Consider the following 55,385-nt stretch of genomic DNA (forward strand, 5'->3'; position numbering starts at 1 on the left):
TCGAGGCAAAGCCCGAATGCATCTCGCCGCAGATGGCGCGGCAATGCGCGCGGGCCGCCGCATCGGCCGGCAGCAGCCCGGCCTTGGGCTTGATCTCGTTCAGGTATTCGCCGATGGCCAGCGTGTCCCACACCTTGACGCCGCCATGCTGCAGCGAGGGCACCAGCATCGACTACGAGAGCAGCAGCATCTCGGCCTTCATGGCCGGGTCGTCGGGCGGGATGATCTTCTCGCTGAAGTCGAGCCCGGCCAGCCTGCACATCAGCCAGCCGCGCAGCGCCCAGGCGCCGTAGTTCTTGCTGCTGATCGTGAGAACGGGTTTGGCCATCGTGGATCTCCTTGGCGGACTGCCTGCTGCCGGTTGGCATCCACGGGGCGTGCAAGGCCTGTGCCACCGCTTGGCCCGCAACTTGCCTGTACTACTTTCATGTTGTACCGGGCCTACCAGAACCAAGCCGACCTGCTTTCGCCCTCCCGGCTCGCAGCCCAGTACCTCGGCCAGGCTCTCTGGAAGGACGGCACCGACCGCACCATGATGCGGCGCATGGCCGCGCAGTTCGAGGTGTTTTCGCGCATGCGGCTGACCCATTCGCGCCCCGACTACGGCATTGCCAGCGTGCCGGTCGATGGCGTGGAAACCCCGGTGCACGAGGAGAAAACGCTGGTCTCGCCCTTCGGCACGCTGCTGCATTTCCGCAAGGACACGCAGGCCGTGCACCCGCCCGTGCTGCTGGTCGCACCACTGTCGGGCCATTTCGCGACGCTGCTGCGCGAAACCGTGCGCACCCTGCTGCGCGACCACGACGTGTACCTGACCGACTGGCACAACGCGCGCGACGTGCCGCTGTGGCATGGCGGCTTCAGCCTGGACGACTACACGCTGCAGCTCATCCGGTTTCTCGAAGCCGTCGGTCCCGGCGTGCACATGGTCGCGGTCTGCCAGCCCTGCGTGTCCGCGCTGGCGGCCACGGCGCTGATGGCCGAGGACGACAACCCCGCCACGCCGCGCAGCCTCACGCTCATGGCCGGCCCGGTCGATTGCCGCATCAACCCCACGGGGGTGAACGAGCTCGCCAACAGCAAGCCGATCGAGTGGTTCCGCCGCAACCTCATCAGCCATGTGCCATGGCCGCATGCCGGCATGATGCGGCGCGTGTACCCGGGCTTCCTGCAGCTCTCGGCCTTCCTGAGCATGAACCCCGAGCGCCACAAGAAGCAGTTCCAGGACATGGTCCGCCACCTGGTCGAGGGCGACACCGAGAAGGCCCGCACCATCGGCACCTTCTACGACGAGTACCTGGCGGTGAACGACCTGCCGGCCGAGTTCTACCTGGAGACCGTGGAGCGCGTGTTCCAGACCTACGACCTGCCGCGCGGCGTGCTCACCGTGGGCGGCCGCACGGTGAACCCGGCGGCCATCCGCCGCACCGCGCTGCTCACGGTGGAAGGCGAGCGCGACGACATCTGCTCGGTCGGCCAGACGGTGGCGGCGCAAGACCTCTGCACCGGCATCCGGCCCTACCTCAAGGTGCATCACCTGCAGGCCGGCGTGGGTCACTACGGCGTTTTCAGCGGCAGCAAATGGAACGCGCAGATCTACCCGCGCGTGCGCGAAACCATCCACGCCGCGGCCGAGCTGCACTGAGCCTTCGGCCGGACGCCCGGCTTCAGCGCCGGCTGCGCCGCTCCTTCGAGGCCACGCGCCGCACCGCCGCTTCGCCGGCCTGCGGCAGCCGCTCGCGCAGGAACGCGATCAGTTCCTGCGCCGCCACGTTGCGCATCGGCCCCGGCAGGTAGGCCAGCACCACGCGGCGCTCGACGCGCGGCTTCAAGAGCGGCAGCACCACCAGTTCGGGGTCGCGCAGCAGCGCGGTGTAGAGCCGCGGCATCAGCCCCAGCGCCTGGCCGCTGCGCACCAGTGCGTAGAGCGTTTCGGAATAGCTCACGCGGTAGGGCTCGGGGCCTTGCTCGAATTGCGCGCGCGCCGGGTTGCCGAGCGCCGGCATGCTGCCGCTCTCGAACAGCACCAGCCGTTCCTTGCCGATGGCCTCCCAGCTCGCGTCTCCGGCCGCCGCCAGCGCATGGTCGCGGCGCACCACCAGCACCAGCGGATCGCGGAACAGGTCGACGCAGGCCAGCCCGCCCGGCGGCTCGGTGATGGCGGCCACCGCCATGTCGAGCTGGCCGCTGCGCAATTCGGACAGCAAGGTGGTCGAAGGCGCATCGCGCCAGGCGATCTCGAGCTCGCGCTCGCCGGCCTGGAGGAACTCGCTGGCCGCGGCCATCACGCGCGCGCTGGCCGACGGGATCACGCCCACGCGCACGAAAGCCCGGCCACGCTGCACGGTGCTCTCGATGTCGCGCAGCGCCACCTCGAAGGTGTTGACCAGGAAATCGGTGCGCGCCAGCACCTCGGCGCCCACCGGCGTGAGCTCGAGGCGGTGGGTGGAACGGGTCAGCAGCTCGGCGCCGAGCAGTTTTTCCATCTGCTTGATCGCGTTGCTGAGCGCCGGCTGGGTGATGGCCAGCCGGCGCGCCGCGCGGCCGAAGTGCCCTTCTTCCACCAGCACAGAGAAGAACTGGAGCTGGCGCAGCGTGAGCGCCCGGAGCGGCAGGGAGGCCATGGCGTTCCTGTTATCGATTCAATGAATCGAATTATAGAAATTCAAAATTTTGTTTATGAGGCGCCCTTGCCTAGACTGGCCGGCATGACCCGCCCCGCCCCGCCGCCCCTCACGCTGGAATCCATGCTGCATGCGATTCCCAAGGTGGAGCTGCACTGCCACCTGTTCGGCACGGTGCGCCACGAAACCTTCAGGCAGCTCAACCATCGCGCCGGCTCGCCGCTCGCGTCGGAGGAGATCGAAGGCTTCTACACGCGCGGCGAAAAACCGGTGGGCGTGCTGCGCGTGCTGCGCGCGCTCGATGCGCAGCTGGTGCGCAGCCCCGGCGACCTCTACCAGCTGACGCGCGAATACCTCGAGGACGCGGCGGCGCACAACGTGCGCTATGCCGAGTTCTTCTGGAACCCGACTGGCACCGTGCACGCCTCCGGCATCGCCTACCCGATGGCGCAGGGCGCGATCGTCCGCGCGATCCATGACGCGCAGCAGGAGTTCGGCATCACCGGCCGGCTCATTGCCGCCATCGACCGCGAGGCCAGCCCGGAAGCCGCCGTCGAGATGGTGGAATGGGTCAAGGCCCACCGCTGCGACGAGGTGATCGGCATCGGCATCGACTACCGCGAAGTCGACCGGCCGCCCGAACTCTTCGCGCGCGCCTATGCCGAGGCGCGGCGCGCGGGGCTCAAGGCCACCGCGCATGCGGGCGAGTTCGGCATGCCATGGACCAACGTGCGCACCGCGCTCGAGGTGCTGCAGGTGGACCGCATCGACCACGGCTACACGGTGGTCGACCAGCCCGATTTCGCGCGCCGGTGCGCCGAGCGCGGCGTGATCTTCACCGTGGTGCCCACCAACTCCTACTACCTGCGCACCTTGCCCCCGGAGCGCTGGGCGCTCGACCATCCCATTCGCCGCATGCCCGGCCTGGGCCTGCGCATCCACCCCAACACCGACGACCCGACGCTGCACAAGGTCACGCCCACCGAGGCCTGGGTGATGATGGCGCGCGACTTCGGCTTCGGGCTGGACGAGCTGCGCGGCTTCATGCACAACGGGCTCGACGGCGCATGGATCGACGATACGCAACGCCGCGCCTGGCGCACGCAATGGAGCCGCGAGTTCGACACGCTGCGCGCCGGCCTGGCGCCAGCGCCGCAGCATCCCGCCCACCCGCAATGAACCACGCCATGAACAACCACCGCCGCCTTCTTCTTGCCGCCACCCTCTGCTCGATGCTGCCGATGGCGGCACTCGCGCAGGGCGCCTGGCCCACGGCCAAGCCGATCACGCTGATCGTTCCCTACACCGCGGGCGGCAGCGTGGACGTCAACGCGCGCCTCGTCGCCACGCGGCTGGGCGAGCGGCTGAAGCAGTCGGTGGTGATCGAGAACGTGAGCGGCGCAGGCGGCGCCATCGGCGTGGCCAAGGGCGTGAACGCGGCGCCCGACGGCTACACGCTGGTGGTGGGGCCCGACAGCGCGATTGCCATCGGGCGGCTGGTCAACCCCTCGGCCTTCAAGTTCGATCCGCTCAAGGACCTGGCGCCGGTCGGCATGCTCAACATTGCGCCCATGGTGCTGGTGGCACGGCCCGGCCTGGAGGCCAACACCTATGCCGACTTCGTCAAGCTCGCCAAGGCCAAGCCCGGCGCCTACAACTACGCCACCTCGGGCGTGGGCACGGTGCTGCAGCTGGCGATGGAACTGCTCAAGCAGCGCAGCGGCATCTTCGTGACCCACGTGCCCTACCGCGGCGGTGCCCAGATTGCCACCGACGTGATCGGCAACCAGGTCGACCTGGCGATGCTGGTCAGCACCAGCGCCATTCCGCATGTGGGCGGCGGCCGCCTGAAGGCGCTCGGCATCACCGGCAGCCAGCGCCTTGCCGCGCTGCCCAATGTGCCCACCTTCAACGAGATGCCCGGCCTCAAGGGCTACGACATGGTGAGCTGGACCGGCATCTTCGCCCCCGCCCGCACGCCGCCGGCGGTCGTGGCCCGCCTCAACCAGGAATTGAGCGCGGTGCTCGCCGAGGAGCAGGTGCGGGCCAAGCTCAACGAGCAGGGCGCCCTGCCCGGCAGCGGCACGCCCGAGCAGTTCGGCCAGTTCGTTCAGGCCGAATACGCCCGCAACCAGAAGATCGTGCAGTCGGCCAATATCAAGGAATAAGCCCGCCGCCCGGAGCTGGGCGCGGCCGGCTACTGCTCTTCGGGCCAGTCGCGGATGTAGGCCTTGAGCATCTTGTTCTCGAAGTTCTGGCTGTCCACCACCGCCTTGGCCACGTCGTAGAAGCTGATCACGCCCATCAGCATGCGCTTGTCCATCACGGGCATGTAGCGCGCGTGGCGCTCCAGCATGATGCGGCGGATTTCGTCGAGGTCGGTTTCGAGCGTGCAGGTCACGGGCGCGTCGTCCATGGCCTTGCGCACCAGCGTGCCGCCCACCTGGCCGCCGTTGTCGACAATGGCCAGGATCACTTCCCTGAAGGTGAGCATGCCGACCAGGTCGCCGTGTTCCATGACCACCAGGGAGCCAATGTCCTTTTCCGCCATGGTCTTGACGGCTTCGGCCAGCAGGTCGTCGGGCGTGATGGTGAAGAGCGTGTTGCCCTTGACGCGAAGGATGTCGCTGACTTTCATCGTGTGCTCCTCTCGGAAATCGTTCTCGGCGGCGGTGCCGATTTGAATATAGCCCACAATCGGCGCCGACTCCCACGCCCATGTTGCGCGCGCATGATTAGCAGACGTAACGGGGCATTGCGAACGAACCCAGAAAGGCTCCCATGCCCGGCTACTCCGACCCCGGCTTCGACACCCTGGCGCTGCACGCCGGCGCCGCGCCCGACCCCGCCACCGGCGCGCGGGCGGTGCCGATCCACCTCACCACCTCCTTCGTCTTCGAGTCGAGCGACCATGCGGCGGCGCTCTTCAACCTGGAGCGCGCGGGCCACGTCTACTCGCGCATCAGCAATCCGACCAATGCGGTGCTCGAACAGCGCGTCTCGGCGCTCGAAGGCGGCATTGGCGCCATTGCCACCGCCAGCGGCCAGGCGGCGCTGCACCTGTCGATCGCCACGCTCATGGGCGCCGGCTCCCACATCGTGGCGAGCACCGCGCTCTACGGCGGCTCGCAGAACCTGCTGCACTACACGATGCGGCGCTTCGGCATCGAAACCACCTTCGTGAAGCCCGGCGACCTGGACGGCTGGCGCGCCGCGATCCGGCCCGAAACCAAGCTCCTGTTCGGCGAAACCGTGGGCAACCCGGGCCTGGACGTGCTCGACATTCCGGCCGTGAGCGACATCGCCCACGCAGCCGGCGTGCCGCTGCTGGTCGACTCCACGCTCACCTCGCCCTATCTCATCAAGCCCTTCGACTGGGGTGCCGACCTGGTCTACCACTCGGCCACCAAGTTCCTCTCGGGCCATGGCACGGTGATTGGCGGGGTGGTGGTCGACGGCGGCAGCTTCGACTGGGAAAAATCAGGCAAATTCGCCGAGCTCACGCAGGCCTATGACGGCTTTCACAACATGGTCTTCAGCGAGGAAAGCACGGTCGGCGCGTTCCTGCTGCGCGCCCGGCGCGAAGGGCTGCGCGACTTCGGCGCGTCGATGAGTCCGCACACGGCCTGGCTGATCCTGCAGGGCATCGAGACGCTGCCGCTGCGCATGGAGCGCCACATCGACAACACGCAGAAGGTGGTCGAGTTCCTCGCGAGCCACCCTTTCGTGTCGCGCGTGGGCCATCCGCTGATCGAATCGCATCCGAGCCATGCGTTGGCGCAAAAGCTGTTGCGCCACGGCGCACGCGGCGCCGGCGCGGTGTTCAGCTTCGACATCAAGGGCAGCCGCGCGCAGGGCAAGGCGTTCATCGAGGCACTGAAGCTCTTCAGCCATCTGGCGAACGTGGGCGATTGCCGCAGCCTGGTGATCCATCCGGCGAGCACCACGCACTTCCGAATGACCGACGAGGCGCTGGCGGGGGCCGGAATTTCCCAAGGGACGATCCGGCTTTCGATCGGGCTCGAGGACCCGGCCGATCTGATCGACGACCTGAAGCGTGCGCTCAAGGCTGCGGAAAAGGCGGGGGTCTCGGCATGAGGGCTTGCTTTTCCTTGCGTCGCGTTGTGTTCGGCGTGTCGTGTTCAGGGCGCGCTCCCGCCGACGGGGTACCTTGCTCCGCGAATGTCCCCCGGCCTGCGGCCTCCTCCTTTATTTCGCTGCGCAAGGCACCCCATCGACGGGAGCGTTGGACAGAGCAGTCGTTGATCAGCGATACACAACGAGCGTGCCCAGGTGCACAGGGCATCGGGTGCTCCCCGCAGCGAAATAAAGGAGGAGCCGAAGGCGGGGGACATTCGCGGAGGGGAGTACCCGGTGGCCTGTGCACGCGCCCCGAACAACAGCACCTAAAACAAAACATCCGGTGGAGCAACTGACATGAACTACACCGTCAACAGCCACGCCACCTACTGCTACACCGGCGGCAAGGCTTTCGATGCGAACAAGCCGACCGTGGTGTTCATCCACGGCGTGCTCAACGACCACAGCGTGTGGATCCTGCAAAGCCGCTGGTTCGCCAACCACGGCTGGAACGTGCTGGCCGTCGACCTGCCCGGCCACTGCAAGAGCGAAGGCCCGCCGCCCGCCAGCGTGGAAGACGCGGCGCAGTTCGTGCTCGCGCTGCTCGACGCGGCCGGCGTGCAGAAGGCCGCGCTCGTGGGCCACAGCTTCGGCTCGCTGATCGCGCTCGAGGCCGCCTCGCGCGCGCCCGAACGGGTGACCCATCTGGCAATGGTGGGCACGGCCTATCCGATGGCCGTGTCGCCCGCGCTGCTCGACGGCGCGCTCAACGATCCGCAGCGCGCCATCGCGATGGTCAACACCTTCTCGCATTCGCTGCTCGCGCCGCCGCCCTCCTCGCTCGGCCCCGGCACCTGGCTCTACGGCAGCTCGCGCGCACTGATGCGGCGCGTGCTCGCGAGCAACCGCGACGCCAACGTGTTCCACATCGGCTTCAAGGCCTGCAACGACTACGCGAACGGCGAAAAGGCGATCGAAGGGGTGCAGTGCCCCGTGCTGTTCCTGCTCGGCGACGCCGACCAGATGACGCCGCCGCGCGCCACCAAGGCGCTGGTGGGCAAGGCCCGCAACGCCAAGGTGGTGACCGTGCATGCCGGCCACGCACTGATGAGCGAGGCCCCCGACGAAGTGCTGTTTGCGCTGCGCGACTTCGTCGGCGCGCCCGCCTGAAGCGCCGCTTCTATTCCGCCGCGATGCCCGCGCGGTGCGCCAGTGCGCGATAGCGGGAGATCTCGCCCTCCATCTGGCTGCGGAACGCCGCCGCGCCAATGACGACGGGCTCCATGCCCTGCGCGCGCAGCTGCGCCTGCAGGGCCGCGCTGCCCATCGTGGCCGTGACGGCGCGCGCCAGCTTGTCGAGCACCGGTGGCGGCGTGCGCGCCGGCGCGGCAAAGCCGTACCAGGCGTCGAAGGTGGCATCGGGCAGGCCCTGCTCGGCCAGCGTGCGCACCTCCGGCAGCATGCTCGAGCGCGCCGCGCCCACGATGCCCAGGGCGCGCAGCTTGCCCGAGCGCACATGCGGCGCCACGGCCGCCACGGTGTCGATGCCAACCTCGATCTCGCCGCCGATCACCGCCATCGAACCCTGGCTGCTGCCCTTGTACGGGATGTCCTGCAGCTGGATGCCCGCGGCCAGCGCAAGCAGCTCGCCCGCGAGGTGCGGGCCCGAGCCGGCGCCGAAGGTGGCGTAGCGGATGCTCTTCGGCTTGGCCTTGGCGGCGGCGATGAGCTCGGGCAGCGAGCGCCAGGGCGTGCCGGCCCCCACCACCAGCACCAGCGGCGTGCGTGCAACGATGGCAATGGGCGCGAGGTCGCGCACCGGGTCGTAGGGCAGCCTGGCGCGCAGCGCGGGGTTCACGCTGTAGCTGGTGGAACCCGAGAGCAGCAGCGTGTAGCCGTCGGGCGCGGCCTTGGCGACGGCGTCGGTGCCGATGATGGTGGCGGCGCCGGGCTTGTTGTCGATGACCACGGGCTGGCCGAGCCGCTCCGACAGGCCCTGCCCCATCGCGCGCGCGACGATGTCGGTGCCGCCGCCCGGGGGAAAGGGCACGACCAGCTTCACGGGCCTGTCGGGCCATTTTTCCTGCGCGGGCGCATGGAAGGCGACGAGCGCCAAGGCGCAGGCCAGCAGGCCACGGAGCCGATGGAAGAGAGCAGTTTTCATTGGGGTTCGTCCAGGAAGAGAAATCAGGCGGCAGCGGCATGCAGCGTTTTACCGGCGGCCCACGGCGCGAGCCCCGGCTCGCCCAGGTCCCAGTAGAGGCCGGCCATGATCTGCAGGCCCTCGCGCGCCAGCGGCGCCAGCAGGTGCTCGTTGGGCGCGTGCTGCGCGCAGGCCGGGTAGGAATGCGGCACCCACAGCGTGGGCAGCCCCAGCAGGTCGGCAAAGACATCGTTGGGCAGCGAACCCGCGAGATTGGGCAGCAGGTCGGCGCGCTGGCCGCTGCTCTCTTCGATGGAGCGGCGCGCCCAGTCGACCCAGGGGTTCTCCACGTCGAGCCGCGTGGCCGCGCCTTCCAGCGTGACCTTCACTTCCACATCGCCGAAGCCACGCGCGTCGAGATGGGCGCGCACGATGCTCGCCAGTTCGCGCCACGGCGTTCCGACCACGAAGCGCAGCTGGCAATGCGCCACCGCCTCGGACGGAATCGCGTTGACGGGCCGCTGCGGCGAGCCGGCGCCGAGCGCGAGCACCTCGATGGTGTTCCACGCCACCAGCCGCTCGGCGGGGCGGAGGCCGGGCTCGCCCCAGCCTTCGTCGAGCGCGGGATCGTCGGTGCCGCCACCGATGGCGATGTCGGCCAGCGCCTCGCGCACGCCCTGCGGAATTCCAGCCGGCCGCAAGGCCTCGACCAGGATGCGCCCGCGCGCATCCACCAGCGAGGCCACCGCATGGCTGAGCACGGTGGCCGGATTGGCGAGCACGCCGCCCCAGTTGCCCGAGTGGTAGCCCCGCGCCCTGGCGCGCAGCCGCAGGCTGAAGTTGACGGCGCCGCGCGAGCCCAGGAACAGCGTGGGCCGCGCGGCGCTCACGCGCGGCCCGTCGCTCGCGATGAACAGGTCGGCGCGCAGCCGCTCGCGCTGCTGCTCGCACACCGCATGCAGGCCCGGCGACGCGGCCTCTTCGCCGGTCTCGATGAGCCAGGTGATGTTGTAGCCCAGGCGCCCGCCCCGCGCGCGCAGTGCGGCCGCCAGCCCGCCGAGCGCGATGCTGTGCTGGCCCTTGTTGTCGGCCGTGCCGCGCCCGTACCAGCGGTCGCCGCGCACGGTGAGCGCCCAGGGGCCGAGGCCTTCGTCCCACTGCGCATCCTGCCCGCTCACCACGTCGCCGTGGCCATAGCTCAGCACGGTGGGCAATGCGGGGTCTTCGATGCGGCGCGCGATCAGGAAGGGCCCGCCGCCCGCCACCGGGTTCTCGACGATCTCGCATTCGAAGCCCAGCGCGGCCAGCGGCGGCACCAGCTCGTCGCGCAGGTAGGCGCCGAGCGCGGGCGTGGCGGCGCCGGTGTCGCTCTCGGTGCGGAAGGCGACGCGCCGCTGCAGGTCGGCAAAGAAGCCGCCATCGTCGAAATAGGCGGCGGCCGCGGCAAGGCTTTCGGTACGTTGCATGAGGGGATTTCCTGTTGGCGTGGGATGCAGCAAGTACAAGGCCTGCAGGGCAATGCTTCCAGCACCGATTTCGCAAGCTACCATTGCCTTCAAGGCAACGCTTCAACCGCCATGGCACCACCGCTCCTCAGCATTCCGATGCGCCATTTCCTCGAAGTGGCGCGCGGCGGCTCGGTCAGCCAGGCCGCGGCGCGGCTGTTCGTGGCCTCGTCGGCGGTCAGCCGCCAGATCACCAAGCTCGAGGACAGCCTGGGCACGCCCCTGTTCGAGCGCCACGCCCGGGGCATGGCGCTCACCGCGGCGGGCGAGCGGCTCGCGGCGCACCTGCGCAATGCGCAGCTCGACATCGAGCAGGTCATCGAGCAGGTGCGCGACCTCGGCGGCCGCAGCGCGCACCGCATCCGCATGGCCTGCACCGAAGGCTTTGCCGCGCACTTCATGCCGCAGGTCATGCGCAGCTTCGAGTCGGCGCATCCGGGCACGCAGCTCGAGCTCCACGTGGGCTCGCCCGATGGCGTGAGCGCGCTGCTCGCGCGCGGCGAGGCCGACATCGCACTGAAATACGTCGTCGCGCCGGAGCCCGGCCTGAAGATCGAGCACTCGGCCAATGCGCCGGTGTTCGCGGTGCTGCGCCCCGACCATCCGCTGGCGCGCCAGCGCGTGGTGTCCGTGGCCGACGCCGTGCGCTATCCGCTGGCCGTGGGCGACAGGGGCGTGACCGCGCGGCAGCTGTTCGACCAGGCGTGCAGCCTGCAGGGCCTGCAGTACCGCGCGATCTTCGTCAGCAATTTTTCATCGGTGCTGCTGCCGCTGTTGCGCACGCCAGACGTGATGCTGTCGGGGCACCTCACGGTCACGCACCTGATCGATGCAGGCACGGTGGTGGCGCGCCCGTTCGCCGAGGCGCCGCTGCAGCAGCGGCAGCTCCAGGTGCTGGCGCTCGAAGGCCGCACGCTCACGCCGCTGGCGCAGGCGTTCGTACAACACCTGGTGCATGCCATTGCCAGCGCGGGCCGGCGCAAGCTGGGCCGCGCGCGGTCGAGCGCCTGAGCCTCAGCGGCCCAGCGCGTTGATGTCGGCCGGGTCGAGCAGCACCTTCGGCGCGCCGTGCCGTGCCACGGCCAGCATGGCGCGGCCCACCTTCTCGGTGGTCGTCACCCTGTCGGGCCAGAGCCGGTGGGCCAGCCCGAGCACCGGCTTGAGCACCATGATCGCGGCCTGGTAGAGCGGCGTCTTCGAACGCACGCCGTGCAGCGGCTGGATCATGCCGGGGCGGAACATGAAGGCGGCCTTGAACGGCAGCCTGAGCAGGGCGTTTTCGGTCGCGCCCTTCACGCGCGCCCACATGCGGCTGCCGCGCTCGCTGCTGTCGGTGCCCGCACCCGTCACGTAGGTGAAGGTCATGCCCGGGTTGAGCCGCGCGAGCACGGTGGCGGCGGCCATCGTGAGGTCGCAGGTGATGCGCTTGTAGTCGGCCTCGTTCATGCCCACCGACGACACGCCGAGGCAGAAGAAGCAGGCGTCAAAGCCCTGCAGCTGCGGCTCGACACCGCTGTAGTCGGTCATGTCCGGAATGACCAGGTCCTGCAGCTTCGGATGCTGCTGCCCGGTGGCCCTGCGGCCGACCGCGACCACGCGCGCCACGTCGGGCGCCAGCAGGCATTCGCGCAGCACGCCCTGCCCCACCATGCCGGTGGCGCCGAAGATCAGGATGTTCATGGGATGGGGCGCGGTCAGACCGCGAAGTCGCCGGGACGCTTCTCGAGCACCGCGAGCAGCAGGTCGACGTCGAGGCTGGAAGGTTGCGGCGCCTGCAAAGCACCGAGCATGCGCGAGAGCGTCTCGGCATGCGGCAGCAGCGGGCCCAGGAAGCGGGTGCCGTCGGCACCGGCGATCAGCAGCGTGGGAAAGGTCTCGACGTCGAAGGCATCGGCAATCTCGGCGTGGTCCTCGATGTCGACCCAGGCAAAGCGGAACTGCGGATGCGCCCGCGCCACCTGCTCGAGCAGCGGCCGGTAGTCGCGGCAGGTGCCGCACCATTCGGCGCACAGGCACACGACCCACGGCGCATCGCTGGCCGGCTCGGCGGAAACGGGGGCGGCAGGAAGAGCGCTCAAGGTTGATGCGGTGCAGGTGTGAATACGAAGCCGCAGTGGTGCGGCCGAAGGGTCGTGGCTATTATGGACAAAGCGCCTCCGGCGTTCAGGAGACCCGCACGATGAACACCACGACTGCCCCGGAATCTGCTGTCGATCCGCGACGTTTCAAGAGTTTCGCGGAGTTCTATCCCTTCTACCTGAGCGAGCACGCCAACCGCACCTGCCGGCGCCTGCATTTCGCAGGCTCGACGATCTCGCTGCTGTGCCTGGTGGCGCTGGCCGTCACATTCAACCCGCTCTGGCTGCTGGCCGGGCTGGTCGGGGGCTACGGCTTTGCCTGGGTCGGGCACTTCGGCTTCGAGAAGAACAGGCCCGCCTCGCTCAAGCGCCCGCTCTACAGCTTCATGGGCGACTGGGCGATGTACCGCGACATCTGGCTCGGCAAGGTCAAGCTCTGAGGGCTATCAAATCAGGAGCACGTCGCCCAGGCGCAGCGAGTGCAGCGGGCCTTTGCGCCAGAGGTCTTCGAGCGGCTCGGCGCGCGGCATCAGCAACTCCCTGAGCAGCGGCTCGATCGGCGTGGACGGATCGGCCAGCAGCACATAGCGCGGATCCTCATTGGCGGTTTCCTCGGCGAGCGGCGCGATCCAGTCCAGCGCCACCAGCGTCTCGAGCACCGGCACCACCTGCAGCGCATCGACCCGCATGCGCGTGACGAGTTCGGTGGCGCCCATGCCCTTGGCCGGCGTGGCGCGCGCCCGCGCCAGGTGCTGCAGCACCTCCATGGCCAGCTGCAGCGGCCACCCGGCCCGCCCGCCCCGGCGCGCAACGCCGGTCAGCAGGCTCGGCAGGTAGGCCGCGATGACCGCGCCCAGCAGCACGATCACCCAGGCCACGTAGATCCACACCAGCAGGATCGGCACGGTGGCGAAGGCGCCGTAGAGCACCGAATAGGTCGGCACCAGGCTCAGGTAGTAGCCCAGCACGCGCTTGGCGATCTCGATGGCGGCCGCCACGAAGAAGCCGCCGGCCCAGGCATGCGACCAGCGCACGTTGGTGTTGGGCACGTAGTGGTAGAGCGAGGCCATGCCGGCCGCGAGCAGCACGAATTCGAAGGTGTCGAAGAACAGCTTGAGGATGCTTCCGCCCACCACGTCGCGCGATGCGGCAAACACGTACGAGGTGGTCGAAAGGCTCACCGCCAGGATCAGCGGCCCGAGCGTGATGGCGGCCCAGTAGATCAGCACGCGCTGCGCAAAGGGCCGGGGCGAGCGCACGCGCCAGATGTTGTTGAGCGTCTTGTCGATGGTGAGGATCAGCGCAATGGCGGTGATCAAGAGCACCACCAGGCCCGCGATGCCCAGGCCGCCGGCCTTGCTCGAGAACTGGTTCAGGTAGCCCAGCACCTGGCGCGCGATGTTGTCGGGAATCAGGCTCTCGATGAGCCAGCGCTGCAGCCGCCCCTGCAGCTTGGCGAACATCGGGAACACGGTGAAGAGCGCCAGCGCCACCGTGAAGAACGGCACCATCGCGATGGTGGTGGTGAAGGTGAGGCTGCTGGCCGTGAGGCCGAGCCGGTCTTCGCGGAAACGCTCGCCCAGCACCGCCGCGGTGTTGCCCCACGGAAAGCGCGAAAGATCCCTCCAGAGCTGACGACGATTCATGGCCGGTATCATAAGAACCCGAATCCTTCCCTCGTCTTCGCGCACTTCGTGTCGCCGTGGCCTGCGCTCGAAAAAGCCGGCCCGGCCAACCCGGTTCCGCGGTGTTCTGCCCATGACAACCATCACGCCGCAAGCCTCTTCTTCCGTCAGCGCCACCCGCTGGCTCGCCGTGGGCAGCCTTGCGGGCCTGATCGTGCTGGGCCTGGCCTGGGAGCTGTGGCTCGCGCCGCTGCGGCCGGGCGGCTCGCTGCTGGCGCTCAAGGTGCTGCCGCTGGTCATTCCGCTCGCGGGGCTCTACAAGAACCGCATGTACACCTACCGCTGGGTCAGCCTGATGATCTGGCTCTATTTCACCGAGGGCGTGGTGCGCGCCTGGAGCGACACCAACGGCGTGGGGCAGGTGCTCGCGCTCATCGAGGTGCTGCTGTGCCTCATGCTCTTTGCGGCCTGCGCCTGGCACGTGCGGCTGCGCCTGCGCAATGCCAAGGCGGCCCGCCAACTGGAGATTTCCACCCCATGACGACTTCTTCTTCCGCTTCCCTCGTCGATCAACTGCGCGCCATCGTGGGTGCGCAGCACGTGCTGAACGAGGGCGACCTCACGGCCTACGAACAGGACTGGCGCAAGCGCGCACGCGGCAAGTCGCTGGCCGTGGTGCGGCCGGCCAATGCACAGCAGGTGGCCGAGGTGGTCAAGGCCTGCGCCGCGGCGGGCACGGCCATCGTGCCGCAGGGCGGCAACACCGGCCTGGCCGTGGGCTCCATTCCCGACGGCAGCGGCACGCAGGTGGTGCTGAGCCTGCAGCGGCTGAACGCGATCCGCACCATCGATGCCGCCAACCTCACGATGACGGTGGAGGCCGGCTGCATCCTGCAGACGCTGCAGGAGGCGGCCGAGAAGCAGGGCTTCCTGTTTCCGCTGAGCCTTGCGGCCGAGGGCAGCTGCACCATCGGCGGCAACCTGGCGACCAATGCCGGCGGCACGCAGGTGGTGCGCTACGGCAACACGCGCGAGCTGTGCCTGGGCCTCGAGGTGGTCACGCCGCAGGGCGAGATCTGGGAAGGCACCAGCGGCCTGCGCAAGGACAACACCGGCTACGACCTGCGCGACCTGATGATCGGCAGCGAAGGCACGCTCGGCATCATCACCGCGGCCACCATGAAGCTCTACCCGCTGCCCGCCGCGCAGCTCACGGCCTGGGCCGCGGTGCCCTCGCTCGACCACGCGGTCACGCTGCTGGGCCTTGCGCACAAACAGCTGGGCTCGGGCCTCACGGGCTTCGAGGTGATGGGCCGGTTTGCATTGAGTCTGGTCGACAAGCACATGCCGCAGCTGCGCGTGCCCTTCATCGGCGACGAGGCCGTGCCGTACTGTGTATTGCTGGAGAACTCCGACAGCGAATCCGAAGACCATGCGCGCGCGCGCTTCGAGGCGCTGCTCGAAACGGCTTTCGAAGACGGCTGCGTGACCGATGCGGTGGTGGCCGAGAACCTCGCGCAGGCGCACCAGCTCTGGCACATCCGCGAGAGCATTCCGCTCGCGCAGGCCGAAGAAGGCCTGAACATCAAGCACGACATCTCGATTCCGGTGTCGCGCATTCCGGCCTTCGTGGCGGAAACCGACGCGCTGCTGGCGCGCGAGATTGCCGGCGTGCGGCTGGTGAACTTCGGCCACCTGGGCGACGGCAACCTGCACTACAACGTGCAGGCGCCCGAGAACATCGACACCAAGGCCTTTTTGAAGAACGAGGAAGAGCGCATCAACACGCTGGTGTACGACGCGGTCGAGAAGTTCGGCGGCTCGTTCTCGGCCGAGCATGGCGTGGGCTCGCTCAAGGTCGACAAGCTCGAGAAGCACAAGTCGCCGGTGGCGCTGGAGATGATGCGGGCGATCAAGCGCGGGCTCGATCCGAAGAACATCCTGAACCCGGGCCGCGTGATTCGCGTCTAGGCAGCTGTATTTCTCCCTCCCCTCCCGGGGGAGGGCCGGGGTGGGGGCACGCGGCCTTCGATTGAGCGCTGCGCCGATGCGGGGGCAGCCCCCATCCCAACCTTCCCCCAGCGGGGGAAGGAGCAAGACAGCAGATCAGCCAGGGAAATCCTCGCCGCGCAGCTCGATCGGCTGCCCGTGCGGCGTGCGGTCGGCCGCATGGTCCCAGGCGTGGCGGTAACGTGCCAGTTCCTCGTCCGAACTGGCGCCCTTGCGCGCGACCAGGCTTTCGAGCGCGGCGAGCCAGTGGCGGTAGTAGGTGTTGCCGGTGTCGGGGTCGCCCGCGGCCTGCGCGGCCGCGATCTGCGCTGCAAGCGCTTCGGCCCATTCAACCCAGCTGAACAGCCCGCGCTCGTGCAGCGCCAGCGTCATCGCAAAAGCCTGGGCCTCCCAGGGTGCGTTGAACACCGGCCCGTCGGCATCGCGCGGCATGCCAGGCGCCAGTGCGAGGGGTGGCATGTCGCTGTTCATGCGGCGGGCTCCAGGTAGCTTTCCCAGGCATCGACCGACACCGCAAGGTTCTGGCGCGGCGCGCCTTCGCCCCAGAGCTCGGCCTCGTCGAAGACCACGGTGTAGAGCCACTGCGGCTGCTCGCCCAGGCCTTGCGCATGGGCATCGGCGAACACATGCGCGCCATGCACATGCTCGATCACGCCGCGCTTGCCCTGCACGTAGCCCGGCAGCCGCGTGTGGTGGTCGACCTTGCCGGCGCGCATGCGCACCGGCTGGCCGAGGGCAAAGCGCGCCGGCCCGGGTTCGGGGCGCTGGGTGGGCGAGCCCTTGGCCAGCACGGACTGAACGCTGGCGGCCTGCAGCACACGCGCGACCGGTGCCGCGGGATGGCGCATCTCGCCGGACGCGAGCTCGTCCGGAGCGACCTGGCCGCGCTGCAGCATCAGCTGCTCCAGCGCGCCGAGCCAGATCTGGTAGTAGCTCAGGTTTCCGTAGCCGGGCAAGGTCTCGCGCACGGCGCGGCTCGCATCGATGTTCCAGGAGCCGGTGGCGCCCATGGCCAGCGTGAGCGCCAGCGCGCGCGGCTCCCACGCGGCATGGAACAGCTCGCCCTCGGGCTCGGGCGTGACCGGGCCGAAACCGGGCTGGCCGCCAAGGTCGGCATGCGTGACATAGCTCATGAAGCACCCCCTGTAGAGGCGGCTTCCACCCGCCGAGTGCCGATCATCGAGTCGCGCGTGACCAGCGCGGCAAGCTCTTCTTCGCTCATGCCTTCGGTGCCTTCAGGGCGCTGCGGGATCACGAGGTAGCGCACCTCGGCGGTCGAATCCCAGACCCGGATGCGCGTCGATTCGGGCAGCACCGTGCCGAAATCGGCCAGCACGCCGCGCGGGTCCTTCACGGCCCGCGAGCGGTACGGCGCGCTCTTGTACCAGGTGGGCGGCAGGCCGAGCACCGGCCAGGGATAGCAGCTGCAGAGCGTACAGACGACCATGTGGTGCTGCTCGGCGGTGTTCTCCACCGCCACCATGTGCTCGCCCTGCCGGCCGGTGTAGCCCAGCGAGGCGATGGCGGCCGTGGCATCCTTCAGCAGCCAGTCGTGGAACACTGGGTCGACCCAGGCCCTGGCCACCACGCGCGCGCCGTTGCGCGGGCCGATGCGGGTCTGGTAGGTGTCGATCAGCACGTCGAGTGCGGCCGGATCGATGTAGCCCTTCTGGGTGAGCACGCTCTCGAGCGCCCGCACCCGCAGGTCCATTTCGCCGAGTTCGCTGTGTTCGTGGGAGTGGTCATGGCCGGTCATCGGCCAATGCTAGCGCCGCCCCGTAAAATTCCCAACATGACCTCGCCCGCCCGCCCCGTCCGCTCCCAGTACGAAGACTTCATGCGCCATGTGGACACCCATGGCGTCCACAAGAGCGACCGCACCGGCACGGGCACCAAGAGCGTGTTCGGCCACCAGATGCGCTTCGACCTCCACGAAGGCTTTCCGCTGGTGACCACCAAGAAGGTGCACCTCAGGTCCATCATCCAGGAACTGCTGTGGTTCCTGACCGGCTCCAGCAACAACAACTGGCTCAAGGAGCGCGGCGTCACCATCTGGGACGAGTGGGCGCGCGAGGACGGCGACCTGGGCCCGGTGTACGGCGTGCAGTGGCGCAGCTGGCCGACGCCGGACGGCGGCCACATCGACCAGATCTCCGAAGTCATCAAGACCCTGAAGACCAACCCCGATTCGCGCCGCATCATCGTGAGCGCATGGAACGTGGCCGAGCTCTCGAAGATGGCGCTCATGCCCTGCCATGCCTTCTTCCAGTTCTACGTGGCGCCGCCGCAGGCACCGGGCGAGCGCGGCAAGCTGAGCTGCCAGCTCTACCAGCGCAGCGCCGACATCTTCCTGGGCGTGCCCTTCAACATCGCAAGCTACGCGCTGCTCACGCACATGGTGGCGCAGCAGTGCGATCTCGACGTGGGCGACTTCATCTGGACCGGCGGCGACTGCCACATCTACAGCAACCATGCCGAGCAGGTCGCGCTGCAGCTGAGCCGCACGCCCTACCCCTACCCCACGCTGCACATCAAGCGCAAGCCGGCCTCGATCTTCGACTACCAGTACGAGGACTTCGAGGTGCTCGACTACCGGCACCACGATCCCATCAAGGCACCGGTGGCGGTGTAGGCCCATGTCCGAGCTCGCCACGACACCGCGCATCCACCTGATCTTCGCGCGCGCCGCCAACGGCGTGATCGGCGCCAAGGGCACCATTCCCTGGCACCTGCCCGAAGACATGGTTCACTTCAAGCAGCAGACGGCCGGCGCCCCGGTCGTCATGGGCCGCAAGACCTGGGATTCGCTGCCGCCGCGCTTCCGGCCGCTGCCGGGCCGGCGCAACATCGTCGTGACGCGGCAGGACGACTGGAAGGCCGAAGGCGCATGGCGCGTGGGCAGCCTGCAGGAAGCGCTCGCGCTGTGCGAGGAGTCGCAGGTGCCCGACGTGTGGATCATCGGCGGCGCGCAGATCTATGCCGAAGCCGAGCCGCTCGCGCAGCAGGTGGTCGTGACCGAGCTCGCGCACGACTACGAAGGCGATGCGCATGCGCCGGAACTCTCCCCCTCCGCCTGGCGCGAAACCAAGCGCGAAGCGCATGTCTCGGCGAAGGAGGGCCTCAACTACAGCTTCGTGACCTACGAACGCATCGCGCCATCGAAGGCATGAACGCAGAGGAGCCGCGCGCCATCGCCCCGCCGCTGCGGCGCCGCTCCCTCGTGGTCGGCGCCGCATTGCTTTGCGGCCTGGCGCCCATGCAGGCATTGCGCGCGGCCGAGCGGCTCGATCCCGACCAGGAAGCGCTCTTCATTCCCGGCACCGCGCGTCCCACCGCCGATGGCCGGCTCGAAGTCGACATCCATGCCTGGGTCTACGAACCCGAGCACCGCTGGGGCCTGAATGCCGCGTTCGCGCGCTACCTGGGCCTGAACCTCAAGAAGCTCTCGCCGGCGGCGCGGCTGCGCTTCAACCAGCGCACCGCGCTGTTCCACGCCGAGTCGGAAGAAGGCAAGGTGTTCGAGCTCGACTTCGACGGCAGCGCCGCGCGCGTGGCCACGCCGCCTTCGGGCGCGGACGGCCGCATGAACATGCGCATCGTCATCGACGTGCCCCGCCTCTCGCCTTCGAGCGAGTGGCTGAAGTTCCATGCCGTGACCGGGCCCGGCGAGCTGCTGCACCGCTTCAGGGGCGAGGCGCTGATCGTCCCGGCACAGGGGCTGTCGGTCATTTCGGACATCGACGACACCATCAAGCGCACCCAGGTGCGCGACCGGCGCGAGATGCTGCTGAACACCTTTGCGCGGCGCTTCGAGGCGGCCCCCGGCATGGCGGCGTACTACCGCGCGCTGGCCAAGGCGCCGGACACGCGCTTCCACTATCTTTCGGCCAGCCCGATACAGCTGTACCGCGCGCTCGCCGATTTCCTTCGCGATGCAGACTTTCCCTTGGGCAGCATGCACCTGCGCGAAAGCACGACCTGGCGCACGCTCATCCCCGGCGAGCAGGATTCGCGCACGCACAAGCTCGGCGTGATCGAGCGCCTGCTGGCCGACTTTCCGCAGCGCCGGTTCATGCTGGTGGGCGATTCGGGCGAGAGCGATCCCGAGATCTACGGACAGGTCGCGCGCGCCCACCCCGGCCGCATCGACAGCATCGCGATACGCGACGTGACCGGCGAGGACGGCCGCGCCGAGCGCTATGCGGCCGCCTTCGACGGCGTGGCGCCAGGCCTCTGGCAGATTCTTTCCCCCGAACGGCCCCCGGCACCGATCCAGCTGGCAAGGTGAGCGCCCGCCGCCGGAACACCATCGGCACCTTGGTTTCCAGCACAGCCAACAAAAGAACACTTAGGTACACACTGGAAAGTCATGTGCCTCGCAGGGACTAGGCAGAACTGTGATTTTTTCCGCAGAATGTCACTCCACCATCCAGACAAGGAGACGGCTCATGTCCATGGAGTTTCTTCGGGTCATCGCCGAGCAGAAATTGCCATACGTCGTCCACACGCCAGCCGACATCGACAGGCTGCGCGTGCTGCGTGCGGCCGAGCTGGTGACCGCTTTCATTCCGCCGTCCAGCCATGCGCCGGACGACCGGGCGATACGCCAGCTCGCCCAGGTGGAATCGATCACCGCCAAGGGAAAGCTGGCGCTGAACAAGGCCACCTCGGCCTTCATCGAACTCTGAACCCCAGCAGCTTCATTGCGGCTCCCGGACTCTTTGCAGCCTTTGCGTACGCGGCCCAGGGATCGTTGCCGCGGTCGAGCCGTGCATGGATGTTCCGCAGGGTCCACTGCGCACCGCTCGCGAGCGTGGGAACCTCCTGCCATTCCACCGGCACCGACACGCCCATGCCGGGGCGCGCCCGCACCGACCAGGCGCAGATGGTGGTCGCGCCGAAGCCGTTGCGCAGGTAGTCGATGAAGATGCGGCCGACGCGGTTGTCCGGCCCGCTCTTGGCGACGAACATCTGCGGCAGGGTGCGCGCCATGTGCCGCACGATGGCCTGCGAGAAATCCTTGATGGTGTCCCAGTCGTACTGCCGCTTGAGCGGCACCACCACGTGCAGCCCCTTGCCGCCGCTGGTCTTGCAGAACGGCGCCAGGCCCAGTTCGTCGAGCACCACGCGCATCAGCTCGGCCGCCTGCAGCACCATGGGCCAGCCGACGCCCTCGCCCGGGTCGAGGTCGAAGGTCATGCGGTCGGGCTTGCCGATGAGCGTCTTCAGGCCGTTCCAGGTATGGAACTCGACGACGTTCATCTGCGCCGCGCTCAGCAGCCCGAGCGGCCCCGCGATCTCGATCAGCTCGGGGTGCTTGGGCCACAGCGCCGCATCGAGCTGCCGCACGCCGGCCATCTGCCCCAGCTCCAGGTGCTTCTGGAAGAACAGCTGGCCGCCGATGCCCTGCGGCGCACGCACGAACGACACGGGCCGGCCCTTCAGGTGCGGCATCATCAGCGGCGCGACCAGGCCGTAGAAGCGCACCACCTCCACCTTGGTGATGCCGGTCGACGGATCGACCACGCGGTCGGCATGCGAGACCTTGAAGTTGGCGGGCATGGTGGCGGCGGGTTCGGGCTCAGCCTCCGCTTCGCGGCTGGCGCCCGCCGGGTGCACCGGCTTCTCGCGGACGATGGCCTTCGCGGGCTTGTCCGAGCGCACGCTGTGGAACACCGGATGCCGCACGTGGCCGTCCTTCGTCCATTCGGAAAACGTGACCTCGGCCAGCAGCACCGGCTTGACCCAGTGCGCGCGGCGGTCGTTCTCGGTCGGGTTCTTGAACGGCCGCTTGTCGATGCCGAGCGGCTTCAATCTTTCGAGCATGTCGACGAGCGTCCGGCCATTGAAGCCCGCGCCCACCGCGCCGGCGTAGACGAGATCGCCCTTGTCGTCGTGCACGCCGATCAGCAGTGCACCAATGCCCACGCGCGATCCCTTCGGATCGGTATAGCCGCCGATGACGAACTCCTGCCGCTGCGAGCACTTGAGCTTGATCCAGTCGGGCGAGCGGCGCGAGGCGTACGTGCTGTTCTTGCGCTTTCCGATCACGCCTTCGAGCCCGATCTTGCAGGCCGAGGCCACGATGTCCTCGGGCGGCGCATCGAAGATCTCGCTGAAGCGGATCTCGGGCGGCGCCTTGGCCAGCAGCGCCTGCAGCAGGCCGCGCCGCTCCACCAGCGGCACGCCGGTGAGATCGAAGCCGCCGTAGTACGGCAGGTCGAAAAGGAAGTAGACGATGTTGCGCGTGTTCTCGCTGTCGAAGGCGTTCTGCAGGGCCTGGAAGTCCGTGCCGCCGGACTCGTTGAGCACCACGATCTCGCCATCGAGCCAGCCGGGCGCGAGCTTCATGCGCTCGATCGCGCGCACCAGGTGCGGCATGCGGCTGCTCCAGTCATGGCCGTTGCGCGTGACGAGCTGCACGCCGCCTTTGGCATCAATGCGCGCGAGCAGGCGGTAGCCGTCGAACTTGATCTCGTACAGCCAGTTCTGGGGATCGGGCGGCGGGCCATCGACCAGCGTGGCGAGCAGCGGCGAGAGCTTGGCCGGCATGGCGGCCTTCACCGCATCGGCGGGCATGCCGCTGGCCGATGCCTTGCCGCCGCGCTTTCTGGCCGGTGCGGCCGGCGCCTCGGCGGGCGCCGAGACCGCAGCAGCAGGCATCGGCATCTGCGCCACGCTGTCCGGGAACTGGTCGACCACGCTGAACTCCGCGGCCGGGCGAGCGTACTCGTCGTGCTCCTTGATCAAGAGCCACGCGTCCTGCTTTTCATCGGCCTTGCCGTGCATGCGCACCAGCGTCCACTTGCCGCGCAGCTTGTAGCCGTGCAGCTCGAACTTGAGGCGCCCCGCCTTGTAGCCCTTGCGCGGATCGCCGATGGGCGTCCAGCTGCCCTTGTCCCAGATGATCACCTTGCCCGCGCCGTACTGCCGTGGCGGTATCTCGCCCTCGAACTGGTTGTAGGCGATGGGATGGTCCTCCACATGCACGGCCATGCGCTTGTCGTGCGTGTCGTAGCTCGGGCCCTTGGGCACGGCCCAGCTCTTCATGGCGCCATCGAGCTCGATGCGGAAGTCGTAGTGCAGGCGGGTGGCCCAGTGCTTCTGCACCACGAACTGCAGCATGCCGGGCGCCGATGCGCCGCCCTCCGCGGGCTCGGGGGTGGCGCCGAAGTTGCGCTTTTCCTTGTAGCGCTTCAGGGGGTTTGCGCGCGCCATGGTGTGTCGGCCTCCGTGTCCAGGGGGTGGCTTGCCGCATAGCGTTCGAGCAGCAGGTAGAGCACCAGGCCGCCGGCCAGCGGCAGCAGGTAGTAGAGCGCGCGGTAGGCCAGCACGGCCCCCATCAGCGCGCCCTGGCGCACGGTGCCCGAGAGCAGCGCCAGGTACACCGCCTCGAGCACGCCGAGCCCGGCCGGGATCGGCGTGATCACGCCGACGATGGACGCGGCCAGCAGCACGCTCAGCGTGGTGGCGTAGGGCACCTGCCGGCCCAGCAGCAGGTACATCGCGCAGCCCATCAATGCCCAGTTGGCGGTGGAGAGCGTGAGCTGGACGACCGCAAGCCGTGCCGAAGGGAGCCTCACCCGCCGCCCCCTCAGCTGCCACTGGCGCCCGCGCAAAAAGGCGCAGGCCGCCACGTACGCCGCCGCAAGAAGGATCATCAGCACGCCCAGCGCGCGCAACGCGTCGGCCCCGATGCTGGCCTGGCGCGGCGGCGTGATGATGCCCGCGGCGAACAGGCCGCCGGCCAGCAGCCCGTAGCCGAGCCAGTTGGTGGCCAGGCTCACGCCGACGATCTGCGCCACCACGGCTTCATCGAGGCCGGCGCGCGCATAGAGCCGGGCGCGCATCCCGATGCCGCCGACCAGCGAGCCCAGGTTGAGATTGAAGGCATAGCTCGTCACCGCGATGGCCCAGGTGCGCCAGCGCGGCACGCGGTGGCGCGTGTGCCGCCGGCCGATGAGGTCGAAGCATCCGTAGAGCGCATGGCTGGCGGTCGTGATGGCCCACACGCCCAGCAGCAGCATCGCCGGATAGCGCTGCAGCGCCTCCCATGCGCCGGCCCAGTCGACCTTGTGCGCATGCGACAGCAGCAGGCCCAGCACCACGAGCCCCAGCAGCGGCAGCAGCCATCGGCGGCTGCGGCGCCACAGCGACAGCCGGCCGGCCGGATGGTCCGCCGCCGAAAGCGTGGTCGCGTCATGGTTCATGGTGCGGCCCCAGGGTCGAGATCAGCGCCGCCAGGTCCAGCGGCTTGAGCAAGTGGTGGTCGAACCCCGCCAGCGCGATGCGCTCCTTGTCGCCATGCTGGCCCCAGCCGGTCAGCGCGACCAGGATCAATCCGGCCAGCGCGGGGTTGGCGCGCAGCCGGGTTGCGAGCTCGCAGCCGTCCATGCCCGGCATGCCGATGTCCAGGATCGCGAGCCCGGGTGCCGGACCTTCGGCCACCATGCGCAGCGCGGCATCGCCGCTGTAGGCCACGCGCGTGGTGGCGCCCATCGAGCGCAGCAGCTCGCCCAGCGCGTCGGCCGCGTCCCGGTTGTCGTCGACGATCAGCACCGTGCCCGGCAACCAGGCCGGCCAGCCGCGAACGGCCGGTGCCGGCGACGCGGGCACGCCGCTCTCGACGCGGGCGAGCGGCAGGCGCACGCAGAACATCGCGCCCCGGCCCAGGCCCGCGCTGCTTGCCTCGACGCTGCCGCCATGGAGCTCGACCAGGCTCTTCACCAGCGTGAGGCCGATGCCCAGGCCGCCCTGCGCCGCCTTGGAGGTGCCGCTCACCTGTACGAACATCTCGAAGATCGACTTCAGCATGTCCGGCGCAATGCCGGTGCCGTTGTCCCAGACCTCCACCACCGCCTCGCGCCGTTCCCGGCGCAGCTCGATGCGGATCTTTCCGCCGGGCGCGGTGTACTTCGCGGCGTTGTTGAGCAGGTTCGAGAACACCTGCGTGAGGCGAACGCCGTCGCCGCGCACCACCACCGGCTCGCTGCACAGCTGCTTGCCCAGCGTGTGCCTGGCGCCTTCGAGCAGCGGCCGGCTCAGCTCGATGGCGTCCTCGATCACTGCTTCGAGCGCCACCGCTTCCATGCGCAGCTCGATCTTGCCGCGCGTGATGCGCGAGACCTCCATCAGGTCGTTCACGAGCCGCACCATGTGGTCGATCTGCCGCCCCATCAGCTCGTAGTAGCGCCGGGCCTCCGCGGGCTCGTGCGGCTTGCGCATCAGGAGCGTGAGCGCGGTGCTCATCGGCGCGAGCGGGTTGCGCAGCTCGTGCGCCAGCGTTGCAAGGAACTCGGTCTTGCGCTGGTCGGATTCGCGCAGGCCGTCCAGCAGCCCGCGCAGCTGGTACTGCCGGTTGCGCGCCCTGAGCGCCGTGCGGACCGTGCTGATCAGCGAGGCCACGCGCATCGGCCGCTCGATCACGGTGACGTTCGCGAGCCGGTCCATGGCCTTGGCGATGACGGGCGAATCGGCGCCCTGGCGCGCCAGAACGAGCACCGGCAGATCGGACCACGGCGGCTGCGAGCCCAGCACTTCGGCCAGCGCAGCCGCGGCCGGATCGGCCAGCACTTCCTCCGCCACCATGATGGTGCCGGCGCCTTCCTTGATGCCCTGCACGAGCTCGCACAGGCTGTCGCAGGTGTGGGCCGCAATCTGTGCGCGGGCCAGTACGGCGCTTGCCATGAGGGCGTCCCTGGAGGTGGCGGTCCGCAACAGGATGCGCTGCTCGGCGGATGCGGCGGGCGGGCTCACGATGCGTGCTGCGCGCCGTCGGTGGGAATGGGGATGCCCGTCAGGATGCCCCTGAAATGACGCAGCGGCTCGCCCACCTTGAGGCCCGTGGCGGTCATCGAGAAATCGCGGATGCTGCGCTCGTGCGCGCCGCCGCGCTTCTTCAGCACCGAGATCGCCTGGCGCACCTCGCCCTCGAGCTCGAAGTAGCGCAGCAGCACCACCGCGTCCGCCAGGTAGCTCGCGTCCACCGGCGTCTTCATCTGCATGCCGATGAGGCCATGCTGCGCGCCCACCAGCAGCGTGGCGACGCCGGCCTGGCCCAGGTAGGAAAGCAGCTCGTGCAGCTGCACGATCAGGAAGCGCTCGTCGGGCATGGCGTTGAGGTAGCCGTTGAGGCTGTCGATCACCACCACCGCCGCACCGCACTCCACCACCGCCAGCCGGATCAGGTGCACGAACTCGCCCGGCGACAGCTCGGCGGGGTCGACCTGCCGCACCTTGATGCGGCCGGATTCGATGTATGGCCCGAGGTCCATGCCCATGCTTTCGCAGCGCGTGCGCAGCGTGTGGATGCTCTCGTCGAAGATGAAGAGGGCCGCGCATTCGCCGCGCTGCGCCGCCGCCAGCGCAAACTGCACGGCCACCGTCGACTTTCCCGTGCCCGGCGCGCCGACGAACAGCGTGCTGGTGCCGCGCTCCAGGCCGCCGCCCAGCAGCGCATCGAGCGCTTCCAGGCCGCTGGGAATGCGCGCCGGCGCCACCGCCGGCGCCGAGGGATGCTCGGAAGCGACCAGGCGCGGAAAGACGCGCAGGCCGCCGCGCTCGATGCGGTAGTCGTGGTAGCCGCCGCGGAACTGCTGGCCCCGATACTTGCTGACCACCAGCCGGCGCCGCGCGGCGCCGTAATCGGAGCTGATCTGCTCGAGCCGGATCACCGCATGGGCAATGCTCTGCACCTGCAGGTCGTGCTTCATGGCGGTCATGTCGTCCAGCAGCAGCACCGTGCACTGGCGGCCGGCGAAGAACTGCTTGAGCGCGAGGATCTGCCGCCGGTAGCGCAGCGAGCTGCCGGCCAGCAGGCGCAGTTCGGACAGCGAGTCGAACACCACGCGCGAAGGCTTGAGCACATCGACGTCCGAGAGGATGCGAAGGGTCGTCTCGCTGAGCTCGACCTCGGACGGGTGGAACATCGTGTACTGCTCGTCGGGCTCGAGTGCGGTCTCCGACGGAAGCATCTCGCGCACCTCGATGCCGCTCAGGTCCCAGCCATGCGAGCGCGCCACGCCCTTGAGCTCCTGCGCGGTTTCCGACAAGGTGACATACAGCACCGACTCGCCGCGCTTCACACCTTCGATCAGGAACTGAAGCGCGATGGTGGTCTTGCCGGCACCGGGCGTGCCCTCGACCAGGTAGAGGCGGTTGGACGTGAGCCCGCCGCCAAGAACATCGTCGAGGCCGGGAACACCGACTTTGATCAGGCCGTCCTGGGCGGACGGCACGGCCGTACCGTCGAGCTTCATTTCTTCTTCCTCCATCGTTGGGCAGACAGTCCTTTCTGCCCTGTTCTGCTTGCGATCTGCTGGCGCAAGGATTTTTATCAAGAGGCGCGCCCCCCGGGTTGTAGGGCATCGCCCTTCTTCGGCACAAGACAACGCCACTGCGCCGCGGCCGCTGCGCGCGGACCGCGCATGGCCTCAGGACTTGTCGGGCGTCTTGCGCTCGGCATCGCCCGGGTCCTGGAGCTTCCTGTTGCCGACCTTCTTCATCTGCTCCTCGCCCTCGGTGTCGCTGCCGTCGGTGGGCACGGATTCTTCCTGGGTGATCTCCGGTTCGTCGGGGGAGCGCTCGCGGCGCTTGGGCGATGGCTTGTTCATGGCTGGCAACCTCCTGAATGAACCTCGACAGTGGAGTGCCTGCGGCATGGGAGCGCTCAGGCAATGGCGGCAGCAGTCGTCAGCCAACGCCGACGATCCCGCCGGTCCGCGCGGAAGCCGCGTCTTCATCCACGGGCGCCTCGCTCGCCTCGATGAAGAGCCGCCTGATCATCGGGAAGCGCCCGCGCACCTGCTGCTCGATCGCGGCGATGGCATCGGCGGCCTCTCCGGTCGCCGTGCCCTCCCTGAAATTGAGGTCGACCACGGCCAGCACCTCGTCGGGGCCGATGTACATCGACAGCACATGGCCCACGTCCTGCACGCTCGGCTGTTCCATGGCCAGGGCGCGGATGGCGCGCGCGGTCTCGGGGCGGATGCCCTCCCCGATCAGCAGCCCGCGGGCCTGGCTGATCAGCAGCACCGCCACGCCGGCCAGCAGCAGCCCGATCACCACCGAGGCCGCGCCGTCCAACGCCGGCATGCCGAGCCGGTGGCTGAAGTAGATGCCCAAGGCCGCCACCGCCAGCCCGGCCAGCGCCGCCGAATCCTCGGCCAGCACGGTGTAGGTGGTCGGGTCCTTGCTCTGCCCGAGCGCGCGCCAGAACGGCGCGCCGCGCGACTGCACGCGGAACTGCCGCAGCGCAACCAGGAAGCTCGCGCCTTCGAACAATGCGGCCAGCCCCAGCACCACGTAGTTCCAGCCCGGATCGCGCATCGGCTCCGGTTTGCGGATGTGCTGGATGCCCTCGTAGAACGACACGCCGCCGCCCAGCCCGAAGATCAGCACGGCGACGATCAGGCTCCAGAAGTACAGCTCCTTGCCGTGGCCGAAGGGATGCTCGGCGGTCGCGGGCCGCTGGCTCAACCGGATGCCCACCAGCAGCAGGACGCCGTTGAAGGTGTCGACCGCCGAATGGATGCCCTCGGACAGCATGGCCGAACTGCCGGTGATGCCGGCCACGATGAACTTGGTGGCCGCAATGGCCACATTGGCCGCGATGGCGCCGTAGATCGCAAGCTTCGATTCGGCAGCCATCAGGGGTGCGGACGAAGGGGCGCCGCTCGGCCCTTGCGTTCAGCCCCGGCCTTCAGGGAAGGCCGAGGTAGATCCGCAGATCGTCCTTCATGGTCCCCGCCGAGGCGACCGCCATGCGCAGGCGGGCCTCGCTGACGCCAAAGCACTTCGTCCAGTAGTCGACCTCTTTCAGGTCGGTGATGTCGATTCGCTCGTCGTCCTGTGGGACGCGGATCTCCATGTCGTCCGGCATCGCGGGATCTCCAGGTGGGTTGGAGACGGGAGTTTCACCGCGCAGCAACGCCGTCATGCCAGCCGGATGCCATGGCTCGTGCAGGACAGGTTCTACATGCTGTCGCCTGCCGCGGTTTCGGGATGTTTCATGAACGCGCCCGGCCTATGTCGCCGCCGGTTCCTCTTCCGTGGCCGGCTCGCGCGGCAGCTCGTACAGGAAGAAAGGCGGCGCGTCGGGCCGGCTGCGCTGCAGCAGGGGCTTGGCGACGTTGTAGACCGGCACGCCGCTGATGGTTCGCCCCTCGAGCGTGCCGCGGTGCGCATGGCCGTGGAACACCGCATCCATCGGATAGCGCAGCAGCGGCTCTTCCAGGCGGCTGCTGCCCAGGAATGGAAATATCTCCACCGGCTCGCCCTGCACCGTGCCGGCGATCGGCGCGTAGTGCAGCAGCGCAATGCGGCGCCGGGTGCGCAGCTTGGCCAGCGCCGACTCCAGCTTCATCGCCTCGTTGAGCGCCTCCTGCACGAACAGCTTGATCGCCGGTTCGCCCCAGGCCCCCAGCGAGCCGCGTCCGAAGCCGCCGGCAAAGCCCTTGGTACCGGCAATGCCCACGCCTTCGATCTCGCAGGCCGCGCCATCGAGCACGCAAACGCCGGCATGCACGAGCGCCTCGGTCACCCGTTCGGGCGTGCCGGATTCGAAGTCGTGGTTGCCCAGGACGGCGACGATGGGGATCGGGACGGCACCGAGTTCCTCGGCCAGCACCTTGGCTTCCTCGGCCGTGCCGTAGTCGGTGAGATCGCCGCACAGCAGCAGCGCGTCGGCCTCGTCGGCGGCCTGCGCGAAGAAGCTGCGCAGCGTGCCCGCCGCGTCCTTGTGGACATGGATGTCGCCCACCGCGGCGAACCGGACATGGGAGGAAGATTTCGGATTGGGCATTGCAGCAAGGCTGCGCCCGGATGCCGCCGGCCGTGATCGGCCTCATCCTGCGGCGGCTGTAGGCGCCTGCCGACGACCGATGGGGCCGTTTGCTCCGAGCCCGCCTGCGGGCCGGCTCTACATTGCCTGAATGGAGCCCACGGCCGGTCTTGCGCTTTCGCTGGAAGAAGCAGAAGAAGTCGAGCCCCGCGTGGCCGACTTCTACCGGCAGACGCTGCGCGCGCTGAACGGTGCGGACATTCCCTTCCTGGTCGGCGGCGCCTTCGCGCATGCCTGCCACACCGGCATCCGCCGCTCGACCAAGGACCTGGACCTGTTCATCCGCCGCGCGGACTACGAACGCATCGCGCAACTGATGCAGCAGCACGGCTGGCGCACCGAGATGAGCCATCCGCACTGGCTGGCCAAGGTGCACGACGGGCCGGAGTTCATCGACCTGATCTTCAACTCGGGCAACGGCCTCATGCCGGTGGACGAGCGCTGGTTCCGCGGCAACAGCCGCGCCGCAGTCCTGGGCGTGCCGGTGCTCGTTGCCAACGTGGAGGACAGCCTGCTGTCCAAGGCCTTCATCATGGAGCGCGAGCGCTACGACGGCGGCGACATCGCCCACCTGCTGCAGGCCAACGCCGAGCGGCTGGACTGGCCCGGCCTGCTGGAGCGCTTTGGTCCGCACTGGCGGGTGCTGCTGGCCCACCTGACCTTGTTCGGCTACATCTACCCCGGCGAGCGGCAGCACATTCCCGGCTGGGTGATGGAGCGGCTGATGGCGCGGCTCGCCGAAGAGGCGCGAGAGCCGCCGGCGCCGAACGAGAACGTGTGCGCCGGCACCCTCCTGTCGCGCGAGCAGTACCTTCACGACGTCGAGCACTTGGGCTACGTGGACGGCCGCCTCACCGCCGCCAGCACCATGACGGCCGAAGACGTGGCCGGCTGGACCGAGGCCATTGCGGACCGAAGATCGCAATAAGTAAGAGCAGGCGGCGTGGAAGCCCCTGACGCTGCACGACGGCAGGATCTGCTGTCGCGGCTCGCACAACGGCAGCCTGCTTTGTGCAGGACCCCCATTGAAGCACCGGCGCGAGGGGCGCGCGGCCTAAGATTTTGGGCATGCAAAGAAGGCCCCATCCATGAACTCATCGATCGTCGACCACCTGAGGCGCGCTGGCCGCCTGGACCGCATGTTTGTCGGCGGCGAGTGGGTCCTGCCCGAAACGCAGGCTCGCGCCAGCGTCGTCGACCCGTCGACCGAGGAGCCGGTCGCGGAGATCGCGCTGGGCAGTGCCGGGGATGCCGCCGCAGCCGTGGCCGCGGCGCGGCGCGCATTCGCGGCCTGGTCCGCGAGTCCGGCCCAGAGCAGGGCCTTGCTCCTCGACCGCATCCACGCGCTGGTCCTCGAGCGCGCAGAACTGTTCGCCCAGGCGATCTCGCTGGAGATGGGCGCGGCCATCGACTTCGCGCGCCGCACACAGGTGCCGTCTGCCGCGGAGCACATCCGCGTGGCCCGCGACAATGCGCGCAGCTATGCGTTTGTCACCCACCGCGGAGACATGGCCATCGTGCGCGAGGCCATCGGCGTGTGCGGCCTCATCACTCCCTGGAACTGGCCGCTCTATCAGATCACCGCCAAGGTCGGCGCCGCCCTCGCAGCCGGATGCACGGTCGTCCTGAAGCCCAGCGAGCTGTCGCCCCTGAGCGCCCTGCTCTTTGCCGAAGTGATGCAAGACGCCGGCGTTCCGCCCGGTGTGTTCAACCTCGTGAATGGCAGCGGACCGGAGGTCGGCGCGGCCCTGGCGCAGCATCCGGAGGTGGACATGATCTCGTTCACCGGTTCGACGAAGGCCGGCGTCCTGGTGGCCCAGACGGCGGCACCCACGGTGAAGCGCGTGGCCCAGGAACTCGGCGGGAAATCTCCCAACCTCATCCTGCCGGATGCGGACCTCGCGCGCGCCGTACCGGGAGGCGTGGCGGCGGGCTTTCGCAACGTCGGCCAGTCCTGCAGCGCACCGACGCGCATGATCGTGCCCCGTGCGCGCCTGCACGAGGTCGAGCAGATCGCGCGCGAAGCGGCATCCGCCATGGTGGTGGGTGACCCGCGTTCGCAGCAGACCACGCACGGCCCGGTGGCGAACCGCGCGCAGTTCCATCGCGTGCAGGAAATGATCGGCATCGGCATTGCCGAAGGTGCGCAGCTTGTCTGCGGCGGCCTCGGCCGGCCGGAGGGCTTGAGCCGCGGCTTCTACTGCCGACCGACCATCTTCAGCGCGGTGCATTCCCGGATGCAGATCGCGCAGGAGGAGATCTTCGGGCCGGTGCTCGCGTTGATTCCCTACGACAGCGTGGACGAGGCCGTGGAAATTGCGAACGACACCGTCTATGGCCTGGGCGCCCACGTGCAAGGCAAGGACCTTGCCGCGGCGCGCGCCGTGGCGGCGCGGATCCGGTCCGGGCAGGTGCACATCAACTATCCGGCCTGGAATCCGCACGCGCCCTTCGGTGGCTACAAGCGCTCCGGAAACGGCCGCGAATACGGCATCGAAGGTCTCGAGGAGTACCTGGAAACCAAGGCCATTCTCGGCTTCCAGGATGCCCCGGCACCCGCCGCCGAATGACAGATTTCAAGGAAGACATTGCGCATCGCGCAGGAGCAATCATGACTGTGGCCCTCGTACTGCACCGCGCCGGCGGCGCCCCCCTTTCCACCGCCTTCCGCAGGGCGCCGTTCGGCAAGGACGATCCCTTTGCGCGGCACCGCGAGATCGCGTGGGAAGGACCTGGCGCGATGAGCGCGGGCCGCACCAGCTTCATCGGCGAGCTCGAAGTCGCCAGCTATCCCCACATCGAAACCATCGTCGTGGTCGAGGGCGAGCTGACCCTGACGGCAGCCGGCGCGGCCCCGCTGGTGGTCGGCCCCGAGGCGGGCGCCGTCATCGGATGCGGGACCTCGCTTCGCATCCAGGCCGGATCCCGCGTGCGCTTCGTGTTCTGCGCCGCCGCTTGCGAGAGGCCGACGAAGCGCGGCGTCTTCCCGCTGCATGCCGACGCCGACTTCAAGCCCACGGCCACGCTGCCCGCGGAGGTGCTGCTGGGCCCCCAGCCGGAATGCCGCAGCGACAAGGTCTTCATCGAAGACGGCGCGCAGTACAGCGCCGGCGCCTGGGACTCGACCCCCTACCACCGCATCGTTCGGCCGCACCGCATGAACGAGTTCATGCATCTGCTGGCCGGCAGCGTGCGCTTCGCAGCGCCTGATGGCAGCGTGCTTTCCACGGCAAAGGGCGACGCGCTCTTCGTGCCCCAGGGCGCACCGATCGGCTGGAAAAGCAGCGATCGCGTGGCAAAGTTCTACGTGTGCCAAAGCGTTGCGGCTTGAGCGGGCGAGCGAGATCCATCATGTCGCCTCCGCTGCAACACATCCAGACTTCGCCCACGCTGCCGGCCTCGGCCGATGTCGTCGTGATCGGCGGCGGCATCATCGGCGTCTTCAGCGCCTACTACCTGGCCCAGCGCGGCCTGTCGGTCGCCCTGGTGGAGAAGGGCCGGATCGGCGCCGAGCAGTCGAGCCGCAACTGGGGCTGGTGCCGGCAGCAGAACCGCGATGCCCGCGAACTGCCGCTGGCAACCAAGAGCCTCGAACTCTGGGAACGCTTTGCCGCCGAGAGCGGCGAAGACACGGGCTTTCATCGCTGCGGGCTGCTGTACCTCAGCAACGACGAGGCCGAGATTTCCCGCTGGGCCAGCTGGCGCGAGTTTGCGAAGACCGCCGGCGTGACGACCCACATGCTGAGTGCCCGCGAGGCCGCCGAGCGCGGCCATGCGACCGGCCGCGCCTGGAAAGGCGGCGTCTTCTCGCCCAGCGATGGCACCGCCGATCCCGGCAAGGCCGCGCCCGCCGTGGCTGCTGCGCTCATCAAGCTCGGCGGCAGCGTCCACCAGAACTGCGCGGCGCGCGGCATCGAGACCGAAGGCGGACGGGTCAGCGGCGTGGTCACGGAAGCCGGGGTCATCAAGACCAGGACGGTCGTGATGGCGGGCGGCGCCTGGGCGTCTTCGTTCTGCCGCCAACTGGGCATCCGCTTTCCGCAGGCCTCGATCCGCCAATCCATCCTGAGCGTGTCCCCTGTGGAGCAGCGCCTGCCGGATGCCGTGGTGAGCGCGGGCGTGTCCGCCACGCGCCGCAACGACGGACGCTATGCACTGGCCATCAGCGGCCGCGCGCGCGTGGACCCGACCGGGCAGTTCATGCGCTTCGCGCCGCAATTCGTGCCCATGTTCGCCAAGCGCTGGCGCAACCTTCGCCCGGGCGGCCTGGAAGCCATTCGCAGCGGCCATGAAACGCTGGCGCGCTGGCGGCTCGATGCGCCAACGCCGATGGAGCGCGTGCGCATCCTCGATCCGAAGCCCGATCTGCCCACGGTCAGGGAGACCCACCGCCGCGCCATCGAACTGCTGCCCCAGCTGCGCGACGCCAGGATCACGCATGCCTGGGCCGGCTACATCGACAGCACGCCGGACGGTGTTCCCGGCATTGGCGAGGTGCCCGGCATGCCGGGGTTCATCCTGGCCGCGGGCTTTTCGGGGCACGGATTCGGCATCGGCCCCGGCGCCGGCCACCTGATTGCCGACCTTGCCAGCGGCGCCGAACCGATCGTCGATCCTGCACCGTACAGGCCCGGACGGTTCAGCGGCTCGGCATGGGGCAAGGTCGCCGATTTCTAGGCTGCGCCTGCGGCGGGCCGCCGAGACGTTATTTGCTTTGCGTATCGAGCGGCGTGACCCGCCGCCCCTTCATCGACGCGATGAGAGGACGAACAGAAACTAGGAAGCGCGCGCGGGCGCACCCGCGCGCAGTCCATCCATGACAAGATCCATGAGTCGCTTCAGGCGTGGTTGCCAGTCGCCCTTGGAGTCGATTTGCCAAATGCCTGCAATGGCCAGAAAAAAGTCATCCGTGGTGACGCCTGGCCGAATGGTTCCGGCTTTCTCGTTGGCCTGAAGCAGGCGTTGAGCAGCGCCGATCACTGGTGCATATCGGGACTCCTCCGAGCACTCAGGCGCACTGGAAGCTTGGCGCAAGGCATCGGCCAGGCCGGCCTTGGTCATGGCGTACTGGGCGAGACGGTCCATCCATTCCCGCAGCGCTTGTTGCGGCGGGCTGGTCTGGAGCAGTTGCTCGGCAAGGTCCGCGACCTGCGCCATCTCGTAGCGGTAAACCTCCCACACCAGTGCATCTCGACTGGGGAAGTTTCGATAGAAGGTCGCTTGCCCAACGCCGGCCTTCTTCGCGATGGCGCTCAGCGGAACGTCCACTGATCGTGTCAGTTCGGCAATTGCCACTTGCAGGATCCGTTCGCGGTTCTGCAGTGCGTCCGAACGCAGTTGCGGGTCCATCTTCTTCGGCACTCGTGCCCCCTCCATCAAGCTCACTTGCAAAGCGGACAATTGTCCGGTATGGTTCGGCAAATGGACAACTGTCCGTTTTTGCTCATTTTATCTATCTCTCCCCATAGGAAATCCATGAAGTTCACAGGCAACACGATCTTGATCACCGGCGGCACCTCGGGCATCGGACTGGGCTTGGCGCTGCGCTTTCATCAGGCGGGCAACAAGGTCATTGTCGCGGGTCGACGCAAAGACCTGCTCGACCAGATCACCAATGAGCACCCGGGCATTGAAGCGCTCGAGCTCGACATCGCAGACGCCGCATCCATCACCCGCGCGAGCAAAACGGTGGCGAGCAAGTACCCCGAACTGAACGTACTGGTCAACAACGCGGGCATCATGCTTTGGGAAGATCTTCTCAAACCGACCTCCCTCCAGATCGCCGAGGACACCGTCTCGGTCAATCTGCTTGGCACGATTCGGATGGTCTATGCCTTCTTGCCGCAACTGGTGGACAAAAGCGACGCGGTGATCGTGAACGTCACGTCTTCGCTCGCATTCGTTCCACTGCCGGCCACGCCCACCTACAACGCAACGAAAGCCGCCCTTCACTCCTTCACCGAGAGCCTGCGCATCCAGGTGGCGGACGCCTCTGTCCAAGTGATCGAAGTAGCGCCACCGGGCGTGCGAACAACGTTGCTGGGCCAGGAAAACGACGAGCAGTCCATGCCGCTGGAAGAATTTCTTTCAGAAACCATGGCACTTCTGCGCGACGAGCCTGAGGCCCAGGAAATTGTCGTAGAACGCGCCAAGTTCATCCGGTACGCAGAAGCCAATGGCACGTACGCCAGTGTCCTGGGAATGCTCTCCGCCGTGAGCGCTTCACGAAACTGAACGACGCGAATCGCGCCGAGTCCGCGCCACAACTTGGTCTTGAAAACGCCCTCCCAGGAAGAAAAGGATGCACTCCGTCAGAGACCGTCATCATCCGATGAGCCTGGTAAGAGACCTCCCTTACACTTTCGACCATGCGAGACCAGGCGAGTGTGCAGGAGAGTCGGGGAATCAAATCGGTGGAGACGGCGGGACGCCTTCTGGAAGTTCTGAGCCGGCTTCGCAACTCGGTGGAACTTGGAACCCTGTCATCCGCTGCAGGCATGTCAGCCAGCCTCGCGCATGCGTATCTAACCAGCTTTGCGCGCATGGGCCTTGTGAAACAGGATCCACTTACCAAGCAATACAGCTTGGACCAGTTCGCGATTGATTTAGGGCTCAGCGAGCTGCGCAGTCTTGATCCCATCGAATTGGCACTGAATTCGATCGCTCAGCTGCGCTTGGAACTTGATCAGACAGTTGCATTGTCGGTATGGGGAAGCGCCGGCCCGACGGTGATCAGAGTCTTGCGCGGAGATGCGCCTTTGCACGCCACGCTCTACGAGGGCGCCACGCTCGCGCTGACGACTTCGGCCACAGGTCGTGCTTTCTGCGCATTTTTGCCCCAACAGGTCGTTCAGAAAGCACTCAACATCGAGCAAGCAAGGCGAGGCATGCCTCAAGACGACGCCTTCGTACACGCTGTGGAGGATGCTCAGCGTCACGGAATTGCCCGCATCTCCGATCAACCGGTACCCGGCCTTGTTTCCTTTAGCGCGCCAGTTTTCAATCATGCATCGACAATGGTTTGCGCAATCACCGTCACGGGCAGAGTGGGCAATATTGATGCCGATTGGGAGGGCTCAGTCCCCAGCGCGCTGCGCCGAGCAACGCGGACGCTCTCTGACCGGCTCGGCCTACCGAATCACGCGCCAAGCAGTGTTGAGCCACTCCCCTCTGTCCCAAGCTAGCACGATGTCCGGTAGCACCATTTCCGAAGCAAGCGACGACCGCAAAGGCATTCAATCGATTGAGATTGGGGGACAGCTTTTGCGGGTTCTGAGTCGTCATGCAGGGCCGATGCTCTTGCGCGATGTTGCCCGAGAAGCCGGCATGGCTGCGGCCAAGGCACATCCTTACCTCGTCAGCTTCTGCAAGATCCGATTGGTTGAGCAAGACCTTCGCACGGGGCGCTATCAACTCGGCGCGCTGGCATTGCGCCTGGGCTTGGCTGGACTAGCGCAATCGCCTGCGCTGCGTCGCGCAGAAGAAGCGCTGGGTCCATTCAAACAAAAAGTGCAGCACACGGTCGCACTCGCCGTTTGGGGACAGCTGGGGCCCACCATCGTTCAGATGAGCGCGGTCGATTTTCCGCTGGAAACCAATCTTCGCGTAGGAAGTGTGATGTCGATGGTCTCAACCGCAACGGGTCGCGTGTTCGCCACCTACATGCAGCCGAACGTGACGGAGCGCCTCCTCGAGATTGAACTTCAACGTTTGGCACTGGCGAGCGCCGATGAGGAACTGGCCAAGGCAAGCTTCATGAAAGAGATCGCCGAGATACGGGCGCGAGGGATGGCGCGCGCGATGGGAAATCCAATTCCTGGAATCAATGCCCTCGCCGCTCCCATCCTCAATGCGAACGGGCGTCTCGACTTGGTAGCCCTCGTCTTCGGGAGCGAAGAAAATTTCGATGCACGCTGGGGCGGCTCGATTGCGACCGCGCTGGCAGACTACTGCTCCTCGATTTCTCAAGACTGAGCGCCAGCCCAACCAGCCCCACCCTGTCCCCCGTTTCTGACCGCGGCGGAGCATTCTGCTGAGAATCGCTCCTCGAATGCTCGCCGCGTCTCGTCAGTTGATCGATCGAGCTTTCCAAAGCGCCTTGGAGAGGTCGCATGCTGTTGACCGGCCTCACTGACTTGAGGTCTCTGGGCGGCGCGCGCTGCGTTGTCCACCAAGACTTGCAGCTGGCGAGTACCGCCTCCTCGTGGTGAACAGGCCAGGCCTGCCCGTGTCTTCCTGACTTGCCCTTCGATACGTTCTGGGCACGTATCGCCTTGAACTGCAAGGCGCCAGTTCACAAAACCAGAACGATTTTCCTCCGCACGTCAGAGAGGTGGTCGGCACAACTCCGCGGGTGGTCCCGCCTACTGGCTAGGGAAAACACCATCTTCACCCATAGCGAATGCATTTGCTATCGTAGAACCAACAATCGACAATGCAGACGCGTTTGACCTACACGAATGTCTGACCTGGAGACCCCCTACATGGCCACCCCCAAGCAATTTGCCTCCCACGCCGATCTCAAGGAGAAGGAGGTCACATTCACACGGCTTTCGGAACACGCCTACGCGTACACCGCCGAGGGCGACCCGAACACAGGCATCGTCGTGGGCGATGACGCCGTGCTGGTTGCCGACACGCAAGCCACACCGGCAATGGCCCAAGACGTGGTACGCCGCATCCGCGAGATCACCGACAAACCGATCAGGTACGTCGTGCTGACCCACTACCACGCCGTGCGCGTGCTCGGCGCCAGCGGTTTCAATCCGCAAGAGGTCATTTCGAGCCAGGACACCCGTGACCTGATCGTTGAACGTGGCGAACAGGACAAGGCGAGCGAGATCGGCCGTTTCCCACGACTTTTCCGCAATGTGGAAAGCATTCCTCCCGGCCTCACATGGCCGACCATGACGTTCAACAAGAAGATGACGTTGTGGCTCGGGAAGGTGGAGGTCCAACTGCTGCAGTTGGGCCGCGGCCACACCAAGGGCGACACCGTGGTTTGGCTACCGCGGGACCGCGTGCTCCTTAGCGGCGACTTGGTCGAATTCGACGCCACACCGTATGCCGGTGACGCCTACTTCAAAGACTGGCCACAGACGCTTGAGAACGTCGCGGCGCTAAAGCCGACCGCTTTGATTCCTGGTCGAGGCCCCGCCCTTGTTGGTGAGGAGCAGGTCGCCGCCGGCCTCCAGGCCACTGCTGGGTTCATAGCCGATGTGCGTGGAAGCGTTGAAGCGGGCGTAGCAGCCGGCAAAGACCTCAAGACGGTCTACACGGAAACCTTCGCCAAGCTGAAGCCCAAGTATGGCCACTGGGTCATCTTCGACCATTGCATGCCCTTCGACGTGACACGCTGCTACGACGAGCTCACACGGCATCCGGATCCGCGCATCTGGACGGCCGAGCGCGATATCGAGATGTGGGAAGCACTCGAAGGCTGAACGCCCCATTCGTTCGCTTCGGTTCACGCCTTCACAGATCGCAGTGTCGACCGAGCACCGGCGACCCTCAGGGTCGCCTCACCAGGAGCCATAGATGCAATTCAAAGAACTCGCCGCTGGCGGGCGGGACGAGCTCGACTATCAGAAGCTCGCATTCGACTACACACGGCATCCGGACCAGGACGTCTCGCACCCCGTGCGGCGACCCGTCGTTGTGGTGGGTGCGGGCCCCGTCGGCCTTGCGCTTGCTATCGACCTCGCACAGCGCGAGATCCCGGTCGTGCTTCTGGACAACGACAACACGCTGTCCACCGGCTCGCGTGCCATCTGCTTCGCCAAGCGAACGCTTGAAATATTCGACCGATTGGGCTGCGGCGACCGAATGGTCGACAAGGGGGTATCTTGGAACGTCGGCAAGGTGTTCTTCAAGGAAGAAGAGGTCTACAGCTTCGACCTGCTGCCCGAAACCGGCTATAGCCGCCCTGCCTTCGTCAACCTGCAGCAGTACTACGTCGAGGGTTACCTTGCGCAGCGCGCCGCGCAGTTGCCTCTGATCGACCTGCGCTGGAAGAACAACGTCACCGGTGTCGCGCAACACGACGACCACGTCGTGCTAACGGTCGAAACGCCCGATGGTTCTTATGAATTGGAGGCCGAGTACGTCACCGCCTGCGATGGCGGGCGCTCGGCAGTTCGCAAGCTGATCGGCCAGGAGAGCAAGGGGCGCACGTTCCGCGACCGCTTCCTGATTGCCGACGTCAAGATGAAGCACGAGGCGCCGACCGAGCGCTGGTTCTGGTTCGATCCGGTGTTTCATCCGAACCAGAGCGTGCTGCTGCATCGGCAACCTGACGACGTATGGCGCATTGACTTCCAGCTTGGTTGGGACGCCGACCCGGAGGAGGAAAAGAAGCCAGAGAACATCATCCCGCGTGTGAAGGCACTGCTGGAGCACTCGACGATGAAAGACGCCGAGTTCGAACTCGAATGGGCCAGCGTATATACCTTCTCTTGCCTGCGGATGGAACACTTCCGTCACGGCCGCGTGATCTTCGCAGGCGACTCCGCGCATGGCGTATCTCCCTTCGGGGCGCGCGGCGCGAACTCCGGCGTGCAGGATGCCGAGAACCTGGCGTGGAAGCTCGCAGCCGTTGTTACAAAGATGGCGCCCGATGCTCTGCTCGATACCTATGCCGATGAGCGCGAATACGCTGCCGACGAAAACATTCGCAACTCAACGCGTGCCACCGACTTCATCACGCCCAAGAGCGACATCAGCCGGCTCTTCCGCGACGCGGTGCTCGAACTGTCCAAGTCCCAGCCGTTTGCTCGCACGCTCGTCAACAGTGGCCGGCTGTCGGTGCCGGCGACMTTTCATGGCTCGGCTCTCAATACTGCGGACGCCGAGAGCTTTTTGGGTTGCATGGTGCCCGGAGCGGCGGCAGCAGACGCGCCCATCATCCGGGCCGACGGCAGCAATGGCTGGTTGCTGCGCGAACTTGCCCAAGGGTTCACGATTCTGCTGGCCGCGGGCCCAGCGGCCAGCTCGTTGACGCGCCGTATTCAGGATCTCGACTTGAAGGGCATGTCGCTGGAGGTGTTGCGTATCGCGACCGGATCAGGCATCGGCGAGGCTGACCTCACCGACGCGGACGGCCTGCTGACCCAGCGATATGACCTGCGCCCCGACACCGCCTACCTGCTGCGCCCCGACCAGCATGTCTGCGCACGCTGGCGCCAGCCGAGCGCTGATCAGATTCATCAGGCTCTGATGCGCGCTCTGGCCATCAATTGAAGAAGACCTCATGGAACTGATTACTTCGCCGCACCTTGAAGCGCCAGATGATTTCTACGAAGCGCTGATCGAAGCGCATCAGGGACTCTCGACCGAAGAAAGCCACGCATTCAATGCGCGCTTGCTGCTCGTCCTTGCAAATCACATCGGGTCGCCAAGCGTTCTGCGCCAAGCATTCGCGGCAGCCCGTCCCGCCAGATCCCCTTGAACACAACCAACGGAGACTTTTCCATGATTCGATCGATCCTAACGAGCCTTGCGCTCGCAGCAACCGCTCATCTGGCATTCGCGCAGGACAGCAAGCCCATCGAGTGGGTGGTCGGCTACGCGGCTGGCGGCGGATCCGACTCCGTGGCACGCGCCACAGCCGAGACGATGGGGAAAATCCTCTCGCGGCCGGTCGTGATCAACAACAAGCCTGGCGCGGCAACCAATATTGCTGCCGACTACGCGGCCCGCTCGAAAGACTACGGCAGCATCATGCTGACCGCCGACTTTGCCACCCTTGCGGCCAACCCGTTCCTGTTCTCCAAGCTCAGCTACAACGCAGAACACGACCTCTCGCCGGTTGGCATGTTGGCGCGCTTTCCGCTTGTGCTGGTGGTCGGGCCGCAAGTGCCGGCGAAGAACTTCAAGGAGTTCATCGCCTGGGCTAAAGCGCAACCCGGCGGCGTCAACTACGCATCGGCCGGCGCAGGCAGTCCTCATCACCTGGCGGCCGAACTGCTGCGTGAGAAAACCGGGATCGCGATGACGCATGTTGCCTACCGCGGCGCGGCGCCCGCGATGCAGGACATCCTGGGCGGTCAGGTCCCCTTCATGATGGTCGACACGGCGAGCGGCAATCAGTTCGTGCTGGCCGGCAAGGTCAAGGCCATCGGTGTCGCGAGCTCAAAGCGCATTGCCACGCTGCCGGACGTTCCGACGCTGTCCGAGCAGGGGCTGTCCGATTTCGAAGCTTACGCATGGCAAGGACTCTCCGTACCGAGCGGGACTCCGCCGGAAACCGTGGCAAAGCTCAACAAGGCGCTGGTCGAGGCCTTGAACTCGAAGCCTGTGAAAGAACGCTTTCTTGGGCTTGGCGTCGAGGGGCTGCCCGGGACACCGTCCGACATGGCGAAGTACGTGAAAGACGAGCGCGAGCGCTGGGGTCGCCTCATCAAGGCCAACAACATCAGGATCGATTAAGAGACCAGTCACAAGGTCCGCAACTCGACGACGCAGAGAGCCGTCACTTCTTTAACTTCAGGAGACAAGCAATGATCGGATTCCCTCGAAAACTTCTTTCAACAAGGTTGTGCACGGCTGTCGCGCTGTCCGTGACTCTCATACTGGCAGCTTGTGGCGGTGGCAGCAATAGCGGTGCTAGCCTACCCTTCGTGTTTCCAGTCGGCACCAGCGGCGGCAATGGCGGCAATGGTGGCGGCGGGAACACCGGCACAGATCCTAATGCCCTGCCGAGCGTTGATGCTCTCAAGGCGACCTGCACTTCGATAGTCGGAAAGACATTCGCTTCGGCAACCGTGACTGCGGCCAACCGCATCGAGGGTGATGCCTCTCTCGGCACGACCGGCATGTGCCAGGTACTGGCGACCCGCGCCCCCTATCTTGATATAGAGGTCGTGGTCCCAGATAACTGGAGTGGGCGCTACTATCAGCAAGGCGGCGGAGGATTTGACGGGCAAATTCGCTCAGCCTTCACCAAGAACAGTTCGGGAGCAATTACTGCAGTCACGTACGCTGTCACAGCGCAGGCTGCTGTTTACGCGTCGTCCAACGGTGGCAATCGCGCTGGGGTTACTGGACAGGCTGCGCCTGCGGTCTTCTTTGACGGGACAGAAGCTGGAAAGCAATCCATGGATGACTACTCGTATGCCTCGCTCGGCACCACGTTGTACTTCGCCAAAGGGGTGATTAAGGAGTTTTTCAAGCAGGATGCGAAGTATCGGTACTTCGTTGGATGCTCGAACGGAGGCCGCAACGCTGCGATTGCAATTCAACGTTGGCCTGAAGAATTCGATGGGGCCGTATCCGGTTGCTACGGTTTCAGCATGCCTGGGCAGACGGTCGCGTGGACGAGCATGGCAGGTCTTGCTGGAACCCCTGTAATGCCGAGCGGCGCTCAGTGGAGCGCCGTATACAAAGCAGCAGTGGCCTCCTGTGACGCGGCAGATAACTTGGCCGACGGGGTGATCTCGAATCCTTCGAGGTGCACCTTTGACCCGTCCACTCAGGTCTGCGGGCAGCCTTTGGCAAGTACTGACCCAGCGGTCTGCTTGACGCCGACACAGCTTCCGACAGTTCAAAAGCTCTTCGCGGGAGGCTGGACGGATGCAACGGGTAATACGATTTACTCTCCCTATGGCTGGGCAAATGCAAATCCCGCGTCGTTCGGCGGTCTCGGGGGTGGGTACGTCGCCATGGCAACAGGCGACGCGGCGTGGTTGACTGCAGCAAAACAGGCGACCTTTGACGTCAATGTGGACTACGGCCCAGTCGTGGCCGGCCTCCAGTCCGTCGGCGCGGACGTAGACAAGATTGCCATCGCAAAATTCATCGCGAGCGGAAAGAAGTTTCTCACCTACCACGATGGCGCTGACGGGCTCTTGTCGATCAACGAGCACACTCGAAACGTGAACACCGTGTACTCCATCGCCAAAGGCATGGGGCTGGCTGACCCGTCGACCTCCAGCCGGTACTTCGTCATTCCTGGCACCGGTCACGGAGGGTCGCAAGCCCTGACTCAAGTCAGATGGGACGATGCGATTGTGAAGTGGGTGGAGGCCGGCTCTGCACCGACGCAACTCACCTTCAACAGCAAGACCAGCACCGGCGCGGCGAAATCCATCCCCGTTTGCCAGTATCCGCAGTACCCGCGTTACGTCTCTGGTGGCGATGTCAACAGCGCTGCTAGCTATACCTGCACTGCTCCGTAGCGCGCGTTCCTGAGTGGACGGACCAAACGAGCGCCTAGTCCGAGGCGCCGTGCGGTCCGACAATTAACCAGGTCTTCGATGGCGACGGCGCGCGAGTGACAACGCTCGGCGTCCTCTGCGGTGATGCGGGGACGCCCTTGTGTTTTTATAAGTCCGGCGCAGTCACTGTGGAAACGCCAGCGGCGTCATTGGCGCGGCTTTCACTATCGACGATGCACGCGCGCAGCGCGCCGCATTTCGTGAAGCGGCTGAGCGCGCCGGGCGGGACCCGGACGACACCAGATTCTTTGCCGGACTGATGACGACGATCGCAAGCGATAGGCGGGAAGGTCTTGATCGCCGGATCACGTTGAGTGGTCGAGCATTTCCCCAGCGCGCCACCTATCTCGGCCAGATGCTTGGCCTGCGCCTCGATCCTACGAAGCTAGACGAGCCACTATCGCCGGAGCAATTGTTCAAGACGCGACCATCGTTGGGCGACCCGGCATGCATCCCTGTTGATCGAACCCTCGTGTTTGCGGATTCGAGGCTGGAATCGATCGCCGACAGGACGACCACCGTGGACTTCTGCCGCCTACCTGAGGCCAACGACTCTGTCGACTGCATCCTCAGACGGGCCAATGACAACCCGGCCAGAAAAGGGGCGACTCCTGAAGAGGCTCAATCGTGGCCGTCGCCATCATCGCGGCGTCCAGTTCCACTCTCAGCGCGCAAGCCGCTAAAGTCCAACTTGCCATGTATCTAAAGTGACGTGGCTGAGTTCTACTCGTCCAAGTGACCTCCGTTAGTACCATGCAAACGATCTGCGTTTGCGTCGGCGACTGTCAAGGCTGTCATGTTCACGATGCGCCGAACTGTTGCGCTGGCCGTGAGAATATGCACAGGTTTGGCGGCTCCGAGCAGCACCGGGCCGATCGCGATATTGCCGCCGGCCGCGGTCTTGAGCAGGTTAAGCGGCGCCGGCCGCGCTGAACCTTTGAAAGTCAACAGAAGAACGCCGACGACCACCAGATGAAGCTCGCCTGAGGGCTCAGTCGGCGTACTCGCCGGCCTCCTTGATCACCTTGGCCCAACGGTTCTTTTCCGCTTCGACGAATTTCCGGTGGTTGACTGGATCGAGCCGCTCGTCGGTCACGACGGTCAGGCCCAGAGCCTCCTCGCGCTTGATCAACTCGGGATCTTTCAAGGCGGCGAGCAGCGCGCTGTTCAGCTTGGCCAGGACCGGCGCCGGCGTTCCCTTTGGCGCGTAGAGCCCATGCCACACCTGGACGTTGAAGTCCTTGAGGCCCGACTCGGAAAGGGTCGACGTGTCCTTGAGCGCCGGCAGCGAAAGGCGCTGCAAGCTGGTGATGCCATAGCTCTTGACCTTCTTGCCCTCGATCTGCGGCACGGCATTGACCGCCTGTTCGCACATCAGATCAACCTGACCGCCGATAAGGTCAGTCATGGCCGGTGCCGTTCCCTTGTAGGGGACTGACGTCATCGTGGTTTTAAGAGCGCTCTGGAGCATCAGGCCGCAGAGATGCGAGGCAGAGCCCAGCCCCGCATTGGCGATGTTCACCTTGCGACCGTTCGCAGCAATCCATTGGCGAAGCTCGGCAAAGTTGTTCGCAGCAAGGGTCGGCTTGCCGATCACAACCGAAGGCGCTTCGTTGATGAGGCCCAGCGTCTCGAAGTCGTCGGGTACCTTGTAACTCAGCTTCCGGTACAGCGCTGGGGCAGTCGCCATACCGATGTGATTGACCAGCAGCGTGTAGCCATCCGGCGCAGAGCGCGCCACCTTCGCCGAACCGATCGTGCCGCCCGCACCGATGGCGTTGTCGACGATGATCGTTTGGCCCAGCGGCTTGCGCAGCGCCTCGGCGAGATCGCGGGCGATCTTGTCCGTAGGTCCGCCTGCCGCGAACGGAACAACCAGCGTGATCGGCTTGTCCGGAAACTCGGCGAAAGCAAGGGAGGCGGCGCTGGCACAGACGAGGCCGGCGATGAAACGCATTGAGTTGATCATGTCTTGTCTCCTGTTCTTGTTGCTGAGCTTCAGGCCGAAAGCGCCTGCATCTCGCGGTACAGATCGGCCTTGCCCTCGAAGCCGATCCCCGGCAGATCGGGCAGGGTCACGAAGCTGTTCTCGACCTTCACGCCGTCCGGGAACCCGCCGAATGGCTGGAACAGGTCGGGGTACGACTCGTTGCCCCCGAGGCCAAGGCCGGCAGCGATGTTCAGCGACATCTGGTGCCCGCCGTGCGGGATGCAGCGGCTGGCCGACCAGCCATGTTCCTTCAACATCTCCAGCGTGCGCAGGTACTCCACCAGGCCGTAGCTGAGCGCGCAGTCGAACTGCAGCCAATCGCGGTCCGGGCGCATGCCGCCGTAGCGGATCAGGTTGCGCGCATCCTGCATCGAGAAGAGATCTTCGCCAGTGGCCATTGGGTTCCTGTAGAAATTGCGCAAGGCTGCCTGCAATTCGAAGTCCAGCGGATCGCCCGGCTCCTCGTACCAGAAGAGGTCGTACTGCGACAGGGCCTTGGCATAGGCAATCGCGGTTTCCAGGTCGAAGCGCCCGTTGGCGTCGACACAGAGCTTCTGGCCGTCCTGCAGCACTTCCATGATCGAGTCGATGCGGCGCAGGTCTTCGTCGAGCGAGGCTCCGCCGATCTTCTTCTTGACGACCGTGTAGCCACGGTCGATGTAGCTGCGCATCTCGTCCTGGAGCTTCCCATGGTCCTGCCCCGGGTAGTAGTAGCCGCCCGCCGCGTAGACGAAGATCTTGCGGTTGGGCTTGCCGTCGCCATAGCGGTCGGCCAGCAACTGGAACAGCGGCTTGCCCTCGATCTTGGCCACCGCGTCCCACACCGCCATGTCGATGGTGCCAATGGCCACCGAGCGCTCGCCATGGCCGCCCGGCTTCTCATTGGTGAACATCGTGTTCCAGATCTTGTGCGGGTCGAGGTTGTCGCCGCTGTCGTCGACGAGGGACGACGGCTTCGCCTCCATGATGCGCGGAATGAATCGCTCGCGCATCAGCTTGCCCTGCCCGTAGCGGCCGTTCGAGTTGAAGCCGTAGCCAACGACGGGCTTGCCATCGCGGATCACGTCGGTGACCACCGCGACAAGGCTCAGGGTCATCTTGCTAAAGTCGATGTAGGCATTGCGAATGGGCGAGCTGATGGGGATGGTCTTCTCGCGGATTTCGACGATCTTCACGGGTGTCTCCAGAGGGGGTGGGTGGGAGACTGAATGGTCGGCCGTGCCGTCTTTTTCGGCCAATGTTCAATTTCTCAACTTCTATGCGCTGGACGAACCGGACATGAACCTGATCTGGCTTGATGACTTCCTCGCGTTGGCAGCAACGGGGAACTTCTCGCGCGCGGCAGATGAGCGCCACAGTTCCCAACCCGCATTCAGCCGTCGCATTCGCGCGCTGGAGGAGTGGATCGGCGCCGACTTATTCGACCGCAGCACGCAGCCCGCCACACTCACCGAAGTTGGCGAGTGGTTTGCCGGCGTGGCGCAGGAGTTGGCCGCGAGGGTGGCGCGCGTGCCCGGTGACGCGAGGAGGGTTGCGGAGGCCAGTTCGGTCACCCTGCGCATCGCGTGCACGCATGCGCTTTCCATGACTTTCCTGCCGCGATGGATACGTAGCCTCGAGTCGAGCATCACGCTCGGGCCGGTGCAGCTCATGTCCGACGTCCTTCAGCGTTGCGAATCCCTGATGCTGCAGAGCAAGGTTCAGTTCGTACTGAGCCACGCGCATCCCGACGCCCATGGCGCGCTCGATGCTGACCCCTACAGATCAGCCAGGATCGGCGAAGACATGCTGATCGCAGTGTCCGCGCCCAATGGCTCCGGCGAGCCGCTGCATCAGCTTTCACGCAAAGGCGCATCCGCCGTACCGTTGCTCTTGTACAGCGAGGAATCCGGGCTGGGACGCATCATGCGTGCCGTCGTGAGCCGACGGCTGGAGTCGCAAGCAGTACAGCCCGTCTTCACGGCCCATCTCGCCTCCGTCCTCCGGACGATGGCACTGGACGGCAGGGGCATCGCATGGCTGCCGCGGACCCTCGTGGAGGAAGACACCGGCCAAGGGCGCCTTGTCGCCGCAGCGAGCAGCGAGTGGGCCGTTCCGCTGGAAATCAGGCTCTACCGAGACAGCGAGCTCTTGGGGAAGGCGGCGAATGAATTCTGGAGTGCTGCGATCAGGAAGTGAGCGGCGTCGTTCCTGTTCCTGCTTCGCCGCCAACTTACCGGAACACAGATAGGGAACGCCAAGGCTCAAGAGACCGCCTTCAAGCTCGTGGAGCCAGGCGGGCTGTCGTTGCTAGGGTGTAGTAAAGCCATCCGGCGCAAAGTTGTGGAGGTACAGGTTCACCCTGCACAGCAGTGAAAGCATGCTGGCCCTCGGCCGCAGCCCTGACGTCAGCCTGAAGCGCGCCCGCGAGCTCCACCAGGAAGCACGAAAGCTCGTCGCAAGTGGTATCAGCCCCGTTCATCACAAGCAACAAGAAAAGCTCTCAATCGTCGGAGCCGTTGTTTCGACGTGGCAGGAGGCGACAAATGGCCGCCTACGCGCAAGCACCGCCACACAGCGCGATCGTGAGATAAAGAACGACTTGCTACCGAAGCTGCGGTTGTGGCAGAGACGCTGATGGCCCTTTGCCTCGCGATCATGGAGCGGAGACGCCTGCTGCCACCTGGGCGAAAAGCGCTGGCGCGGAGGCTACGCGCCGGGCGGCGCCTGCACTGGCGCGGCAGGCAAGCCCCGCGCATGCGCCTTGAGGCAAGCGACGAAGTCCATGAGCGTGACCGAGACATGCTCGCGGTTCCACACCACGGTGATCGGGCCGAAGCGGATGTTCGAATCAATGGCGACCTTCCGGAACAGCCCCAGCGAGGCCATGTAGTCCGCCATGGATTCCGCACACACGCCGACATAGTCGCCCTTTTGCAGCAGCGCCTGCATCATGGCCAGCGAGGCGGTTTCCGCCTTGGGCACCAGCCACGATGCTTGTTGCTCGATGAGATAGGCATCCATCTGGATGCGGGTGAGCGTGCCAAGGGGCGGCATCACCCATTGTTCGCGCAGCACGTCGGCAAAGCCCAGCGGCTGGTTGCTGTGCCAGTGCTTGCTGCCCTGGCCGATGACGATGCTCACCTGGTCGTCGAAGAGCACGTGATGCGCCAGCTGCGGCTGGTGCGCCCTTGCATCCAGAACACCGATCACGGCATCCATGGCACGCGTGTCCAGGCCCTTGAGCAGGTCGTCGAACAGCCCGTCGTGGATGGACACGGCCACATCGGCATGGCGCTGCTGGAACGCGGTCACGGCTTCGGGCAGGCCGCCGGCAATGCCGGCCCAGACGCTGCCCACGTTCAGACGCGGCACGCGCCCCGCGGCCACCGCATGCATCTCGCGGCCGGTGCGGGCGATGTCGCCCAGCACGGTGATGGCCAGCCGCTTGAGCAGATGCCCCGCAGGCGTCAGCTGCACCTTGCGCCCGCGCACCACCAGCGGCGTGCCCGCCACGCGTTCCAGCTCTGCCAGCCAGTGCGACATGGCCGATTGCGTCATGTGCAGCCGCACCGCCGCCTCGGTCAGCGTGCCCGCCTCGTCCAGCACCAGAAAGGACTCCAGGTGCCGGACCTTGATGCCCCGCGCCCAGGAGAGGCCTTCTGAACGCTCAATCATGAGTAAACCTTCATGGATCCATTTTGCATTTTCACTAGGTGGATGGCAGGGTTGTCATGAAAATTACCTCATCTTTTATGTCGCACCCTCAGAGGAATCCCTGTGCCTGAAGCAATCACGAACGTCTGCAAGATCCTGATGGGCGTCGCGGTCGCGGCCGCCACGGCCACCACCGTGTACGCGCAAGCCGCCTACCCCAGCCGGCCCGTGCGCCTGGTCGTCTCGCAGGCCCCGGGCGGCAGCAGCGACACGATCGCACGCATGTGGGCCGAACACGCAGGCAAGGCCATCGGCGCCACCATCGTGGTGGAGAACAAGCCCGGTGCGGGCGGCCTCATTGCCGCGCAAAGCGCGCTGAACGCACCCGCCGATGGCTACACCCTGCTGCTGGGCAGCGTTTCGCTGATGGTGCTCAACCAGTTCACCTACAAGCCGCTGCCCTACAACCCCGAGAAAGATTTTGTGGGCGTGACCATGCTGACCACGGTGCCGTTCGTGCTGTCGGCCAACCCGGCCACGGGCATCAAGACGCTCAAGGACCTGACGGAAAAAGCCAAGGCGGCGCCCGGCAAGCTGAACTTCGCGTCCGCCGGCCTCGGCAACTCCACTCATCTGGCGGTCGAGTTGGTGAGCAATGCCCTGGGCATTTCGATGACCCACATCCCTTACAAGGGCGAGGCCGACGGCATCCTGGCCACCATCGGTGGGCAGACCGAAGTGATGGCACCGGTGTATGGCACGGCCCTGCCCCACATCAAGAACCACAAGCTCAATCCACTGGCCGTGTTGTCGCCACAGCGCACCCCCGAGCTGCCCGATGTGCCGACCCTTGGCGAGCTGGGCGTGAAGGGCTTCGACAACATGGGCTGGAGTGCCGTGGTGGCGCGCACCGGCACGCCGCCCGACATCGTGGAAAAGCTCAACAAGGCGACCACAGCCTTCCACAACAGCCCCGAGGTGCAGGCCAAGCTCAAGAGCATGGGCGTGATCCCCATGTCCGGCCCTTCCGCGCTGGTCATGGAGACGGCGGCGCGTGACGCCAAGGCCTGGGGTCCCACACTCGGGGCGCTGAACCTCAGCGCCAAGTAAGCCGGCGACCCGCGCAAGGCCGCCCCCTTTTTCTCATCCTCACCCTTTGTTGTGTCGCCGATGCAGCAAGGGGCTCGTCCTCACACCTCATGAAAAAAGAAGCCATGGTGGTCTGCCCACAGCCGGAGGCCGCCGAATCCGGCATCGACATCCTGCGCGCAGGCGGCAACGCGGTGGACGCCGCCGTGACCACCGCGCTGGCCCAGACGGTGGTCGATCCGCTGATGTGCGGCATCGCAGGTTTTGGCACGGCCGCCGTGTACCTGCCCGGCGCCCAGGTGCATGAATATTTCGACTTCCACTCGCCCGCGCCGCTGGCGGCCAGGGAAGACATGTGGGAGCACCTGCTGGAGGGCGAGACCAAGGACGGCTTCGGTTTCATCCTCAAGGGCCGCGTCAACGACATCGGCCCCCAGTCCATCGGCACGCCGGCCACGCTCAAGGGCCTGGAGGCCATGCACCAGGCGCACGGCCGCTTGCCGTGGCGGCAGGTGGTGGAGCCCGCCATCCGCTGGGCCGCGGACGGCTACTTCGTGCGCCCCGGCATGCACGCCTTCTGGATCGACGAGCCCAGCATGGGCCGCGTCGGCAACCTGGAGCGCCTGCAGTACTGCGAGGACAGCCGCCAGCTGTACTGCCGCCCCGACGGCCGTCCCAAGCCCATCGGTGCGCCGCTGCGCAACGAAGGCATGGCCGCCGTGCTGCGCCAGATTGCCGAGGAAGGCGCGCGCCCGTTCTACCAGGGCGACCTGGCGCGCAAGATGGTGGCGCACCTGCAGTCGCTGGGCGCGCTGATCACGCACGAGGACCTGGCCCGCTACCAGGTGCAGCGCAACGCGCCGCTGGTGGGCCGCTACCGCGACCGCACCATCACGACCAACCAGCCCCCGGGCGGCGGCGCCATGCTGCTGGAGATGCTCAACATCCTCGAGCACTTCGATCTGGCGAGCCTGGAGCACAACAGCCCCGACTATCTGCAGACGGTGTGCGAGGCCATGAAGAAGGCGACGATCGACAAGGACCGCTGCATTGGCGACCCGAAGTTCTTCGACGTGCCGCTGGACCGGTTGCTGTCCAAGGACATGGCCCGCGAAGTGGCCGAGCAGATCCGCACAGGCCATCGCTTCAGCGTAGAGCGCGTGAACCCCGGCGCGCCCGTGCCGCGCGACACCACCCACCTGAGCGTGGTGGATGCTGACGGCAACGCCGTGTCCCTGACCCACTCGCTCGCCATGCCCTCGGGCATCATCACCCCGGGCATGGGCTTCCTCTACAACGGCTGCATGGGCGTGTTCGACCCGCGCCCGGGCCGCGCCGGCAGCATCCAGCCGGGCAAGAGCCGCTTCACCTCGTCCTGCCCCACCATGACCTTCAAGGACGGCGAGCTCGACGTGGTGCTCGGCGCACCGGGCGGCACGCAGATCGCGATGGGCGTGCTGCAGGTGCTGCTCAACGTGATCGACCACGGCATGGAAATGCAGGCCGCCGTGTCGGCGCCGCGCTTCTCGTCCACCAGCAACGCCATCGACGTGTGCAACCGCATTCCGCGCTCCACCACGCGCACACTGGAAGCACAGGGCTACGCCATTGGCCGCAACCCATACAACTACACCATCGGCTGGGTGCACGGCGTGCAGGTACAGGCCGATGGCCTGCACGGCGGCGCCGACCCCGGCCGCGATGGCGTGGCGTACCGGCTGCGCATGGATCCTGCGCACTGATCGGCTGGGTCCGAATTGTTGTTGGGGCGCTGGAGGGAATTGAAGAGCCGCTGATGCCAGCGCAAGAACAGCCGGGCGGGGTATCGCACTGCCATCACGTCAACGAGGTGTCGAGTCTGATTGCGCGGTTGTGTGAGCTGTCTGGAGCGCGGGCGATCGAAAAGCGGAATGATGCAGAGCACCGTGTTGAGTATTGGCTCGCGCGCGACAGGTGATGAGGGCCACACGACCCCGGTGGTGGCGGTTTTGGTGTGGACGCTGAAACCACGCACCTACACGGGGATGCCCCCTCGCCCGGCACTGCAGGCGAACCGACGATAACCATAGGCACGCAAACGCCCCATTGCCGTCGGTCGGTTGCCGGCCCCAGACGGCATTGCACTGTCGCCCGACGGCCGCACGCTGCGGGCGGCGATCTGGTCTTCACGTCCAGTTCCTTGAGCAGCCACTTTGCGGGTTCGGTCAAGAGTGGGGACGAGCGCTACGACCTGTGGCGCCTGCCAATCGGCAAACGGAGCGCAAGGCTCCGCTGAGCGGCATGCCCTGCGAGAAAAAGCCTGGAGCCTGCTTTCAAGCCCCGCCCTCCTCCGGCAGGCCATTGAACCGCCGGAGCAATGACGCAAGCTGCTTCACCTCCGCATCGCTCCACTGCTCGATGCGAGCATGCAGTGCATCTCCTTTGCGGTGAACGGCACGGCTGATCGCGCTCTTGCCGCGGCGGCTCAAGCTCACGACCACGCCGCGACCGTCCAGCGGGTCGGGCTTCACTTCTGCCAACTCCAGCTCGACCAGCTTCGAGATCAACCGGCTCGTGGCGCTGCGGTCCATCGCCACGCCTTCGGCAATGCGGCTCGCCTTGGCCGGCCCGAACGCGTGAAGCCAACGGGCAATGTGAAATGCCGCGGATGGCACGTCGGGGTGGAATTCCGCGGACGTCTCGATCGTCAATGCGCGCGAGGCGCTGAGCAGTGCGCTGAGCTGCTCGCCGAGCGCCAGGACCACGGCTTCACGGCCGCCCGCGTCCTGAGCGGCGGGCCTTTGCCTGGGTGTTTTCATGATGGGTGTGTCCTCTCTTCGCGAAGGTGGCTTATAGTGGATATTTATCCATCAAATGGAAATCAGATGAAAGAACGCCCCACCATTGTCGTGACCGGTGCGACCAGCGGAATCGGAGAGATCGCGAGCATCGAGCTGGCAAAGCGCGGAGCGCATCTGGTACTCACGGCGCGGGACAAGGCGAAGGCCAGCCGTACGCTCGGCCGCATACGGGCCGAGGCACCCGGTGCGCATGTCGACTTTCACTACGCCGACTTTGGCAGTGTGCACGCCGTTGCGGCAGTGGCCACCGAGATCGCCGCCCGGTACGACCGCATCGACGTACTGATCAACAATGCCGGGCTGCACGCCTTCGAGCAACGGGTCACCGGCGATGGCTTTGCCGAAATGATTGCGGTGAACTATCTGGCGCCCTGGTTGTTCACGGACATCTTGCGAGATGCGCTGATCCGCTCGGCCCCGTCCAGGGTCGTGACGGTCGCATCCGAGGCATCTCGGCGAAGCGGCGGCTTGACGCCCGACAAGGATCTTGTGGATACGAGCCCGTTCACACGCGCGGGCTCATCCAAGGTGTATGGCAAAACCAAGCTCATGGACATCATGTTCTCGCTGGAACTCGCCCGCCAGCTCGAAGGCACCGGCGTCACCGCCCAATGCCTCGACCCAGGGTTCAATGTGACGGGCCTGGGCCGCGAGCTTGGCTTCGCGGAGCCTCTTGCCAAGGTTCTGAAGTGGCTGGGCGTGGGAGATCCTCGAAGAGGGGCGGAGATCATCGTGAGACTCGCCACCGAAGACACTGCCCCCACGACCGGCGGCTATTTCTCGGTGAAGAATGCACGGCCGCTGAATCCATCCGCACCAGCCGATGATGCGGCCGCACGGCACGAGCTTTGGATCAGGACACGGTCGCTGCTTTCGGAGCGCCTCGAAACTATTGGCTTCAAACAGCTATAGCCCGAGATCGCGCATGCCCGTGGACAGCTGAGTCGCGGCCGCACCCCCGGGGGCGTCACAAGGCAAAGTCGAGAGCTTTTGCTAAGCTGGCCAACTCCGCCCCCGAGGACCAAGCGCAGCGAAGCATAAAACGGGTACGCCGCCGGGTACGCACAAAATAGGCGCCACAAATACGGAAAAAGCCTTGTAAATCAATCGGTTACCATATTTCATGAAAATTGCCACCTGGAATGTCAATTCCCTGACCGCCCGCCTGCAGCATGTGCTCGACTGGCTGATCGCCAACCCGGTCGACGTGCTGTGCCTGCAGGAACTCAAGATGAGCGACGACAAGTTCCCGCTCGACGTGCTCAAGTCCGCCGGCTACGAGGCCGCCGTGTTCGGCCAGAAGACCTACAACGGCGTCGCCATCCTGAGCCTCGCGCCGATGCGCGACGTGGCAAGGAACATCGGCGGCTTCACCGACGACCAGTCCCGCGTGATCGCGGCCACGGTCGAAACGCCGGCGGGTCCGCTGCGCATCGTGAACGGCTACTTCGTCAACGGCCAGGCGCCGGGCACCGACAAGTTCGAATACAAGATGGGCTGGCTGCGCGCGCTGCGCGAATGGCTGCGCGCCGAAATGGCGGCGCATCCGAACCTGGTGCTTCTGGGCGACTTCAACATCGCGCCCGAAGACCGCGACAGCTTCGACCCCGTGGGCCTGGCGGAAACCATCCATCACACGACCGAGGAGCGCGAGCATTTCAAGGCGCTGCTCCAGCTGGGCCTGGTCGACAGCTTCCGGCTCTTCGAGCAGC

At 66.4% G+C, this 55,385-nt stretch carries 53 protein-coding genes and 3 pseudogenes (2 of these 56 cut by a window edge); 31 read left to right on the plus strand and 25 right to left on the minus strand.

Going from position 1 to position 55,385, the window contains the following annotated elements:
- Positions 1-328 (minus strand): annotated as a pseudogene (locus AC1DMS_RS09830) (glutathione S-transferase) (it extends 329 nt beyond the left edge of the window).
- Positions 329-427: 99 nt separating this feature from the next.
- Between AC1DMS_RS09830 and AC1DMS_RS09835 the strand changes: the two are divergent.
- The gene (locus tag AC1DMS_RS09835) at positions 428-1,645 is read left to right on the plus strand and encodes a polyhydroxyalkanoate depolymerase (RefSeq protein WP_436035425.1); all 1,218 of its coding nucleotides are present in this window, start codon (positions 428-430) and stop codon (positions 1,643-1,645) included.
- 22 nt (positions 1,646-1,667) lie between these two features.
- On the opposite strand, the gene AC1DMS_RS09840 is transcribed toward AC1DMS_RS09835, so the two are convergent.
- Positions 1,668-2,624, minus strand: coding sequence for a LysR family transcriptional regulator (locus tag AC1DMS_RS09840; RefSeq protein ID WP_478180944.1), 957 nt, complete (start codon positions 2,622-2,624; stop codon positions 1,668-1,670).
- 84 nt (positions 2,625-2,708) lie between these two features.
- Between AC1DMS_RS09840 and add the strand changes: the two genes are divergently transcribed.
- Together add and AC1DMS_RS09850 are read left to right on the plus strand one after the other, a co-directional pair.
- Positions 2,709-3,803: an adenosine deaminase gene (gene add / locus AC1DMS_RS09845; protein WP_478180945.1), complete on the plus strand. Its 1,095-nt coding sequence runs from the start codon at positions 2,709-2,711 to the stop codon at positions 3,801-3,803.
- 8 nt (positions 3,804-3,811) lie between these two features.
- Positions 3,812-4,792, plus strand: coding sequence for a Bug family tripartite tricarboxylate transporter substrate binding protein (locus AC1DMS_RS09850; protein ID WP_478180946.1), 981 nt, complete (start codon positions 3,812-3,814; stop codon positions 4,790-4,792).
- Between the two features lie 29 nt (positions 4,793-4,821).
- Here AC1DMS_RS09850 and AC1DMS_RS09855 read toward each other — a convergent pair whose 3' ends face one another.
- Positions 4,822-5,262 (minus strand): CBS domain-containing protein, encoded by a 441-nt coding sequence (locus AC1DMS_RS09855; RefSeq protein ID WP_012746821.1) that lies wholly within the window; start codon positions 5,260-5,262, stop codon positions 4,822-4,824.
- A 143-nt stretch (positions 5,263-5,405) separates the two neighbouring features.
- On the opposite strand from AC1DMS_RS09855, the gene AC1DMS_RS09860 reads away from it, so the two are divergent.
- Both AC1DMS_RS09860 and AC1DMS_RS09865 read left to right on the plus strand, forming a co-directional pair.
- Entirely contained in the window at positions 5,406-6,722 is a 1,317-nt protein-coding gene (locus AC1DMS_RS09860) for an O-acetylhomoserine aminocarboxypropyltransferase (RefSeq protein ID WP_012746820.1), read from the plus strand.
- A 339-nt stretch (positions 6,723-7,061) separates the two neighbouring features.
- Positions 7,062-7,874, plus strand: coding sequence for an alpha/beta fold hydrolase (locus tag AC1DMS_RS09865; protein ID WP_012746819.1), 813 nt, complete (start codon positions 7,062-7,064; stop codon positions 7,872-7,874).
- Positions 7,875-7,884: 10 nt separating this feature from the next.
- Here the strand turns inward: AC1DMS_RS09865 and AC1DMS_RS09870 are convergent, their stop codons facing one another.
- Together AC1DMS_RS09870 and AC1DMS_RS09875 are read right to left on the minus strand one after the other, a co-directional pair.
- The gene (locus AC1DMS_RS09870) at positions 7,885-8,868 is read right to left on the minus strand and encodes a Bug family tripartite tricarboxylate transporter substrate binding protein (RefSeq protein ID WP_307594028.1); all 984 of its coding nucleotides are present in this window, start codon (positions 8,866-8,868) and stop codon (positions 7,885-7,887) included.
- A 23-nt stretch (positions 8,869-8,891) separates the two neighbouring features.
- The gene (locus AC1DMS_RS09875) at positions 8,892-10,313 is read right to left on the minus strand and encodes a M20 family metallopeptidase (RefSeq protein ID WP_478079781.1); all 1,422 of its coding nucleotides are present in this window, start codon (positions 10,311-10,313) and stop codon (positions 8,892-8,894) included.
- 111 nt (positions 10,314-10,424) lie between these two features.
- Between AC1DMS_RS09875 and AC1DMS_RS09880 the strand changes: the two genes are divergently transcribed.
- On the plus strand, positions 10,425-11,363 hold the full coding sequence (locus tag AC1DMS_RS09880; protein WP_478180947.1) for a LysR family transcriptional regulator: 939 nt from the start codon (positions 10,425-10,427) through the stop codon (positions 11,361-11,363).
- A gap of 3 nt (positions 11,364-11,366) precedes the next feature.
- Here the strand turns inward: AC1DMS_RS09880 and AC1DMS_RS09885 are convergent, their stop codons facing one another.
- Positions 11,367-12,032, minus strand: a complete 666-nt coding sequence (locus tag AC1DMS_RS09885; protein ID WP_436287574.1) for an NAD-dependent epimerase/dehydratase family protein — start codon at positions 12,030-12,032, stop codon at positions 11,367-11,369.
- A gap of 14 nt (positions 12,033-12,046) precedes the next feature.
- Entirely contained in the window at positions 12,047-12,430 is a 384-nt protein-coding gene (locus AC1DMS_RS09890; protein WP_062362363.1) for a thioredoxin family protein, read from the minus strand.
- A 101-nt stretch (positions 12,431-12,531) separates the two neighbouring features.
- Between AC1DMS_RS09890 and AC1DMS_RS09895 the strand changes: the two genes are divergently transcribed.
- Positions 12,532-12,870, plus strand: coding sequence for an Mpo1-like protein (locus tag AC1DMS_RS09895; RefSeq protein ID WP_478079783.1), 339 nt, complete (start codon positions 12,532-12,534; stop codon positions 12,868-12,870).
- Positions 12,871-12,876: 6 nt separating this feature from the next.
- Here AC1DMS_RS09895 and AC1DMS_RS09900 read toward each other — a convergent pair whose 3' ends face one another.
- A complete protein-coding gene (locus tag AC1DMS_RS09900) occupies positions 12,877-14,088 on the minus strand; it encodes a YihY family inner membrane protein (protein WP_012746812.1) in 1,212 nt (403 codons plus the stop codon).
- Positions 14,089-14,188: 100 nt separating this feature from the next.
- Between AC1DMS_RS09900 and AC1DMS_RS09905 the strand changes: the two genes are divergently transcribed.
- Together AC1DMS_RS09905 and AC1DMS_RS09910 are read left to right on the plus strand one after the other, a co-directional pair.
- Positions 14,189-14,596, plus strand: a complete 408-nt coding sequence (locus tag AC1DMS_RS09905; RefSeq protein WP_062362367.1) for a DUF2069 domain-containing protein — start codon at positions 14,189-14,191, stop codon at positions 14,594-14,596.
- Positions 14,593-16,026, plus strand: a complete 1,434-nt coding sequence (locus AC1DMS_RS09910) for an FAD-binding oxidoreductase (protein WP_278875595.1) — start codon at positions 14,593-14,595, stop codon at positions 16,024-16,026. Before AC1DMS_RS09905 ends, AC1DMS_RS09910 begins: the two co-directional genes overlap by 4 nt.
- A gap of 135 nt (positions 16,027-16,161) precedes the next feature.
- Here the strand turns inward: AC1DMS_RS09910 and AC1DMS_RS09915 are convergent, their stop codons facing one another.
- Genes AC1DMS_RS09915 through nthA form a run of 3 tightly spaced genes read right to left on the minus strand, consistent with a single transcriptional unit; the run spans position 16,162 to position 17,821 of the window.
- Complete coding sequence (locus AC1DMS_RS09915) at positions 16,162-16,536, minus strand: nitrile hydratase accessory protein (protein ID WP_436287570.1); 375 nt, start codon at positions 16,534-16,536, stop codon at positions 16,162-16,164.
- Complete coding sequence (gene nthB / locus AC1DMS_RS09920) at positions 16,533-17,198, minus strand: nitrile hydratase subunit beta (RefSeq protein WP_478079785.1); 666 nt, start codon at positions 17,196-17,198, stop codon at positions 16,533-16,535. The genes AC1DMS_RS09915 and nthB overlap by 4 nt, the downstream gene beginning before the upstream one ends.
- Positions 17,195-17,821: a nitrile hydratase subunit alpha gene (gene nthA, locus AC1DMS_RS09925; RefSeq protein ID WP_478079786.1), complete on the minus strand. Its 627-nt coding sequence runs from the start codon at positions 17,819-17,821 to the stop codon at positions 17,195-17,197. The genes nthB and nthA overlap by 4 nt, the downstream gene beginning before the upstream one ends.
- A 36-nt stretch (positions 17,822-17,857) precedes the next feature.
- Here nthA and AC1DMS_RS09930 point away from each other — a divergent pair, with 36 nt between their 5' ends.
- The 4 genes from AC1DMS_RS09930 to AC1DMS_RS09945 all read left to right on the plus strand — a co-directional run bounded on the left by AC1DMS_RS09930 (position 17,858) and on the right by AC1DMS_RS09945 (position 20,753).
- On the plus strand, positions 17,858-18,697 hold the full coding sequence (locus AC1DMS_RS09930) for a thymidylate synthase (protein ID WP_369664306.1): 840 nt from the start codon (positions 17,858-17,860) through the stop codon (positions 18,695-18,697).
- Positions 18,698-18,701: 4 nt separating this feature from the next.
- The gene (locus AC1DMS_RS09935; RefSeq protein WP_012746805.1) at positions 18,702-19,235 is read left to right on the plus strand and encodes a dihydrofolate reductase; all 534 of its coding nucleotides are present in this window, start codon (positions 18,702-18,704) and stop codon (positions 19,233-19,235) included.
- The gene (locus AC1DMS_RS09940) at positions 19,232-20,353 is read left to right on the plus strand and encodes a phosphatidate phosphatase App1 family protein (RefSeq protein ID WP_478180948.1); all 1,122 of its coding nucleotides are present in this window, start codon (positions 19,232-19,234) and stop codon (positions 20,351-20,353) included. The genes AC1DMS_RS09935 and AC1DMS_RS09940 overlap by 4 nt, the downstream gene beginning before the upstream one ends.
- Before the next feature lie 160 nt (positions 20,354-20,513).
- A complete protein-coding gene (locus tag AC1DMS_RS09945) occupies positions 20,514-20,753 on the plus strand; it encodes a hypothetical protein (RefSeq protein WP_145741851.1) in 240 nt (79 codons plus the stop codon).
- Here AC1DMS_RS09945 and ligD read toward each other — a convergent pair.
- The 8 genes from ligD to AC1DMS_RS09985 form a co-directional block, all read right to left on the minus strand.
- Entirely contained in the window at positions 20,740-23,283 is a 2,544-nt protein-coding gene (gene ligD, locus AC1DMS_RS09950) for a DNA ligase D (protein WP_478180949.1), read from the minus strand. The two genes, AC1DMS_RS09945 and ligD, sit on opposite strands and share 14 nt — an antisense overlap.
- Positions 23,262-24,275, minus strand: coding sequence for a lysylphosphatidylglycerol synthase domain-containing protein (locus tag AC1DMS_RS09955; RefSeq protein WP_012746801.1), 1,014 nt, complete (start codon positions 24,273-24,275; stop codon positions 23,262-23,264). The genes ligD and AC1DMS_RS09955 overlap by 22 nt, the downstream gene beginning before the upstream one ends.
- Entirely contained in the window at positions 24,265-25,752 is a 1,488-nt protein-coding gene (locus tag AC1DMS_RS09960) for a hybrid sensor histidine kinase/response regulator (protein WP_478180950.1), read from the minus strand. The genes AC1DMS_RS09955 and AC1DMS_RS09960 overlap by 11 nt, the downstream gene beginning before the upstream one ends.
- Positions 25,753-25,817: 65 nt before the next feature.
- Positions 25,818-27,323 (minus strand): ATPase domain-containing protein, encoded by a 1,506-nt coding sequence (locus AC1DMS_RS09965; RefSeq protein WP_012746799.1) that lies wholly within the window; start codon positions 27,321-27,323, stop codon positions 25,818-25,820.
- Between the two features lie 174 nt (positions 27,324-27,497).
- Positions 27,498-27,677 (minus strand): hypothetical protein, encoded by a 180-nt coding sequence (locus AC1DMS_RS09970; protein ID WP_278881234.1) that lies wholly within the window; start codon positions 27,675-27,677, stop codon positions 27,498-27,500.
- Between the two features lie 79 nt (positions 27,678-27,756).
- Positions 27,757-28,713 carry a cation diffusion facilitator family transporter gene (locus tag AC1DMS_RS09975; RefSeq protein ID WP_478180951.1) on the minus strand — a complete coding sequence of 319 codons (957 nt, stop codon included), beginning with the start codon at positions 28,711-28,713 and terminating at the stop codon, positions 27,757-27,759.
- 52 nt (positions 28,714-28,765) lie between these two features.
- Entirely contained in the window at positions 28,766-29,002 is a 237-nt protein-coding gene (locus tag AC1DMS_RS09980; RefSeq protein WP_478180952.1) for a DUF3606 domain-containing protein, read from the minus strand.
- 87 nt (positions 29,003-29,089) lie between these two features.
- Positions 29,090-29,866 (minus strand): metallophosphoesterase family protein, encoded by a 777-nt coding sequence (locus AC1DMS_RS09985; RefSeq protein ID WP_307594007.1) that lies wholly within the window; start codon positions 29,864-29,866, stop codon positions 29,090-29,092.
- A gap of 130 nt (positions 29,867-29,996) precedes the next feature.
- Between AC1DMS_RS09985 and AC1DMS_RS09990 the strand changes: the two genes are divergently transcribed.
- From AC1DMS_RS09990 to AC1DMS_RS10005, 4 genes are all read left to right on the plus strand, one after another.
- Entirely contained in the window at positions 29,997-30,833 is an 837-nt protein-coding gene (locus AC1DMS_RS09990) for a nucleotidyltransferase (protein WP_478180953.1), read from the plus strand.
- Between the two features lie 160 nt (positions 30,834-30,993).
- A complete protein-coding gene (locus AC1DMS_RS09995; RefSeq protein ID WP_478180954.1) occupies positions 30,994-32,475 on the plus strand; it encodes an aldehyde dehydrogenase family protein in 1,482 nt (493 codons plus the stop codon).
- Between the two features lie 41 nt (positions 32,476-32,516).
- The gene (locus AC1DMS_RS10000; protein ID WP_436287559.1) at positions 32,517-33,236 is read left to right on the plus strand and encodes a cupin domain-containing protein; all 720 of its coding nucleotides are present in this window, start codon (positions 32,517-32,519) and stop codon (positions 33,234-33,236) included.
- Between the two features lie 20 nt (positions 33,237-33,256).
- The gene (locus AC1DMS_RS10005; RefSeq protein ID WP_018903066.1) at positions 33,257-34,582 is read left to right on the plus strand and encodes an NAD(P)/FAD-dependent oxidoreductase; all 1,326 of its coding nucleotides are present in this window, start codon (positions 33,257-33,259) and stop codon (positions 34,580-34,582) included.
- Positions 34,583-34,681: 99 nt separating this feature from the next.
- Here the strand turns inward: AC1DMS_RS10005 and AC1DMS_RS10010 are convergent, their stop codons facing one another.
- A complete protein-coding gene (locus AC1DMS_RS10010) occupies positions 34,682-35,266 on the minus strand; it encodes a TetR/AcrR family transcriptional regulator (RefSeq protein ID WP_278880785.1) in 585 nt (194 codons plus the stop codon).
- Between the two features lie 114 nt (positions 35,267-35,380).
- On the opposite strand from AC1DMS_RS10010, the gene AC1DMS_RS10015 reads away from it, so the two are divergent.
- The 8 genes from AC1DMS_RS10015 (at position 35,381) to AC1DMS_RS10050 (ending at position 44,079) form a co-directional block, all read left to right on the plus strand.
- The gene (locus tag AC1DMS_RS10015) at positions 35,381-36,139 is read left to right on the plus strand and encodes an SDR family oxidoreductase (RefSeq protein ID WP_478180955.1); all 759 of its coding nucleotides are present in this window, start codon (positions 35,381-35,383) and stop codon (positions 36,137-36,139) included.
- A gap of 134 nt (positions 36,140-36,273) precedes the next feature.
- Positions 36,274-37,089, plus strand: a complete 816-nt coding sequence (locus tag AC1DMS_RS10020) for an IclR family transcriptional regulator (protein WP_478180956.1) — start codon at positions 36,274-36,276, stop codon at positions 37,087-37,089.
- A 4-nt stretch (positions 37,090-37,093) separates the two neighbouring features.
- A complete protein-coding gene (locus AC1DMS_RS10025) occupies positions 37,094-37,879 on the plus strand; it encodes an IclR family transcriptional regulator (RefSeq protein ID WP_162269812.1) in 786 nt (261 codons plus the stop codon).
- Positions 37,880-38,388: 509 nt separating this feature from the next.
- On the plus strand, positions 38,389-39,348 hold the full coding sequence (locus tag AC1DMS_RS10030) for an MBL fold metallo-hydrolase (protein ID WP_478180957.1): 960 nt from the start codon (positions 38,389-38,391) through the stop codon (positions 39,346-39,348).
- A gap of 94 nt (positions 39,349-39,442) precedes the next feature.
- Complete coding sequence (locus tag AC1DMS_RS10035; protein ID WP_478180958.1) at positions 39,443-41,143, plus strand: FAD-dependent oxidoreductase; 1,701 nt, start codon at positions 39,443-39,445, stop codon at positions 41,141-41,143.
- Between the two features lie 10 nt (positions 41,144-41,153).
- A complete protein-coding gene (locus AC1DMS_RS10040; RefSeq protein WP_081247494.1) occupies positions 41,154-41,351 on the plus strand; it encodes a DUF2783 domain-containing protein in 198 nt (65 codons plus the stop codon).
- Between the two features lie 23 nt (positions 41,352-41,374).
- The gene (locus AC1DMS_RS10045) at positions 41,375-42,331 is read left to right on the plus strand and encodes a Bug family tripartite tricarboxylate transporter substrate binding protein (protein ID WP_062362411.1); all 957 of its coding nucleotides are present in this window, start codon (positions 41,375-41,377) and stop codon (positions 42,329-42,331) included.
- 71 nt (positions 42,332-42,402) lie between these two features.
- Positions 42,403-44,079, plus strand: coding sequence for a tannase/feruloyl esterase family alpha/beta hydrolase (locus AC1DMS_RS10050; RefSeq protein WP_478180959.1), 1,677 nt, complete (start codon positions 42,403-42,405; stop codon positions 44,077-44,079).
- Positions 44,080-44,841: 762 nt separating this feature from the next.
- Here AC1DMS_RS10050 and AC1DMS_RS10055 read toward each other — a convergent pair.
- The 3 genes and pseudogenes from AC1DMS_RS10055 to AC1DMS_RS10065 form a co-directional block, all read right to left on the minus strand.
- Positions 44,842-45,030, minus strand: a pseudogene (locus AC1DMS_RS10055) (phosphate acyltransferase); the annotation flags it as partial.
- A gap of 79 nt (positions 45,031-45,109) precedes the next feature.
- Positions 45,110-46,087, minus strand: coding sequence for a tripartite tricarboxylate transporter substrate-binding protein (locus AC1DMS_RS10060; RefSeq protein ID WP_478180960.1), 978 nt, complete (start codon positions 46,085-46,087; stop codon positions 45,110-45,112).
- A 29-nt stretch (positions 46,088-46,116) separates the two neighbouring features.
- The gene (locus tag AC1DMS_RS10065) at positions 46,117-47,283 is read right to left on the minus strand and encodes a mandelate racemase/muconate lactonizing enzyme family protein (RefSeq protein ID WP_436043129.1); all 1,167 of its coding nucleotides are present in this window, start codon (positions 47,281-47,283) and stop codon (positions 46,117-46,119) included.
- 103 nt (positions 47,284-47,386) lie between these two features.
- Between AC1DMS_RS10065 and AC1DMS_RS10070 the strand changes: the two genes are divergently transcribed.
- Together AC1DMS_RS10070 and AC1DMS_RS10075 are read left to right on the plus strand one after the other, a co-directional pair.
- A complete protein-coding gene (locus tag AC1DMS_RS10070) occupies positions 47,387-48,286 on the plus strand; it encodes a LysR substrate-binding domain-containing protein (RefSeq protein WP_478181063.1) in 900 nt (299 codons plus the stop codon).
- A 133-nt stretch (positions 48,287-48,419) separates the two neighbouring features.
- Positions 48,420-48,725, plus strand: a pseudogene (locus tag AC1DMS_RS10075) (Arm DNA-binding domain-containing protein); the annotation flags it as partial.
- 71 nt (positions 48,726-48,796) lie between these two features.
- On the opposite strand, the gene AC1DMS_RS10080 reads toward AC1DMS_RS10075, so the two are convergent.
- Positions 48,797-49,765, minus strand: a complete 969-nt coding sequence (locus AC1DMS_RS10080; RefSeq protein ID WP_478180961.1) for a LysR family transcriptional regulator — start codon at positions 49,763-49,765, stop codon at positions 48,797-48,799.
- A 102-nt stretch (positions 49,766-49,867) separates the two neighbouring features.
- Here AC1DMS_RS10080 and AC1DMS_RS10085 point away from each other — a divergent pair, with 102 nt between their 5' ends.
- Both AC1DMS_RS10085 and ggt read left to right on the plus strand, forming a co-directional pair.
- Complete coding sequence (locus AC1DMS_RS10085; RefSeq protein WP_478180962.1) at positions 49,868-50,854, plus strand: Bug family tripartite tricarboxylate transporter substrate binding protein; 987 nt, start codon at positions 49,868-49,870, stop codon at positions 50,852-50,854.
- 89 nt (positions 50,855-50,943) lie between these two features.
- Complete coding sequence (gene ggt / locus AC1DMS_RS10090; protein WP_478180963.1) at positions 50,944-52,575, plus strand: gamma-glutamyltransferase; 1,632 nt, start codon at positions 50,944-50,946, stop codon at positions 52,573-52,575.
- A gap of 570 nt (positions 52,576-53,145) precedes the next feature.
- Here the strand turns inward: ggt and AC1DMS_RS10095 are convergent.
- Positions 53,146-53,631 carry a MarR family winged helix-turn-helix transcriptional regulator gene (locus tag AC1DMS_RS10095; RefSeq protein ID WP_062362426.1) on the minus strand — a complete coding sequence of 162 codons (486 nt, stop codon included), beginning with the start codon at positions 53,629-53,631 and terminating at the stop codon, positions 53,146-53,148.
- Between the two features lie 66 nt (positions 53,632-53,697).
- On the opposite strand from AC1DMS_RS10095, the gene AC1DMS_RS10100 reads away from it, so the two are divergent.
- Together AC1DMS_RS10100 and xth are read left to right on the plus strand one after the other, a co-directional pair.
- Complete coding sequence (locus AC1DMS_RS10100; protein ID WP_478180964.1) at positions 53,698-54,585, plus strand: SDR family NAD(P)-dependent oxidoreductase; 888 nt, start codon at positions 53,698-53,700, stop codon at positions 54,583-54,585.
- 211 nt (positions 54,586-54,796) lie between these two features.
- A protein-coding gene (gene xth / locus AC1DMS_RS10105) for an exodeoxyribonuclease III (RefSeq protein WP_012746780.1) crosses the window boundary here: on the plus strand, positions 54,797-55,385 show its 5' portion. 197 nt of this gene lie beyond the right edge of the window; only the first 589 of its 786 coding nucleotides appear in the window; its start codon is at positions 54,797-54,799; its stop codon lies off the right edge, out of view.

It is taken from the genome of Variovorax sp. 05T418, from assembly GCF_056396385.1.

Bases quoted from the DNA above. Each gene is read 5' to 3' on its own strand.
- ggt (WP_478180963.1), top strand. From the start codon at position 50,944: ATGAAAAAAGAAGCCATGGTGGTCTGCCCACAGCCGGAGGCCGCCGAA.
- AC1DMS_RS09915 (WP_436287570.1), bottom strand. From the start codon at position 16,536: ATGAACAGCGACATGCCACCCCTCGCACTGGCGCCTGGCATGCCGCGC.
- AC1DMS_RS10045 (WP_062362411.1), top strand. From the start codon at position 41,375: ATGATTCGATCGATCCTAACGAGCCTTGCGCTCGCAGCAACCGCTCAT.
- AC1DMS_RS09970 (WP_278881234.1), bottom strand. From the start codon at position 27,677: ATGAACAAGCCATCGCCCAAGCGCCGCGAGCGCTCCCCCGACGAACCG.
- AC1DMS_RS09980 (WP_478180952.1), bottom strand. From the start codon at position 29,002: ATGACGGCGTTGCTGCGCGGTGAAACTCCCGTCTCCAACCCACCTGGA.
- AC1DMS_RS10060 (WP_478180960.1), bottom strand. From the start codon at position 46,087: ATGATCAACTCAATGCGTTTCATCGCCGGCCTCGTCTGTGCCAGCGCC.
- AC1DMS_RS09860 (WP_012746820.1), top strand. From the start codon at position 5,406: ATGCCCGGCTACTCCGACCCCGGCTTCGACACCCTGGCGCTGCACGCC.
- AC1DMS_RS09905 (WP_062362367.1), top strand. From the start codon at position 14,189: ATGACAACCATCACGCCGCAAGCCTCTTCTTCCGTCAGCGCCACCCGC.
- AC1DMS_RS09995 (WP_478180954.1), top strand. From the start codon at position 30,994: ATGAACTCATCGATCGTCGACCACCTGAGGCGCGCTGGCCGCCTGGAC.
- ligD (WP_478180949.1), bottom strand. From the start codon at position 23,283: ATGGCGCGCGCAAACCCCCTGAAGCGCTACAAGGAAAAGCGCAACTTC.
- AC1DMS_RS10015 (WP_478180955.1), top strand. From the start codon at position 35,381: ATGAAGTTCACAGGCAACACGATCTTGATCACCGGCGGCACCTCGGGC.
- AC1DMS_RS09940 (WP_478180948.1), top strand. From the start codon at position 19,232: ATGAACGCAGAGGAGCCGCGCGCCATCGCCCCGCCGCTGCGGCGCCGC.
- AC1DMS_RS10100 (WP_478180964.1), top strand. From the start codon at position 53,698: ATGAAAGAACGCCCCACCATTGTCGTGACCGGTGCGACCAGCGGAATC.
- AC1DMS_RS09885 (WP_436287574.1), bottom strand. From the start codon at position 12,032: ATGAACATCCTGATCTTCGGCGCCACCGGCATGGTGGGGCAGGGCGTG.
- AC1DMS_RS09930 (WP_369664306.1), top strand. From the start codon at position 17,858: ATGACCTCGCCCGCCCGCCCCGTCCGCTCCCAGTACGAAGACTTCATG.
- AC1DMS_RS09900 (WP_012746812.1), bottom strand. From the start codon at position 14,088: ATGATACCGGCCATGAATCGTCGTCAGCTCTGGAGGGATCTTTCGCGC.
- AC1DMS_RS09855 (WP_012746821.1), bottom strand. From the start codon at position 5,262: ATGAAAGTCAGCGACATCCTTCGCGTCAAGGGCAACACGCTCTTCACC.
- nthA (WP_478079786.1), bottom strand. From the start codon at position 17,821: ATGACCGGCCATGACCACTCCCACGAACACAGCGAACTCGGCGAAATG.
- AC1DMS_RS10050 (WP_478180959.1), top strand. From the start codon at position 42,403: ATGATCGGATTCCCTCGAAAACTTCTTTCAACAAGGTTGTGCACGGCT.
- AC1DMS_RS09850 (WP_478180946.1), top strand. From the start codon at position 3,812: ATGAACAACCACCGCCGCCTTCTTCTTGCCGCCACCCTCTGCTCGATG.
- AC1DMS_RS10030 (WP_478180957.1), top strand. From the start codon at position 38,389: ATGGCCACCCCCAAGCAATTTGCCTCCCACGCCGATCTCAAGGAGAAG.
- add (WP_478180945.1), top strand. From the start codon at position 2,709: ATGACCCGCCCCGCCCCGCCGCCCCTCACGCTGGAATCCATGCTGCAT.
- AC1DMS_RS09840 (WP_478180944.1), bottom strand. From the start codon at position 2,624: ATGGCCTCCCTGCCGCTCCGGGCGCTCACGCTGCGCCAGCTCCAGTTC.
- AC1DMS_RS09935 (WP_012746805.1), top strand. From the start codon at position 18,702: ATGTCCGAGCTCGCCACGACACCGCGCATCCACCTGATCTTCGCGCGC.
- AC1DMS_RS09960 (WP_478180950.1), bottom strand. From the start codon at position 25,752: ATGGCAAGCGCCGTACTGGCCCGCGCACAGATTGCGGCCCACACCTGC.
- AC1DMS_RS09975 (WP_478180951.1), bottom strand. From the start codon at position 28,713: ATGGCTGCCGAATCGAAGCTTGCGATCTACGGCGCCATCGCGGCCAAT.
- AC1DMS_RS10025 (WP_162269812.1), top strand. From the start codon at position 37,094: ATGTCCGGTAGCACCATTTCCGAAGCAAGCGACGACCGCAAAGGCATT.
- AC1DMS_RS10080 (WP_478180961.1), bottom strand. From the start codon at position 49,765: ATGATTGAGCGTTCAGAAGGCCTCTCCTGGGCGCGGGGCATCAAGGTC.
- AC1DMS_RS09895 (WP_478079783.1), top strand. From the start codon at position 12,532: ATGAACACCACGACTGCCCCGGAATCTGCTGTCGATCCGCGACGTTTC.
- AC1DMS_RS09985 (WP_307594007.1), bottom strand. From the start codon at position 29,866: ATGCCCAATCCGAAATCTTCCTCCCATGTCCGGTTCGCCGCGGTGGGC.
- AC1DMS_RS09865 (WP_012746819.1), top strand. From the start codon at position 7,062: ATGAACTACACCGTCAACAGCCACGCCACCTACTGCTACACCGGCGGC.
- AC1DMS_RS09870 (WP_307594028.1), bottom strand. From the start codon at position 8,868: ATGAAAACTGCTCTCTTCCATCGGCTCCGTGGCCTGCTGGCCTGCGCC.
- AC1DMS_RS09910 (WP_278875595.1), top strand. From the start codon at position 14,593: ATGACGACTTCTTCTTCCGCTTCCCTCGTCGATCAACTGCGCGCCATC.
- AC1DMS_RS10070 (WP_478181063.1), top strand. From the start codon at position 47,387: ATGAACCTGATCTGGCTTGATGACTTCCTCGCGTTGGCAGCAACGGGG.
- AC1DMS_RS10040 (WP_081247494.1), top strand. From the start codon at position 41,154: ATGGAACTGATTACTTCGCCGCACCTTGAAGCGCCAGATGATTTCTAC.
- AC1DMS_RS10000 (WP_436287559.1), top strand. From the start codon at position 32,517: ATGACTGTGGCCCTCGTACTGCACCGCGCCGGCGGCGCCCCCCTTTCC.
- AC1DMS_RS09945 (WP_145741851.1), top strand. From the start codon at position 20,514: ATGTCCATGGAGTTTCTTCGGGTCATCGCCGAGCAGAAATTGCCATAC.
- nthB (WP_478079785.1), bottom strand. From the start codon at position 17,198: ATGAGCTATGTCACGCATGCCGACCTTGGCGGCCAGCCCGGTTTCGGC.
- AC1DMS_RS09955 (WP_012746801.1), bottom strand. From the start codon at position 24,275: ATGAACCATGACGCGACCACGCTTTCGGCGGCGGACCATCCGGCCGGC.
- AC1DMS_RS10005 (WP_018903066.1), top strand. From the start codon at position 33,257: ATGTCGCCTCCGCTGCAACACATCCAGACTTCGCCCACGCTGCCGGCC.
- AC1DMS_RS09965 (WP_012746799.1), bottom strand. From the start codon at position 27,323: ATGAAGCTCGACGGTACGGCCGTGCCGTCCGCCCAGGACGGCCTGATC.
- AC1DMS_RS10095 (WP_062362426.1), bottom strand. From the start codon at position 53,631: ATGAAAACACCCAGGCAAAGGCCCGCCGCTCAGGACGCGGGCGGCCGT.
- AC1DMS_RS10020 (WP_478180956.1), top strand. From the start codon at position 36,274: ATGCGAGACCAGGCGAGTGTGCAGGAGAGTCGGGGAATCAAATCGGTG.
- AC1DMS_RS09880 (WP_478180947.1), top strand. From the start codon at position 10,425: ATGGCACCACCGCTCCTCAGCATTCCGATGCGCCATTTCCTCGAAGTG.
- AC1DMS_RS09875 (WP_478079781.1), bottom strand. From the start codon at position 10,313: ATGCAACGTACCGAAAGCCTTGCCGCGGCCGCCGCCTATTTCGACGAT.
- AC1DMS_RS09990 (WP_478180953.1), top strand. From the start codon at position 29,997: ATGGAGCCCACGGCCGGTCTTGCGCTTTCGCTGGAAGAAGCAGAAGAA.
- AC1DMS_RS09835 (WP_436035425.1), top strand. From the start codon at position 428: ATGTTGTACCGGGCCTACCAGAACCAAGCCGACCTGCTTTCGCCCTCC.